A 57,671-nucleotide genomic window follows, 5' to 3' on the forward strand; every position below is an offset into this window, starting at 1 on the left:
TCATAAGCTTCATTTCACTAGTTGCTTTCAATTAATGAAATGAAGCTTTTTTAGTGTGCTTAGTAAATGAGCCGTCTCATCTGAGAGTCGGAAAAAGGGCCAGCAGGAATGCCGGCCCTTTTTTGATGTGTTGATAAAGAGTGTGCGATTAGCTGATCAGCTAATCGTAGGTAATTCTGGAATTCCAAAGTAAGGTCCTTGGGCTTGAGTGATGCCCAATTGATCTTGGAGGTTCGTGAGTTGTTCCTTCGTTGAAACGTTGCTGACGATGCCAATAAGTTCATGTTCTTGACAATAACGTATCCAAGGCTTCAATTGTTGAATCTGCAACTGGAGATTTGGATGGGCTTGGAGGTGGTATTTAATCCCATCTACTTGCTGTAAGATCGTGAAGTCGATTTGCGAGTTGACATCATCCCATAGGATCTTCACGTTGTGCTGATGAAGAAAATCAATCCATTTGGCGAAGCGTTCGTGATTGGTAGGCTTGAGATGATTTAAATTAGTAATCTCTAATACAAATTGAATCTGTGGATACTTTTTCACAGTTGCAAGAAAATCCTTACAATTATCACGATCAAACATTTGTTCCAAAGTCATATTTAGATGTAATTTGGCGGCAGTGGTGGGCTCAAATAATTCATTAATTAAATCAACCTGAATACTAAAGTTTGAGCGAAGATCCGTATCAGAGTGCCAACGGTAAGTACCGAAATCATACTTTTGTAAGACAAGTTCGTTGGCAATGTTTGTAAAGTGACTGTTGTCTAATTTCATAATTGGCTGTTTTAAATAGGCAAACATAGCCATCACTTGTTGACGTCGATTACCAGAATAAACGGTCTTATCATCTAAGCTCACTTGATTTCGACCGTTGCGTTTACTGTGATATAAAGCCTGGTCAGCGCGATTATAAATCGTATTAAAAGCTTCATCTTCAGGGTGGAGTTCGGTTCCTCCCATCGAAATAGTGACATCAATTAATTTACTATTGTAGTAGAAGTCGGTGGTGCGAATGTCATTCCAGATCTTCTTCATTACAGGTAAAGCCTGATCCAATGAACAGTCTGGAATAATAATAGTGAATTCTTCCCCACCGGTCCGATAAAGATCGGCATTGAGCTCAGTATTCTTTAAGGCTTCGCGGACAATATTGGTGGTATCCATGAGGATTTGGTTACCAGCCGAATGACCGTAACTATCATTGATTTGTTTAAAGCGATCGATGTCCCATTCAATGACAGTTAATGGCATCCGCACGGTTGTACTGTAATGGAAAGTTGCATTGCTGTCATGTTTGAAGAGCGCAAATGACTTGGCCTTGGTTAAGGCGTCATAATCAGCTTGTTTTTCAAAATGATTATCTGATTCATTACTTACTCCACGCGTCCAGACAATCAGGACAATAACGTTCATAGCTACAAATATGATAACCCCCAAAGCCGAGTTAAGAGGATTAATTTCAATGTTCATTGAAACTCGAGGGAGTGTTTCCCAGAAGAGAAAAGCTAGAAGAAAGAAATAGATGATTCCGTGGACCCAGTGATAAATAATTCGTTCATGAACCACAGGAATCATACTAGCAAATAATAAGGCAATGGTCACCGCAAAGGCAATAATAACCAATGGATCTGACATATTAGCGCCTTGGACCATTAGTCCGGTATGGTGAGCAATCCACACATAACCAATTGCACCAAACTGTAATATACGTTCAAATAGATTAAAGCCACCAATATATAAGAAAGGAATGACTAATAAGAAGAGGGCGATATCATGAAAGACTAGGGCGATGCTACCGCTGAAATAAAACATCGTGGCTATGTGCAGATAGAGTCCCACTCCACAGCTTAATATAATCAGTTGAATTCGTTTTAAGACTAAATGATTAGAATCTTTTTGAATGAAAACTGTGCTCCATAATCGTTGAAAATAGTGAATATATCCAGTGCTAAAAAAGCAAGCGATAACCAGCGCCATTGTTAGGAAACCGAGGTTATCAAAAAAAATAGGTATAAAATTATGCATTGGTGTTCCTCTGAATAGTTAATTTATATTTGATTAAAAAACGTATCTTTACTATTATACCGGTTTTATATGCATTATGGTTAAAAAGTGACACTTTTTAAGGAGATATAAATGAAAATATTGGAATGAATTGTTTAATTAATTCGGCGGTGTTTGATTCGCAATGCGACAGCAAACATTATATGTTAAGATAAATAAGATTTTGAATATTTTTTCAAACTTGAATTTAAAGGTCAGTAATGACAGTGGCGGAAAGTCATTTTGGTAAAATTAAATGGAGAAATACATGAAAGTTTTATTTGTATGTTTAGGAAATATTGCTCGTTCAACAATGGCGGAAGCATTGTTCACGCAAATGGTAGCTGATGACGGTTTGTCAGCTCAGATTAAAATTGATTCAGCGGGGACTTCAGATGTAGAGCAGGGAAATCCGCCACATCCGGGGACGCAAAAGATCTTACGAAAATTAAATGTGCCGTTTGATTGGATTTATGCCCGACAGATTCAAGCCGATGATTTTAAAACGGCTGATTATATTATCACGATGGATCGGCAAAATTTGGCAACGTTGAAGCGACGCTGCCCCAAACAATGGCAAGATAAAGTTCATTTAGCATATGAGATTTTGCCCGAAAAATATGATCAGGAAATTCCTGATCCATGGTATACACAACGGTTTGATATCACTTATCAACAATTAATTGAAGTTTTACCGATGTGGTTACAGTTATTTAAAAATGAACTAGCATATTATCCGGAGAAATCAGATGAAGAATAAAGGTAGGCTGTTATTGATTGTTTTCTTGACCATTATTTTAGTTTGGAGTGGTCAACGCGGTGTTAATCAATGGCTGGCACATCAAGATATTAAAACGGCCCGCCAAGCTGTGCAACAAGATGATTGGATAACGGCTCAACAGGACTATCAAAAAGCACAAGCGCGGGTGCCGTCGGTTGAAAGTCGTACGTCTTTAGAACAGTTGGATTTATTAATTGTTGGTGATAAAGCAGCTGAGGCAGGTCATCAGGATGTGATGAGGCAAAATTATCAGCGCGCTTTGCACGTTAATGGGGGCATGCACCGAATTAATCAACGCATTCAATCTAAGTTACAACAATATGAACCAGATGTAAAACGAGATAAAGCGTCTTCAGCAACGCATGACAAACGGACGCCGCACACATCGTCGTCCAAAAACCAAGCTACTGCATCTAGCAAAAATAAGAATGTTGATTGGGCGCAGGCAAATTCAAATAATTTAGTGACACCTAGTGCAAATTTAGCCGATGCTTATCAATTTTCAAACGTAGAGATTGAGGCGGCTCGGGACGAATTAGTCCGGATTTATCCTAATGCACAAAATTATGATGATACGAATATCAAAAAGGTTATGGCGATGAGTTTATTAAATAATACGTCGTTAACTGAAGCCTACCAAGCGGGTGGCTGGAATCAAATGCGCTAATATTAGTAGGGGCGTTTTTGGTATAATGGTAATTATAAAATAAGAATTTAATTTATATAGAAAAGATTGGAAATTATGACAGATTTAAAACAAGCAATTGATACGCGGCGAACATTTGCGATTATTTCGCACCCGGACGCTGGTAAAACGACGATTACAGAGCAAATGTTATTGTTGGGTGGGGTAGTCCGATCAGCTGGTACGGTTAAAGGACGGCAAGGAAATTTTGCTAAATCCGATTGGATGGAAATAGAGCAAAAACGCGGAATTTCTGTGACGTCATCTGTTTTGCAATTCGATTATGATGGTAAAAGAATTAATATTTTAGATACGCCAGGGCACGAAGATTTTTCTGAAGATACGTATCGAACTTTAATGGCGGTTGACTCGGTTATTATGGTAGTTGATTCAGCAAAAGGAATTGAGCCTCAGACGCGTAAGCTTTTTGAAATTGTTAAAGAACGGCACATTCCGATTTTTACCTTTTTCAATAAGTTGGATCGCGATGGACGTCCAGCAATGGACCTAGTCGATGAGTTGGAAGAAACTTTGGGAATTAATGCCTATCCGATGAATTGGCCAATTGGTTCCGGTCAGGTGTTATCTGGTTTGTTTGACATTTATCATCAACAAGTTGAGGTTTATCGACCCGCCTCAGAGGATGAACGTTTCTTACCGTTGAATGCAGCCGGGGATGACTTAACGCAACCAAACGCTATTCAGCAGACCCCGGTTTGGAAAGAAGCGCGTGAAGAAGTGGAACTCTTACAGGATGCCGGGAATGCTTTTAATGAAGATGCCGTCTTAAAGGGTGAATTAACACCTGTCTTTTTCGGGTCAGCTTTGGCTGGTTTTGGGTTGGAAACTTTTTTGCAGACCTATTTGCAATTTGCTCCAGCGCCAGCGCCGAAGAAAACGACTGATCAACAAGTGATTGAACCGGATCAGGCTGAATTCAGTGGATTTGTCTTTAAAATACAGGCGAACATGAATCCGAACCATCGTGATCGAATTGCCTTTGTGCGGATTGTCTCGGGGGAATTTGAACGGGGGATGGACGTGACCTTACAACGCACGGCTAAAAAAATGCGTTTATCTAATGTGACTCAATTCATGGCTGATTCGCGGGAAAATGTTGAAAATGCGGTGCCGGGCGATATTATCGGAGTATATGATACGGGTAGCTTCCAAATTGGTGATACGATTTATGCGGGTAAAAAGTCAATTGAGTTTGAAGAATTGCCTACTTTTACCCCTGAATTGTTTATGCATGTGCGCGCGAAAAATGTTTTGAAACAAAAGTCATTTCATAAAGGAGTGACTCAGTTAGTGCAAGAAGGAACCATTCAAATGTATACGGCCTGGGATTCAGGTGATTACATTTTGGGAGCAGTTGGACAATTGCAATTTGAAGTTTTCCAATTCCGGATGGAGAATGAATATAATAGTGAAGTTATTTTAGAGCCGATGGGGTCAAAGATTGCGCGGTGGGTTTCTGAAGATCAATTGGATTCCAAGATGGCTTCTTCACGGAATTTGTTAGCCCGTGATCGGCATGGTAATCCAGTCTTTTTGTTTGAAAACATGTTTGCCGAACGTTGGTTTGAAGATAAGTATCCTAATGTAAAATTAGAAACTAAATTGTGATTAAAAAACGACGGATACGAACAAAGCTGGGGATTTCCGGCTTTTTTGCTATTAATTGAATGCTGGTTATAATGAAGGGGGCAAAAGATGGAACAACCGTTAGCTTATCGAATGCGGCCACGTAACATTGAAGAAGTGGTAGGTCAGCAAGCGTTAGTTGGACCAGGGAAAATTATTTCGCGGATGGTTCAGGCGAAAATGTTATCATCAATGATTCTATTTGGCCCGCCCGGAACGGGAAAAACTAGTATTGCAAGTGCGATTGCTGGTTCAACTCAGTATGCCTTTCGAAAATTAAATGCTGCAACGGATACTAAAAAAGATTTGCAGATGGTGGCAGAAGAGGCCAAAATGTCTGGCACCGTCATTTTGTTATTGGATGAAATTCATCGGCTAGATAAAACTAAGCAAGATTTTCTATTACCACATTTGGAAAATGGCCGGATTGTGTTAATTGGGGCTACTACGGAAAATCCATATTTATCTATTAATCCTGCGATTCGTTCGCGGGCCCAAATTTTTGAAGTCCAACCTTTGACGTTAGATGAAATGGGAGTTGCCGTTGATCGAGCGTTAAATGATTCGGAACGTGGACTAGGTCAATATTTTGTCGATCTGGATGCTGATGCAAAAAAACAATTATTGTATGCAACTAATGGTGATTTGCGGGCTGCTTTAAATGGGCTTGAATTGGCCGTGAAGTCAACGTCTAAAGATGTTGATGGACGTATTAAAATTACGTTACCAATTATTGAAGAAAGTGTGCAAAAGCGCGCTTTAGTGGCGGATAAAGATGGCGATGCGCATTATAATGTTATCTCCGCCTTGCAAAAATCAATTCGGGGAAGTGACGCTGATGCGGCTTTGCATTACGCTGCTAGGCTTATTGCGGCCGGTGATTTAGTGATTTTGGCGCGCCGTTTGCGAGTAATTGCTTATGAAGATATTGGCATGGCTGCGCCTGTAGTTGTGAATCAAGCGATTACGGCGATTAATACGGCTGAGCAGTTGGGATTTCCGGAAGCACGGATTCCTTTAGCGAATGCGATTTTGCTGTTAGCTTTAGCTCCTAAGTCGAATTCGGCAATGGTAGCGATTGATGCGGCCCAAGCTGATTTACAAAAAAGGGGGGGTGGACCGATCCCTGATTACTTAAAGGATGCACATTACCAAGGTGCAGCGGACTTAGGTTATGGTGTTGATTATTTATATCCGCATGCTTATCCAGGCGATTGGGTTGCTCAACAATATTTGCCCGATAGCCTTCAAGGACATCAGTATTGGGAACCTAAAGGTAATTCTAAGGCGGAATTAAGCTATCAACAGCAGTATGAAAAATTGCGAATTGCTCAAAAACAAGGTTTACAAAGGAAAAAGAAATGAATCGAATTGAATGGGTAGACGTGGCCAAGGGATGGACGATCTTGATGGTTTTACTAGTTCACGTTTTAGAGGGGTTTTATAAAACGGGTGCTTATCCCGAACAGATCATTTTGCTTAAAAGTTTGATGGCCGGATTGTTTTTGTTTATTATGCCCATCTTTTTCGCTTTATCAGGATATTTATACCGGGTACCTCGAACTTGGGTGGCCTGGCGCTTACAGATGCAAAAAAAGATGATTGCGTTGATGGGGCCATCAATTATTTTTACCGTCATTTATGTTGGCCTACAACAAATGGGGGGGAAAAACGTCCACAATGAATATCAATGGTCTGATGTATTGTTGATGTTTGTACATCCGGTGGGCTATTTGTGGTTTTTGGAGACGCTTTTCATAATTTTTGCATTAGTAGGTGTTTTGTCTTTATTAAAGTTCCCAACATCGTGGCAAATGTTACTATATTTGGCACTAGCTGTAGTTGGTAATTTTATTTTGACCCCGTTAATTTTACAAGAGGTTTGCTGGTGGACAAGTGCATTTTATTTAGGTTATTTAATGCGGCAACAAAAGCATTGGTGGCAGCAAACATGGGTCGTTGGCGGAGCAATTCTGGTAATTGTGGTGGGGATGTTATGGCGGTATGTTCAAGGAGGGAATTGGTTTGAGACCAATATACCGGTCTTGGATTTGCTTTTGCCCAAACTAGCGACGATTATTATTGGCTTTAATGTCTTTCAAAAAATTAAAGAATCAAATTATTGGGTACGCGTGGGGCAAGCGTCCCTCACAATTTATTTAGTCCATGCCCCTGTCGCTTCGATGGTGCGGATTGGATTAATGCAATTAGGCTTGCATAATTTTTGGCTATTATTGGCTGTGGTGAGTTGGGTAACCTGGCAAATTTCAATTTGGATTGTCCAAGCGACTGACCAATCTGCGAGTCTGGAATTGATATTTTATCCATATCAATGGTGGCAAAAGCGGCACGCCCGCACGTGAAAAATGAATTGATAATTCGGTGAAAAGTGTTGGAACTAACATTATTTTGCGTTATAATTTGATTATAGTAAATTACCTGGTCGTACGCGTGATTCATAATATCATAATGTTGCTTTACAACTTTCTAAACGGGAATGGCGGAAAGCCGGCGGAGCATGCCATGACATGTGGTAGCGACAAACGCTGTCTTAGTGCCCACTTTCTTATACTAGGAGCCAACTTTGACGAATCATCTAACGGCGACATACAAGTTTTTTACAGGCTCGTTTACCTTGTTAAACGGGCTTTTTATTTTAATAAATAGGCTTGATTGAAAAATAAATAAGTGAAGGAAGTGTGAGTAGAACGATGTTGATGATGATTGAAATTTTATTTGCAATTTTAGTTGGTGGGATTGGAATCTATTTGTTACGACATCAAAGTAACTTTTTAGGTCTCAGTGCTAATCAAATTCAAAAGACCGCCCATTTTTATGGCTGGGCACTACTAATGGTGGCAGTGGGGCTACTCATTAGTGCAATTTTTTTTGCAAATGTGGTCTGGTTAATGACAATCTTTTTGATTTTATCAATGGCCTTGACGATGATTTTGGCAGTAATTATTAGTAGTAAATTATTTTAGTTAAGATTATTTTAAAGCCTATGAAAACGCTTACGACATATGTTATAATGTGTATATAGCAAATTGATTTTAAGGAGGGTGAGATTATGATGGCGGAAATGAATTATAAAAATATTTTAGTACCAGTCGATGGTTCCAAGGAGGCTGAATCAGCCTTAAAGCAGGCGATTGATATCACCAAGCGTAACCATGCCAAATTGCATATTTTGCATGTTATTGATACCCGTGCCTTTCAAAACGTAGCCGATTTTAAAACAGCCATGGTCGAAGAAGTAGCTGATACTGCAAAGAAGACGATGGAAACTTATTTACAACAAGCTAAAGATGCTGGCGTTGAAGATGTAGAATATTCGATTGAGTATGGTTCACCCAAGAATATTATTGGGCATCAAGCGGTCGAAAAGTACGATATCGATTTAATTATTATGGGGGCTACTGGGCTTAATACAATTGAACGGTTCTTGATTGGGTCTGTGACTGAGTATGTGACTCGCTCTGCCAATGTTGATACTTTAATCGTTCGGGCTAATTGATAAAGCCGCTTAAACAGGCGCAACGACCACTGGTAAACAGGCGGTACGTTGAACCTGTTTTTTACTTAATAAAATTAAAAGTTTTAATAAATTTTGTGCAAAAATATTCGAATTAGCATATTATATAGTTATATAGACTAAGACAGGCGAGAAGCGCTAGTTAAGTTACGGGGAAATAATATGGAATTACCATTAACAGCAACAGTATTAAATAAACGCAGTGGAATTACAATTGTTGGGTCGGTGGGGGATGCCAAAGCAAACGTCACCGTCCAATTGGCTGATCAGACACTCTTGACACCAGAAATTGATGAGAGCGGTTCTTTTATCGTTCAAGTCGATTGGCAACAAGCGCATGGAGATATTAAAATTGGGGCTAGTTTGCCCAATGATGCAACAACGCGCAACGAAACCACTTTACATATTGAAGCACCACAACCCATTGTGACGGCGGTATTATCAACGCAAGGTATTATGCGTAAATTGACGGGATCTGTGAATCAGCCGGGTCTTTTTATTGAGGTGCATACGCCAGAAAACGCTCATCCAATTGAGGTTTTGGTTGATGATAATTTGGAATTTGAATTACAAATCCCAATCGCATTACGACCAGAGGATTTGCGGGTGACCGCTTTGAATCCGGTGACGGGTGAACAATTAGAAGTGCCAGTTGAAATTGGTGTGACTACCAAAACGATGACAATTCCGATCTTGACTGATGAGATGATTAGTAGTTATGCTGAAGCAGCTGAAGAACGCCGAGCGGCTTCAGAAGCCCACGATCAAGCGTTGGTTGAAAAGGCCGCCGCTTCTGAATCTTTTGTTAATTCGATTGTGGAAGGCATTACACCGTCTTCGGCGGCTGTGTCATCATCGATTGTCGCGGAAAATAAACAAGCCGGTGAACAGCCAGCTGTCCCCGTTGATGAGGTGCCAGTAGCGCCAACAACCCCTGCAGCTAGTGATGAGGCCGCGGAGGTTGTGACATCGGATCAAGTACCGACTGAGCCAGCAAAGGTGATTGTAGAAGTGCTTCAACCACGGCAAACTAAAGAACAAGCATTAAGCGCTAAGGATTCAGAAATAGCTATTTCTGAATCTGAAGCAGTTTCATCTGCAGCAACACTTGAAAAGGATGACGATAGGGCAAAGGTCGAAGCAGTATCTGAGGCAGTGACAACAGAAATTAATCTACTTGATTTTGATGATGGGGATGAAAAAAGCGCAACCGAAACGGGGGTGGCTGAAGTCCTACATGATGGTGAGGTTAAGGTTAGTCGCAAGATTGAAGATCCACGCGCACAAAATAAACCTCAGACGAATTATTCGCGGACGTCGCGTAATCAAGAAGCCAAACCAAAACAAAAAGGTGGCTTCTGGAATTTCTTGAAGCGTTTATTTGGTCGCGCATAATAAAGTAAATGAAAAAGCTCCTCAGCCTGGCTTAACACCAGGCTGAGGAGCTTTTTAATATTTTATATTGGTGAAACTTAGCTTACTTTTTAGCCGTTGAATTATTAATCCAAGTATTAAAGTCATCATTATCGGCGTTTTGCCCACCAGTAATATGGCTTTGGTAAGCATTCTTTTGTGGCTGTGAAAGTGAATCCCAAATTGAACCATTCAGCGCATAACGTGAGGCTTGGGCTAGCAAGTGGTCCGCGGTGACGTCTTTAATGTTTTCTTGTTGGTGGTTAGCTAATTGATCACCAGTCCATAAGGTGGCCACTCCAAATTGAGAACCGTTTTTCAAGCTTAATTGCCGTGCCACGCGCACCGTTGAAATCTTATCAGTTTGGTTGGTAGTAGCGGCTAGGGCGACAGCCGTCGCTTTAGCGTACGAATTGAGATACGTCTGGGTATCGTCTTGTTTTTGATTATCTTGGAAAATCACGGTTGCGGTTTCATCTTTTATCAAAATGGTCTGTAATCTAATATCAATTTTATTAGTAGTTAACATTTGCTGTAGCTTATCACTGTAGTTAGTATTTTGAATCAACGTTTGGCTGGTTGAAGAAGCGACCGCGGTGGCGTTTGGGTCATTAATCGCTGAAGCAATGGCGGCCTTTTTTGATGAACTTGAGGCTGCTTTTTGCGAATTTGACCGTTGACTGGCTGCTTTGGATGTCTGTTGAGCTTGATGTTGACGTTGTGCGGCGATGTGCTGACCAAAGAGCGCGATTGCGCCAATGACTACTAAAATGGCAATCAAGGTGATGCCTGTGCGTTTTGTATTTTTCAAAAGATAAAACCTCCATAGTAATAACTAGTTATCTTTATTATAGCAAATTCATGGTGACATGAGATTGAGAACTGATTAAAAATCGATAACGGACGTAACAATGAACGACTTCAATAAAAATATATTAATATAAATAGTGTTAAAGATAGCCGTTAAATATGGTTGTTGAAGGCATTGGTTTTTGGTTTTAAATAATTAATTAACTAATTAAACTTGTAAAAAAGGTTAGATAAACGTAAAATAATGAAAGGGCAAGGCCTTATTGAGTAAATTTAAAGTCAAGTTTAGAGAGTTTTCGGTTGGTGCAAGAAAATCATGACTTAAATTGAAAGTAAGTAAGGGGCCGAGTTGGTGAACTGTTTAGTAGCTAATTCCGTATTCTCTGCGTTAAGGAGATGAAGATAAGACTTGAGAAAGTCTTGAATTCAGGTGGTACCGCGAAAAATTCGCCCTGATAAATCATTAATTTGGTTTGTCAGGGCTTTTTAGTTTCAAAATAAGGAGAATGAATAGATGCGTGAAATTGACATGCCAGGTAAATATGACCCGCAGGCCGTAGAAGTAGGTCGTTACGATAAATGGTTGGAAGATAAGCGGTTTACGCCGACTGGGAATCGGAAGGCACGGCCGTATTCAATTGTGATTCCCCCGCCTAATGTTACTGGTAAATTACATTTAGGACATGCGTGGGACACGACCTTGCAAGATGTGTTGATTCGTCAAAAGCGGATGCAAGGTTATGATACCGTTTGGGTGCCGGGCATGGACCATGCTGGCATTGCGACCCAAGCAAAAGTGGAGCAGCGCTTGGCGGAACAAGGAGTTTCCCGTTATGATTTAGGACGAGATAACTTTGTGGAACAAGTCTGGGATTGGAAAAATGAGTATGCCGCTACGATTAAGGCTCAATGGGGTAAGCTTGGCCTATCTTTGGATTATAGTCGGGAGCGTTTTACTTTAGATGCTGGATTATCGGATGCGGTTAAAAAGGTATTTGTGACACTCTATCAAAAAGATTTGATTTATCGTGGTGAATACATTATTAATTGGGATCTTAAAGCACGGACAGCCTTATCAGATATTGAAGTTATTTATAAAGACATTGAAGGTGCATTTTATCATGTTAAATATCCCTTTACGGATGATACAACATTAAATGGTAAAAACTATATTGAAATTGCGACCACCCGTCCAGAAACTATGTTTGGGGATGTGGCCGTCGCCGTTAACCCTAATGATGAACGGTATCAAGCAATTATTGGTAAGACGATAAAAGTACCATTGGTTGAACGTGAAATTCCCGTGATTGCTGATGAATATGTGGAGATGGAATTTGGAACGGGGATGGTGAAGATTACGCCTGCCCATGATCCAAACGATTTTGAAGTAGGAAATCGGCATAATCTTGAGCGCATTAACACGATGAATGAAGATGGTTCAATGAATGAACGGGCTGGGAAATATGTCGGGATGGATCGCGATGATGCCCGTAAAGCAATCGTAGCTGATTTAGAAGCTGCTGGTTGGATGTTAGAAGTTGAACCATATACCCATTCAGTTGGTCATTCCGAACGGACCGGAGTGCCGGTTGAAGCACGGTTATCAACCCAGTGGTTTGTGCGCATGAAGCCTTTGGCTGAGCAAGCTTTGGCCATGCAAAAATCAGATGATCGGGTTAACTTTTACCCCCCTCGTTTTGAAAACACCTTTACTAATTGGATGGAAAACATCCATGATTGGGTGATTTCACGTCAATTATGGTGGGGACACCAAATTCCCGCTTGGTACCATAAGGAAACGGGTGAAGTATACGTTGGTGAAGCAGCGCCAGCTGATATTGAAAACTGGACCCAAGAAACGGATGTCTTGGATACTTGGTTCTCATCAGCATTGTGGCCATTTTCAACGATGGGTTGGCCGGATACTGACGCTGAAGACTTCAAGCGTTATTTCCCCACTAATACTTTGGTCACGGGATACGATATTATCTTTTTCTGGGTTGCACGGATGATGTTCCAATCAAAGGAGTTTACTGGACGGCGGCCGTTTAATAATGTGTTGATTCACGGTTTAATTCGAGATGAGCAAGGTCGTAAAATGTCTAAGTCTTTGGGGAATGGAATTGACCCAATGGACGTGATTGATCAGTATGGAGCTGACGCATTACGATGGTTCTTAGCCAATGGTTCAACACCGGGTCTTGATGTACGTTTCTCATATACTAAGATGGATGCTGCTTGGAACTTTATTAATAAAATCTGGAATGCAGCGCGTTATGTTATTATGAATCTGGATGATAACACACCGGCAGAATTGCCAGCTCGTGATCAAATGACTTTGGCTGATCGTTGGATTCTGTCACGCTTAAATCAAACGGTTGAAAATGTGGTGAATAATTTCGATAAGTTTGAATTTGGTGAAGCTGGTCGGGCTTTGTATAACTTTATTTGGAATGATTTTGCTGATTGGTATATTGAAATGACCAAGGAAACCTTGAACGGCGATGACGCAGCTGCGAAAAAGGCAGTGCAAGGGGTTTTGGCGTATACCTTAGATCAAACACTTCGTTTGTTGCACCCGATCATGCCGTTTGTTACGGAAGAAATTTGGTTGGATATGCCAATGAATGAAGGTTCAATTACGAGCGCTGCTTATCCGGAGATACATGCTGAGTTACAAGATACGGTGGCGGAAAATGATTTCCAACGGTTAGTTGATTTGATTACAGCGGTTCGTAATATTCGAACGGAAGCCAACGCCCCAATGTCAACTGCGATTGAAGTTTTGATTAAGACTGATGATGCAGCCTTACAAACAATCGTGGAACAAAATCAAGATTATATTAATCGGTTTGTTAAGCCGAAAACGTTGCAAATTGGTTCAAATTTGCAAGCGCCAAAGTTGGCGATGACCAAGGTGATTACCGGAGCTGAAGTGATTGTCCCATTGGAGGAGTTAATTAACTTAGATGATGAGATTGCACGTTTAACGAAAGAATTGAAGAAATATCAAGGTGAAGTTAAGCGGGGTGAAGGTAAGTTAGGTAATGAAAAGTTTGTTAATTCAGCCCCTGAGGCGGTGGTAGAAGCAGAACGTGAAAAGTTAGCTGATTGGCAAGCGAAAGCCGCAGTGACGCAACAGCGCTTGGCTGAATTGAAGACGGCCCAAGCTTAATAGCAAACAATCAAAATTTGATGTTTTCATAGTAGGTGTTGATTAATGATTGAGCACATTATTCTGGAATCATCATAGATGGGGTTGGCGCAGAAAATGCACCAACCTTTTCTTGTAGTAACGGTAATCCTTAGAAGGGAGAGGTTAAATGATTCAAGATTATCAAGCGGCATTGGCTTTAATTCATGGGCGGCCACGTTTTGGGAAGGCGGAAACGATGACACGGATGCAAGCATTACTGACCTTACTTGGTAATCCACAAGATCAGTTGCAATACGTGCATATTACTGGAACCAATGGCAAGGGTTCTGTGTCTCGCATGACAGAACAAATTTTAAGTGCGCATGGGCTTCAGGTAGGGTTATATACTTCGCCTTTTATCATGCGCTTTAATGAGCGGATTCAAATTAATCATACCAATATTTCTGATGATGATTTGGTCCGGTGGGTTCAGAAATTAGAACCACTGTTAGCACAACTTGATGCGCAAGTGACCGGTGGGCCAACGGAATTTGAAACAATCACGGCTTTAATGTTTGCATATTTTGCGGAACAAAAGGTGGACGTTGTCGTCTTAGAAGTCGGGATTGGGGGGGTGTTAGATTCTACTAACATTATCCAGTCTAAGCTCGTTTCAGTGGTTACCACCGTAGCTTTTGATCACCAAAAATTATTGGGGAATACCTTAACTGCGATTGCAACTCAAAAGGCCGGTATTATTAAAGGGCCGACACATCCAACAGTGGTGGGGCGTTTGCCGGATGAAGCTTTACAGGTCATTGACCGTAAAACAAAGCGTTTAAAGATTTTAGACCGTGATTTTTGGTTAGAGCAGGTACAACAGGAAGCAAATGGTAATTTTATATTTGATTTTGTAAATCAGCACGGCGTAAAATTAACTAATTTAAATTTGAACTTAAGGGGTAATTATCAGTTGGAAAATAGTGCTGTGGCTATTATGACAGCTCAATTAGCGTTGCAAGCTTTAAATATAGATTTAAAACCGGCTGCTGTTCAAGTTGCTTTGCAAAATGTGACCTGGCCGGGACGCTTTGAATATTTGCAACAACAGCCTTCCGTGGTGATTGATGGGGCGCATAATTTAGCAGGCGTGAAGGGGCTGTTGGACAGCTTACAGCAATTGCCAGCTCGGCATATTGAAATTATTATGGGCGTTTTGACCGATAAAGATTACCCCGCGATGTTAATGCAATTAAAAACGGATCCACGGGTGCATTTGACCGTGGTGGATTTTGATGCACCAAATCAAAGGCAGGTGGTGCAGCCAAATAATTTGGAGACGTTAGTCGATGCGACGGCTGCGGATTTTGAACAAGCCTATGCAGCCCTTCAGCCGTTACCATCTGATACAGCGGTAGTTTTTACTGGTTCTTTGTATTTTATTTCAGCGGTACGGCAAGCGTTTGTCGCAAAGAAATTCAGCAAAATTAGGTAAATGATGTTATGATGAAGTGATGTAACAAATGAGTTGTCGCAAATACCATTTGAGGAGAAAAAATTAATATGGCAAAAATTAACGCGCCGGTTTATAAAAACCAAGAGATTGAAGGGGAAGTTGTTGACATTACCTACCAAGGAATGGGTGTGGTAAAAGTTGATGAATATCCCATTTTCGTAGTGGACGCAATTCCCGGCGAAGAAGTTTTAGTGGGTGTCACCAAGGTCCAAAAGAATTATGCTTTTGGCCGGGTTATTAAGCGATTAAAGGAATCGGATTTACGGAATCATGAAGTGAATCAAGCTGCTTTGACAACTGGGATTGCCCCTTTGGCTAATTTAGTTTACCCCGCGCAATTAGAGTTTAAGCAAAAACAAGTCCAAGAGTTGTTTAAAAAGATGCACTTGGATGCTGAAATTTTACCAACCATTGGGATGGAACAACACACGGGATATCGTAACAAGGCGCAAGTCCCTGTACGTGAGATTCATGGTGAGATTAATACTGGTTTTTATCGGCGAAATTCACATAATTTAGTACCAATTGAAGACTACTATATTCAAGATCCAGCCATTGACCACGCGATTGTGGTCGTGCGTGACTTATTGCGTAAATATCAATTGGATGCTTATGATGAGCAAACGCATCGTGGTGATATTAAGACGATTATGGTCCGGCGGGGTTATTACAGTCATGAAATGATGATCGTGATTGTCACGCGTCGGAAAAAGTTGCCGGTGGCAGAAGCATTAGTGGCTGGAATTCGGGCTGTTTTGCCAGAAGTAACTTCAATCATTCAAAATGTTAACTCTGAAGCAACAAATGTTATGATGGGTGATACGAATAAGACGCTTTGGGGGGCCGATTATATTACCGACACTTTGTTAGGCAAGACATTTGAAATTGGGCCTTTGTCGTTCTATCAAGTGAATCCTCAATCAACAGAGCTTTTGTATCAGTTAGCAATTGATAAGGCTGACTTGCGCGGGGATGAGACGGTCATTGATGCTTATTCTGGAATTGGAACCATTTCACTAACTGTGGCCAATCAAGTTAAGCAAGTGATGGGGGTGGAAATTGTCCCTGGAGCGGTGGCAGATGCTAAGCGGAATGCCAAAATTAATGGGGTCGAAAATGTGACCTTTGAATTAGGTAAAGCTGAAGAGAAGATGCAAGAATGGCAAATGGCTGAACTTCAACCGGATGTGATTTTTGTGGATCCGCCACGTAAGGGCTTGGCACCTGAGTTAATTGATGCAGCGGTGGCAATGAAGCCAGATAAAATTGTCTACATTTCATGTAATCCAGCGACCTTAGCGCGTGATGCAGAATTGTTGGCCACGCAAGGTTACGCTATAAAAGGACCAGTCCAACCAATTGATCAGTTCCCACAAACGACACATGTTGAGTGTGTGGTTGTCTTTGAGCCAAAAGAAGCTTAATTAAATTTGGACGGGAAAGTCGACTACTTATATCTAATAAGTAGTCGGTTTTTTTATTGTTTTCATAAGCAATGGCGATGGGAAATCCAACGGGTTAGTTAAAGATATTAGCGGATACCAGTTATTCTTTAGCATCAAGGTCTGAAGTCTGATCCGTTTTTTGGTTTTTAACATGCCGTCGTCGTACTGATGAAGGGGCGTTAATGTTCAAAATGAGCCTAACTAAATCGGGGAGGAAAATGTTATAATAATGGAATAAGCACTTAAAATTAGGAGGATGATGACATGACTTTAAAATTGGGAACGATTGGGACAAATTGGATTACAAAAATGTTTGTAGAAGCTGCCCAGATGACGCAAGAATATGAATTAAGCGCAGTTTATTCGCGAACGGTTGAAAAAGGACAAGCCTTTGCGGACGAACTAGCTAGTTCAGCTACAGTTTTCACTGATTTAGATGAATTTTTAAATAGCGGGATTCAAGTTGTTTACATTGCTTCACCAAATAAATTGCACTTTAAACAAGCGCAGGCTGCGATTAAAGCGGATGTCAATGTGATTGTTGAGAAGTCAGCCTTTGATAATCCTCAGCAATATGAAGTAATTTATTCATTACTGCAAATGCATCCAAGTGTCCGTCTTTTTGAAGGAGCACGGCATCTTTATCAACCTAACTTTATGGTGATTGAGGACCAAATTAAGCAGATGGAGCACATTTCAGGAGCTACTTTGGTATTTGAAAAATATTCATCACGTTTTGATGATTATTTAGCGGGTAAGCAGCCCAATGTTTTGACCCGGGAGTTTTCAGCAGGCGCTTTAGCTGATTTGGGAGTTTATCCGCTGTATGCAGCCATTAAGCTCTTTGGATTACCTAATAATCAGTATTATTTTGCCACAAAGTTGACGAATGGCGCTGATGGTCGTGGGACGGCTATTTTACGTTATGATAATTTTGATGTCACTTTGCTCTTTGGAAAGGGTGCTAATTCTTACGAACATTCAGAAATCTTAGGACGGCGTGATACCATTGTGATTGATAATATTGCTGAACTTGGAAAAGTGACTTATTTAGATGGTCAAGGCCAAGAACGCGTTATTAGCACACCGGCACCAACTAATCCAATGGTACAAGAGGCCCAAAAGTTTGCGGATATTATAAATCATCCAGCTGAATCACGCCCTGAATACGAAGCAATGTTGTTGCTAAGTCAACAAGTAAACTTAGTATTAACGAAATTACGGCAATCAGCGGGAATTACCTTCCCGTCTGATCCGCACACAAATTAAGAGGAACTTGAAAAAATAATGACAGACACGATGGATGAACGATTAGCCCAAAAGTTTGCGGCTACTGGCTTTATAGAACAAACCCCCATTCAAAAAGCAGTTTTTGAACCACTGGTTACGGGACAATCAATTGACGCCTTAGCACCGACTGGAACCGGGAAAACTCTAGCCTTTACTTGGCCACTTTTGCCATTACTACAGCCAAATGATGGAGAACAATTATTAATATTAGCACCATCACAAGAGTTAGCTATGCAAACGACCCGGGTTGTGCGCGAATGGGCGCAAGGTTTTGACTTAAAGGTCTTGGCCTTAACTGGGGGGGCTAATGTTAAAAATCAATTGGATCGGTTGAAAAAGCATCCAGAAATTTTGGTGGGTACGCCTGGCCGGGTTGGCGAACTTGCTGCTAGCAAAAAGTTAAAGTTGCAGCGTTTGCGTACTCTAATCTTAGATGAAGCCGATATCTTACTGCAGGATGAGACGGCTGACCAAATTCAAAATGTTTGGGAATTATTCGGTGATGAAGATATTCAAGTCGCGATGTTTGGCGCAACCGCGGTGATTAATCAACGAGCCCAAACGATTTTTCGACGTGAATTTACACGCATTGATTTACGGGATGTCCAAATGCCTACTAGTTTGCAGCATCAGTTTGTTTTGACAGCCAATGATCAAAAAAATAAACGGTTGCGGCAGTTAGCAACGCGCAAGGGATGGCAGGCGATGGTCTTTTTCAATACGACGAAAGCTTTGAAACAGACGGCTAGCTTTTTGGCGCATGAACACGTGGCGATGGCAACTTTGGTTCGGGGTGATTCCAGCCGGACCCGCGCAAGTGCATTGGAAGCTTTTAGGAATGGACAAGCAAAATTTTTGCTGACGACAGACGTCGCTGCCCGTGGATTAGATGTGATAGATTTACCCGCAGTCATTAATTATGATTTGCCACGAGATGGTGAAACTTATACGCATCGGGCCGGAAGAACTGGCCGGATGGGACGCACGGGTAAAGTAGTGACCTTTGGAAATGACCATGATTTGCGTGATTTAAAACGGATGGTGCAAGTTGAAATAGATGTCTTACCCTGGCAACAAATTGTTGAACAAAGCGAGCGTGCAAAAAGTAAAACCCCCGCGTATGGTAAAAATGGGTGGGAAAGGACGAAGCCACAAGCTGTTCCTAAAAAAAGCAACGTAAAAGCGCAGACGGCAAAGTTAACGCAAGAACAAGATTTGGATAAACCGCGAGCCAAGCAACGGTCAACTTGGACGATAGGAGCCCCGGTCACGGAGCCGGTTAAAAAATCAGAACGTTTGGCCAAAGAGAAAAAAGCAAAGCGCCGGAATCAAAAAGATAAAGGAAAGCCTAAACATAAACTGGGACGTGAGTTAGGGAAGAGGAATTTGAATGGCAGAGATAATTGATGGACGAGCGATTGCTCAGCGGGTCCGAGCACAAGTGGCCACACAAACTCAACGTTTACTGGCCGAAAATATTATTCCAGGTCTAGCAGTTATTTTAGTTGGAAATGATCCAGCTAGTGAAATTTATGTACGCAATAAAGAGCGGGCAGCGGCCAAGACCGGGATTCATAGTGAGACGTTCAAGTTGTCAGCCACAACTACTGAAGCTGAAGTTTTAGCTTTAATTCAGCGGCTTAACCATGACGCGTCAATTGATGCGATTTTGTTGCAAAGCCCCGTGCCAGGCCAAATTAATGAGCAGGCGATGCAAGATGCGATTGCGCCGGAAAAAGACGTGGACGGGTTTAATCCGACCAACATTGGGAAATTATTTGCGAATCGAGCGGGTTATTATCCAGTGGCGAATACACCCAAAGGAATTATGACTTTATTAGAACAAGCCCACGTGGAATTGGCGCAACGTTTAGTAGTTATTTTAGGGCGTTCGAATTTAGTGGGACGTCCGCTATTTGCCTTGATGGAAGCGCAAAATGCCAGTGTTGTCTTGTTACATCGTTTTACACCAGATGATTTGCGTCATCAATTATTGCAACAAGCTGATGTGATTATTTCAGCGACGGGGGTACCTAAGTTAGTCCGAGCCGATGATGTTAAGGCGGGGGCGACCGTCATTGATGTTGGTATTACACGCCTAGCTGATGGTAGTTTACAAGGCGATGTTGACTTTGAAGCAGTTGCTCCAAAGGCACAAGCAATTACCCCAGTACCAGGTGGGGTTGGACCAATGACAATTGCGACGTTATTACAAACGACGGTAGAATTGGCTGCTGAACATCATCAAGTGGAGTTAGAGGCAGGATGGCAGAATATTTAACAGTAAGTGCATTAACACAATATTTAAAACGTAAATTTGTGGCAGATCCATATTTAAAAGAGGTTTACCTGACGGGAGAAGTGTCTAATTTTCGACCACGGTCGAAGCATCAGTATTTTTCAATTAAAGATGAGCATGCGGTGATTAATGCGACCCTTTTTCAAGGTGTCTATCGGAAGCTACCTTTCCAATTGGAAGCTGGTATGCGAGTGAATGTGGTTGGACATATTGATTTATATGCGCCGAATGGAGGTTATTCCATTATTATTGAGCGCATTGAGCCAGACGGGGTCGGTGCCTTGGCAGTGCAATATGAGCAGCTAAAGCGCAAGTTGGAAACAGAAGGGTTGTTTCAACAAAATCAACGAGCTATTCCAGCATTTCCAAAGAAAATTGCGGTGATTACTTCGCCGAGTGGAGCGGTTATTCAAGACATTCGGACGACTGTGCAGCGACGTTATCCGATTGCACAAATTTATCTTTATCCCGCAGTAGTTCAGGGGCAAGGTTCCGTTCCCAATCTATTACAGCAATTAAAACGGGTGGCACAAGTAAATTACGATGTTTTGATTATTGGACGGGGTGGTGGTTCAATTGAAGATCTTTGGGCTTTTAATGATGAACAATTAGCACGCCAATTGGTGCAGATGCCTATGCCAATGATTAGCTCGGTGGGGCATGAAACGGACACGACGATTGCCGATTTTATTGCCGATCAGCGGGCTGCGACACCGACTGCTGCGGCTGAAATTGCGACGCCGGTCCTATTGACAGACCTTTTTAATGAATTAAACCAGACGCAGATGCGTATGATTAATAGTTTAAGTAATCGGTTAAATTATTTGGATGAACGTTTAACCCGTGTACAACAGAGTGCGGTCTTACAACAACCAACGCGTTTATATGAAGGCTTAAGCCGTCGAGTGGATTTAGCTCAAGATCGTTTAGCGCAAATGTTTAAGACACAATTGACGCAAAATCAGCATCGCTTGGCCTTAATCATGCCACGGTTAAATAATGCGATGCAACGGCAAATCGAACAAAAGCAAACACGTTATGCGCGGGCCGTCCATGGTTTAGATTTAATGAGCCCCTTAGCTGTTTTAGCCCGGGGGTATAGTGTTACGACCAATCAAAATCAGCAAGTAGTACGACAGGTTGGTGATGTTGCGACTGGCGATCAGGTATATATTCAAGTGAATGACGGACAAATCTTGGCCCAGGTTACGGAGATAAAAAAAGAAAATGACTAATGAAAAAGAACAAACATTTGAAGAAAAATTAACAACATTGGAATCAATTGTGACCCAATTAGAAAAAGGTGAAATCCCGCTTGAACAAGCGATTGAAGTTTTTCAAAAAGGGATGGTTTTGTCAAAGGAGCTTCAACAAAGCTTACAGACGGCTGAACAAAGTCTGACAAAGATTGTACAAGATGACGGTCAAATTCAAGATTTTCAATCTGAGGATAAATGAATATGAACTTTAATCAATTTACGCAAAAGATGCACCCGCAAATTGAGGAAACTTTAACCCACGGATTAGCATCAGTGTCATCAAATAATGAATTGCAGGCGGCTTTGGAGTATGCCACTTTGGCTGGTGGAAAACGGCTCCGCCCGTTATTAACGCTGGCTGTCTTACAAAGTTATCATGTGAATACGCAGGCATATTTAAAAGCGGCCAGTGCGGTGGAATTAATTCATAGCTATAGCTTGATTCACGATGATTTACCTATTATGGATGATGATGATTTACGGCGAGGTCAGCCCACGACACATCGTAAATTTGGTGCTGCAATCGCTTTATTAGCGGGGGATGCTTTACAACCCTTAGCTTTTGAATGGTTGTTGAGTGCAGAACACTTAAGCTCGCAACAAAAGCTTGCATTAGCCCAGACTTTGGCGCAAGCGGCTGGGGTAGGTGGCATGGTAGGCGGCCAAGTTGAAGATTGGCAGATGACCGGTCGCACGCCCCAAGTTGCAGAATTAGATCAAATTCATCAAAAAAAGACGGGTGCTTTGATTACCTATGCTTGTCAGGCTGGTGGCATTATGGCCAATGCTAGCCTAGTTGAGATGCAGGCTTTAATCCGTTTTGGTCAAGCTTTTGGCTTTGCTTTTCAATTAAAAGATGATTTGAATGACTGGCAACAAGACAAAGGTGCAGATAAAAATGCTTACCCTGCTTTAATTGGTTTCAAAGCCACGCAGGAGCGCTTAAAAGCCACGGTGGAGCAGGCGCAACAGGCGGTAGCTGAGTTAGTGCAAGTCAGTCAATTAGATTGGGAATTGTTGAAAACGAGTTTAGCATATTTTGAAGATGTGATGGAGAATTAGGGATTCATGGCGAAATTGGAAAAAGAGCGGGTTGATATTTTAGCCGTGCAACAAGGCTTATTTACTTCGCGGGAGCAAGCGAAGCGAGCCATTATGGCCGGTGAAATTTTAGGCGAAAATGAGCAACGCATGGATAAACCGGGTGAAAAAATTGCGGTCACAATTGAGTTGCATCTAAAAGGGGCGCCGATGCCTTACGTTTCACGTGGTGGTTTTAAGTTAGAAAAAATGCGCGACGTTTTTAAGCTAGACTTTAGCGGTAAAACGGTGCTCGATATTGGATCATCGACGGGTGGTTTTACGGATGTTGCCTTACAAAGTGGGGCTCAATTAGTCTATGCGTTGGATGTTGGAACAAATCAGCTCGTTTGGAAATTGCGTTCAGACGAGCGTGTCGTAGTGATGGAGAACACAAACTTTCGGTATAGTAAGCTAGATGATTTTAAAATGGGACAGCCAGAAATGGCAACAATTGATGTCTCATTTATTTCATTGAATTTAATTCTAGCGCCCTTGGCTCAAATTTTGGTGCCAGGAGGGTCAGTGGCTACCTTGATTAAACCTCAATTTGAAGCGGGGCGTACGGCAGTAGGTAAGCATGGGATTGTGAAGTCCGCTGAAACGCACCTTCAAGTGATTAATCAAGTCACTGAATATGCACAACAAGCTGGTTTTAGTATGGTGGCACTGGACTATTCCCCAATTAAAGGTGGCTCTGGTAATATTGAATTTATTGCACACTTGAAGTTAGATGGTGGGCAAGATACGATTAATTTAGCAGCGCGACAAGCCATGGTGCAAGCCGCACATGAGCAATTAAATGCACATCGGGAGCAGACGGATGGTCAGAAATAAAATGGCACGGCAAGCCGAAATTAGACAGATTATTAAACAACAGCGGGTTCAAACGCAAGAAGAACTAGCGAGGATTTTAAATGATCGTGGTTGGAATGTGACCCAAGCGACCGTCTCACGCGATATTAGTAGTATGCAGTTGGTGAAAGTCCCTCTAAGTGAAGGGGGCTTTGCGTATGACTTAATGCGGGATGCCGATTATGAAACGCAGGTTAAGGCGATTTTACAAGAATCACAAACGCGGATGCAGGCGCAGGGTAATTTGATTATGGTCAAAGTTTTGCCGGGAACTGGTCCAGCCTTAAAGACTGCCTTAGAAGCTTTAGATTTAAATGAAATCTTTGGGGTTGTCGGGGATGATAACGGCGCATTGATTATTGTCAAAGCCGGGTATCATGCTTCAGGTTTAATGGATAAGTTGGCCCAATTACCATGAAATAAGGAGTGAACAATGTTACAGGAATTATCAATTAAAGATTTTGCGATTATTTCAGAGCTGAATCTCAGCTTTGACGATGGGATGACCGTTTTAACAGGGGAGACTGGCGCGGGAAAGTCGATTATTATTGATGCTGTAGGATTGTTGGCTGGTGGGCGGAGTTCCACAGATTATCTGCGTGAAGGGACGAAAAAAGCTGTTTTACAAGGGCTTTTTACCTTGGAAAACACCGAGCGGATTACGCCAGTTTTGGATAAATATGATATTGAATTAGATGAGCAACAATTATTGATTCATCGTGAAATTCAACAAAGCGGGCGCAATGTCATCCGGGTGAATGGACAATTAGTTAATACGACTGGTCTGCGCGAGATTGGGCAATACCTAGTTGATATTCATGGACAAAATGAACATCAGGAATTAATGAAAGTTGAACGGCATGAGGCACTCTTGGACCAGTATGCTGGGGCTGAGTTAGAACCAGCGCGGCAAACTTATACGGAAGCTTTTAAGCAGTATCAAAGCCTCGCTAAGCGCTATCGGCAGCGCCAAGCTGATAAACAGGCTTTTGCGCAGCGCTTAGATATGTTGACCTTTCAAGTGAATGAATTGCAAGAAGCGCAGTTGATGACCGGCGAAGAAGAGGAGTTAGATCATGAGTATCAGGAGTTGTCTAATTTCCAAGATGTTTTAGAAGCGTTGTCGGCTGCTTATACTTCCCTTGATGGCGATTGGGAAGGAAACGGTTTAACGATTGTAGGTGAAGCTTTGAGTTCGATGGAGAGCATTGAAGAGGTTGGGAGCCGTTATCAAAAGTTGACGGAAACCATTCGTGATTCTTATTATGAGTTGCAAGAAGCAGCGTCAGAATTAGCCGCGGTTCGGGACGGACTAGAATTTGATGGCGACCGGTTACAAACAGTAACTGATCGCTTGAATTTAATTCATACATTAGAAAATAAATATGGGGCGACTGTTGAAGAAATTCTAAGTTATCAAAATCAAATTGAACAAGAATTGAGCTTGATGAAGGGCGAAGGTACGGAATTATCGGATTTGAAAGAACAAGTGGTTCAAGCCCAACATACTACCCATGTGGCAGCTCAAAAGTTAACGGATTTGCGCAAACAAGCAGCGGGCCAATTAACCCAAGCGATTCATGAACAATTAGCTGATTTGTATATGGATAAAGCGGTTTTTTCAGTACATATGGAAAAAACAAAAACGTTGCATGCTACGGGACAAGATCAAATTGAATTTTATATTCAAACTAATCCGGGTGAAGCAGCCAAGCCTTTGGCAAAAATTGCATCCGGAGGAGAACTGAGCCGTATGATGTTAGCGATGAAAACTATTTTTGCGCAAGATCAAGGGGTGACCGCCATTGTTTTCGATGAAGTGGATACCGGTGTTTCAGGCCGGGTAGCGCAAGCCATCGCGAATAAGATTTCCAAAATAGCCGAACACTCGCAAGTTTTAACGATTACGCATCTCCCACAAGTTGCGGCAATTGCGCAACATCAATTATATATTAAGAAAAAAATTGTTGACGATCGGACTTTGACAACTGTGACTCCACTGGATGTGAAGGCACGAATTGATGAAATTGCGCGGATGTTATCTGGGAATCAATTAACTGATGCCGCCCGGCAGAATGCGCGTGATTTGTTGGCTCAAAATCAGGATTAAGCGTATGGTATTGATGTTAACTGTCTTACAAAATTTCAGGGTGGTTGCTGGTGGCTTTTTAAGTGCGGTATGCTTGGATTAGTAGTTGAATAAAATTTGAAAAACAGGTAAGATAAGAGTTATTATTACAAAGATGTAAAAGGGGTACATAGGACATGAAGCGTGGGGTTTTAATTGTTTTGTCTGGTCCATCTGGCGTTGGTAAAGGAACGGTACGGAAGGCCTTGTTTGAGGAGCCAGATATTGACTTCACGTATTCGATTTCAATGACGACGCGTAAGCCACGGGATGGTGAAGTCCATGGAGAAGACTATTTCTTCGTGAGTCGTGATGAATTTGAAGCTAATATTAAAGCAAATAACATGCTAGAATATGCTGAATATGTTGGTAATTACTATGGAACTCCCAAAAGTTTTATCGATGAAACTTTGGCATCCGGACATGATGTTTTTTTGGAAATTGATGTCCAAGGGGCTTTGCAGGTCAAAGAAAAGATGCCTGAAGGAGCTTATATCTTTTTGACACCACCTGATTTAAAAGCTTTAAAAGAACGGCTTCAAGGTCGTGGCACTGACGCACCAGAGGTGATTGAGCGCCGGGTAGCGGCCGCTTCATCTGAGATTCGCATGATGGCTAATTATGATTATGCCGTGGTTAATGATGAAGTTGAGACTGCCGTGGATCGGATTAAGAATATTGTGCAGGTTGAACGGCTACGTGTGAACCATATTTTACCAGAATATATTGCTATGATTGAGGAGTTTGAGAAATGATTTTATATCCATCTGTTGATAAGTTGCTAGAACAAGTAAATTCACGTTATAAGTTAATTGCGCTAGGGTCAAAACGAGCACATGAATTGGAACAAGGAAGTTTACCAACCATCGCGAAATTTGATTCAGTGAAGCCAATTGGGCAAGCGTTTGAAGAAATTGAAGCCGGTAACGTGATTGTTGATCCAGATGAAACAGAAATGGATTAATTGAATGAGCACTTGGAGTGGGTGACGGCAGCGTTTTCCCACTTTTTTTAGAGCCAAAAAGTGTTTAAATCATGGTTGGAATATGATTATTGAGGAGAGAACTGATGGAACAAGCAGCGACAAAGGTGACGATTTTAGTAGCAGCCCATAAGCCCTATTCGATGCCTGATGATTCAATCTATCGGCCAATTCTGGTGGGGGCAGCCCAGCATGCGAATGTACCAAATGAACATTGGCTCAAAGATGAAACTGGTCGCAATATCTCTCAGAAAAATGCTCATTATAATGAATTAACGGCTTTATATTGGGCTAAATATAATTTAAAAGATCAAGAGGTAATTGGATTAGCACACTATCGACGTTTTTTAGGACGCAAGATGAGTCATCAATACACGGCTTTATTGACGCAAAGTGATATTGAGCAGGGGTTGGCGCAAACGGATGTTTTGTTGCCTAAGGCACGCAATTATTGGATTGAAACGCAAGCCAAACATTATTTAAATGCGCATGCCAAACGCCCTTTGGAAGTGTTATCAGCTGTGATTACAAAGCATTATCCTAGATACCAAGCGGCTTTTGAGCAGGTTCAAGCATCAAAAAAGGCTCATTTATTTAATATGAGTATTATGCGACAGGCAGATTTTCAAGCTTATACTGATTTTATGTTTGGCGTGTTAGAATTAGTGGATGACCAGTTGGATTATGCGCAATTAACAGGGGAAGATCAGCGGGCACTCGGCTTTTTAGGTGAGCGTTTGATGGATGTTTGGTTGATTGCAAATGAGAAACGATATTTGGAATATCCATTGGTAACATTGGAAAAAACAAATTGGTTGAATAAAGGGTGGCATTTTTTGCGCCGTCATTTTAGTAATTCTCAAAATAAAAAAACGCATTTCTAAGGAGAGCAATTTATGACGACGAGTGCGGTAGTCGTGACTTTTAATCGGTTAACAATGTTAAAAGAAGTCATTGCGGCTTTACAAAATTCACAAACAAAAGTGGATCATATTATTATTGTTGATAATCATTCAGACCAGGATACATATGAATATTTAACTGGTTTAGGATCGCAAATTGAATATATGCGGTTAGATGAAAACTTAGGTGGTGCGGGTGGCTTTAATCGTGGGGTGCGTTACTTTATGGAACACACCCAAGATGAATTTGTTTGGTTGATGGACGATGATACTGTACCACATCCAGAGACCTTAACTAATTTATTGCGGTTTGCGCATGAAACACCTCAGTTTGGCTTTTTAGCTTCGGACGTACGGTGGACGGATGGTCATCGCGCGAAGATGAATAATCCGGCGCCAAAAAACCGGCTCCATAAAATTCCTGAAAATACGACTAAAAATGAAGAATTGATGAACGCGACTTTTGTGAGCCTATTAATGGCTCGTCCTGTGGTCGCACAAATTGGGCTGCCCATCACTGAATTCTTTATTTGGGGGGATGATATTGAATATACCGAACGGGCTGGTCGTGTGGCTCCTGGGTACTTTGTGGCCGATGCTCGCGTAACCCACAAGATGAAGAGCAATGTCGGGTCTGATATCTTGACTGATTCTTTGGATCGGTTACCCCGTTATTTTTATTCATATCGGAATAAAGTTTATTACGGAGCGAAACGAAATTTCTTGGGGCGGTTGAAATCCGACGCACGTATCTTGTATGAGTTTTTAAAATTATGTTTGAAACCAGGTATTCAAAATCGGCGGCAACGGATCCATGTTTTAGTGAGCGGCGTGCAAGCGGGACGGCATTTCAAGCCGGTCATTGAATCTGTCGAAGTGATGAAATAGAAAATTACCCAGACTTATAGTAAGATCTAGGCGGGTAATGTAGATGATAAAAAATTTTAAATTTGGTATACAGGCGATTTATTATATTTTATAATGTGAAACAGAACTCGCTTTGGTTGGGGCTAAAGTGAGATAGATGAAATGAGGGATAAGTAATGGCATTAAATGATAAAAATTATGATTATTTGATCGTGGGAGCTGGGCCATACGGTTCGATTTTTGCGTATGAAGCAGCGAAGCGGGGAAAGCGTTCTCTAATCGTTGAAAAGCGGCCACATATTGGTGGGAACATGTATACGCATACTGAACACGGAATCACCGTGCATGATTTTGGAGCGCATATTTTCCATACGGACAACAAAGAAGTTTGGGATTATATCCGTCAATTTGCTGATTTTAATGGTTACCAAAATCAAGTTGTTGCCAATTACAAAGGCTCACTTTATAATTTGCCATTCAATATGAATACCTTCTATGAAATGTGGGGGACGAAGACGCCGGATGAAGCGAAGGCTAAAATTGATGAGCAAAAGGCTGAAGCAGTGGCTGCAATGGATGGAAAAGCTCCGCGCAATTTGGAAGAACAAGCCATCTCTTTGATTGGAACTGAAATTTATGAAAAGCTCATCAAGGGATATACTGAAAAGCAATGGGGCCGGAAAGCAACTGATTTGCCTGCCTTTATTATTAAGCGTTTGCCGGTTCGTTTCATTTATGATAATAATTATTTCAATCACCGTTACCAAGGGATCCCTGTTGGTGGATATACCCAAATTTTTGAACGCTTGATTCTGGATAATGATTTAATCGATGTTCAAGTCAATACTGATTTCTTTGCCCACCGGGATGAGTATTTAGCCGAGTTCCCACGGATTATTTATACGGGAATGATTGACCAATTCTTTGATTATAAGTTTGGTGAATTAGAGTATCGTTCGCTACGCTTTGAAACGGAAACGGTTGATTCTGATAATTACCAAGGGAATGCGGTGATTAATTATACAGATGCTGAGACCCCATATACACGAGTAATGGAATGGCGGCATTTTGATGGCTTAGCTGATGAAGGTAAGTCTGTGATTACCCGCGAGTACCCACAAGCCTGGGATCGCACGAAGGAAGCTTATTATCCAGTTAATGATGATAAGAATATGGCGATGTACAAGCAATATGCTAAAGCTGCGCGTGAAGAGCATTCTGAAGTGCTCTTTGGGGGGCGACTAGGTCAATATCGTTACTTCGATATGGATCAAGTGATTAATGCGGTCTTTAATGATTTGCGGCATGAATTTGATTTGCCAGCCGAATTTAATTTTGCTCATGATGAAGTAAAATAATTAATAATTTTAGTAAAAAGGGCTTACACCTCATTGGCGTAAGCCCTTTTGTGATAAGCTTTCATTTCCAATTGATGTTTTCTAGTGTGAATATGCGACGACCAATTTATGGATAGATAGATTGGCTTAGCTTTAGATTTTTTAGTATAATAAAAATTGGCTGTATTCGGACAAATAAACCGGTTACAACATCTCAAAGAGCATAGTCTTTGGAGTAGGAGAGAATGAAATGATTGAAAATTGGCAGAATTTTTTACGCCCGTACGAACAAGCGGTGGCTGAATTAAAAGTTAAGTTTCGCGCTTTACGAGAAGAATATATACAAACTGGGGTTGAAACGCCAATTGAATTTGTGACGGGACGTGTTAAAAGTGTTGATGCAATTAAAGAGAAATTAGTACGACGGCATGTTGATGAGGATCGAATTGAGCAAGACATGCAAGATTTAGCTGGGATTCGGATTATGACGCAGTTTACCAATGATATTTATACTGTGGTTGATTTAATTCGTGCGCGGAATGATATGGTGGTTTTGGAAGAGCGCGATTATGTGACTAATTCTAAGCCATCAGGTTATCGTTCATATCATATTGTGATTGAATACCCAATTGAAACAGCGCAGGGTGAACGTAAAATTTTAGCTGAAATTCAAATTCGGACCATGCAAATGAACGTTTGGGCAACGATTGAACATGCTATGAATTACAAATATGACGGGACCTATCCCGAAGATATGGAAGATAAATTGCGTGAAGTAGCTGAATTGACCTTTAAGGTGGACGATTTATTCCAAGAAATGCATCAAGAAATTAGTGAATCACAACATGCTTTACGGAATCACACGAAACGAGATCATGTACAGGATGAGAATAACAATTTATAAGAATCAAGGTTCGCGGTCCAAAGCGGTCGCCAACATTTTGCAGATGTTATTAAACAAGCATCCCCAGGAATTTATTTTTGATGATCAGCATCCGGAAGTGGTGATTAGTGTTGGTGGGGATGGAACATTGTTAGCTGCCTTTCAAAAATATAAGAATGAAGTGGAACAGGTTCGGTTTATTGGGGTGCATACAGGTCATCTCGGTTTTTATGCCGATTGGCAGGAATTTGAACTAGATCAATTAGTAACCTCTTTGCTAAACTCACAAGGTCAAATGGTCCAATATCCATTATTGGCTACGCAAACGCATTATCATGATGGACAAGAAGTTACGAATTTAGCTTTAAATGAAGCCTCAATTAAACAAGTGACAGGGACTTTAGCGGTCGATGTTTACCTAGATGGTGAAATATTTGAACGCTTTCGGGGCGACGGTCTGACAGCCGCTACGCCAACCGGGTCGACGGCTTATAATAAAGCGATTGGGGGGGCTGTATTGCATCCTAGCTTGGCTAGTATTCAACTAGCTGAAATTGCTTCGATTAATAATCGGGTCTTTCGGACATTAGGATCGCCCTTAGTTGTGGGACCAGACGAGACCATTCGTATTGTTCCACTCAAAGAACAACAGTCAGTCATTATTACACATGATCTTTTAAATGAAACAAGTAATCAGGTGGATTGGATTGAATTTAAAGTGGCAAAAGAACGCATATCGTTTGTGAGCTATCGACATACCCCATTCTGGCATCGGGTGCGCAATAGTTTTATTGGAGATGAGGTTGTAGATTAATGGCAAGTTTTAGTTGGATTAAGCAAGAAGCAGGGCAAACTAAGCTCAAGACCTTTTTAGCTGAACGTGGAGTATCGCATCGCATGTTTAGCATTATTAGGCGTGGTGGCGGGCGCCTCTTATTAGATGGTCGGCCCGTGAAGACGGTTGATTTAATTGATGAGGGCCAACGTGTGACGGTGATTATGCCCCCCGAGGCTAGTAATGAAACGTTAGCGGATTCTAACTTGCCATTGCCCATTCTTTTTGAAGATGATAACTTTTTGGTGGTGAATAAACCCGCTGGTGTGACTTCCGTGCCAGGGAAAGCCGATCGAGAAACTACGATGGTTAACCGTGTGAAGGGTTATTTGGTGCAGGAAGGGGCGAAAGATTTGGTCCCCCACGTCGTTACACGATTGGACCGCTTTACATCAGGGGTTGCGTTGTTAGCCAAGCATCGGTTTGCTCATGGTTTGTTAGATAAAGCTTTGAAGGAACATACCGTTGATAAGCGTTATTTGGCCCTCGTTGATGGTAATTTAACGGATGATCATGGCGTGATTGATTTACCGATTGGTCGAATGGATGATGACTTTATTCGGCGGGAAGTGCGTGAGGATGGGAAACCATCTATGACGGAATACTGGGTTGTACGCAGGTATGGAAATCAAACTTTGGTTAAAGTGCAGCTGCATACGGGACGAACACACCAAATTCGGGTGCATTTCAAAGCCTTAGGACACCCCTTAGTGGGAGATGAAATTTATGGTGGACCCATGAATCGGGGAGCCAATCGCCAGATGTTGCACGCTTATTGGATTCAATGGTTTGATCCGTTTGCGCAGTACCAACGGCATTGTCAAGCTGATATTCCAGAAGATATGCAAGTAATCTTAGGGGATTTTAACTTGCAAGATATCATAGATTAAATTCTAGCGAGCGTTAAATCATTGTAAGAATGGCTTAACGTTGGTATACATAAGTTGATAATATAGAAAATAGGGGTGAATGGCATGGAAACAACTGAATTACGTGATGAGATTATTCCAGTTTATCAACAATTGTTTCGTGCTTTAGAACGTGGTCAAGAGCGGACCTTTCACACGGTTTTTGATGATTTGCATAACTATGACCAAGCACAAATTTTTCAAGCATTAAGTGCCCAGCAACGGCGCCAATTAATTGAATGGGTCGACCCCGTGAATTTAGCGGACGTTTTTGACTTGATTGATCCCGAGACGATTGATGAACAGGAATATTTGTCAGAAATGACTCCGCAGTATGCGGCGAAACTTTTAAATGCGATGTATGTTGATAATGCGGTCGACTTATTAGGAATTATGCCTGATGTGCAACGCCAACGTTATTTGCAACAATTAGCTCCGGAAGACGCCAAAGAGATGCGCGAATTGTTGGGCTACGCTGATCAAACGGCGGGATCGTTGATGTCAACGGAATATGTTGCCGTTGATCTGAATTTAACAATTGGCGAAGCATTGGTGGAAGTTAAACGACAGGCATCTGAGTCAGAGCAAATTATCTATATTTACGTGCTCGACCATCAAAAATTAGCGGGAGTTATTTCTTTAAAAAGTTTAATTATTCATGCCGATGATGAGCAAGTCGTCGATGTTATGACGCAAAATTTGGTGACGGCTTTACCCAATGAAGATCAAGAAAATGTTGCCCGTTTAATGGCCGATTATGACTTGGTGGCGTTACCTGTTGTGAGTCAAGATGATCAGATGCTGGGAATTATTATGATTGATGACATCTTGGACGTGATTGAAGCGGAAAGTGCGGAAGATTATGAACGTTTTGCCGGAGTGCATAACGTTGACTTTGAGGAAAGCCCCTTTCAATCGGTGGTTAAACGGCTCCCTTGGCTGTTGATTTTAGTCTTTTTGGGCTTGGGAACGGCTTCGGTTATTAAGCATTACGATCTCGTCGTACAACAATTACCCCTTTTAGCTGTTTTTATTACGTTGATTACTGGAACAGCTGGAAATGCAGGAACGCAATCCTTAGCGGTGGCGATTCGGCGAATTACCTTGCATGAGCATCCTGGTGTTTGGCGGATGATTGGGGTCGAAGTATTAATTGGATTATTAATGGGATTATTAGCTGGCAGCACGATTTTTCTAGTGGTTTGGTTGTGGACTAAAATCTGGCTCTTCGGCTTAGCGGTCGGCTTAGCAATGGCATGTGCGATTACGGTCGCGAATTTAGCGGGGACGGTGGTGCCATGGTTGATGAGTAAGGTCAAAATAGATCCAGCGGTGGCTTCAGGACCTTTTATTTCGACATTAAGTGATTTGACATCGGTTGTTATTTATTTTAATATCGCCGAATGGTTATTAGGTTTGCATTTTTAATGCTGGATTGGAACAAATTAAAACAAGTAAAAGTTAGGTTGAGTGGCAGAACTTGATGAAAGGGAGTATAACAAATTGTGGTAAATCAAAATAAATTTAATTATTTACAAGTTATTTTATTAGGGGTGCTAAGTGCCTTTGCTGTTTTTTCAATGGATTTTTATTTGCCGGGGCTCCCTGGGCTGCAACATGATTTTCACACCACGGCTTCTTTGGCTCAGCTTACAATTACGGCATCGTTAATTGGGCTGGGGGTTGGGCAATTATTTGTGGGCCCTTGGTCAGATAAAATTGGGCGGCGTCAACCGCTTTTAATTGGAACTTTTATCTTTGCTGTGACCTCATTTTTAATCAGTATTTCGACGAATATTAGTTGGATGATTGCTTTACGATTTTTACAAGGTTTGTCAGGTTCAGTTGGCATTGTTTTATCATTAGCGATTATTACGGATTCGTTTAATGGTCCTAGTCTAACACGCCAGATTGCCATTAATCAGGCTATTAATGGGATCTTTCCAATTATTGCGCCCGTTTTGGGTGGTATGGTTGTGGCATTGAGCAATTGGCAGATGACTTTTGTGATTTTGATGACGATTGGGTTATTATTATTCGTGGCGGTATTTTTCGGCTTGCCTGAAACAAAGCAAAAATCACCGCAAGTTCAGTCGGTAGACTTCGAGCAGCCTAGTTCACTAGGGGCATCTTTGAAACTTCAGGGGCGTGAGTATTTAAAATTAGCGCACAAAAAGAACTTCATGACTTACTTGTGGGTGCAAACCTTTATGATGGCTGCCTTATTTGCGTATATTTCGGGCTCATCCTTTGTTTTGGAAAATATTTTTCATTTAAATGTGACACTGTTTGGATTGGTATATGCGCTTAATGGGGTCGGGATGACGGTGATGACAGCCTTAGCTGGAAGTTTGGCACCAAAATACGGTGAACGGCGAGTCTTAGGCTGGTTTATTATTTACGGTCTGCTAGGTGGTACCATTTTGTTGACGACGACCTTAATGGGCCCCCGCTTAGGTGGAGTGTTGCTCGCCTTTTTCATGATTACATCAGCGGTCGGTGGTGTGCAGGGGATGGCTACTTCCTTAGCGATGCAAGGTCAACAGGCGCATTCTGGGAGTGCGTCAGCCTTGTTGGGGACTTCGCGTTATGCGATTGGCGGTTTGATGTCCCCTTTGGTCGGTATGTTTGGAACGCAGACTATTTTGCCATTAGCGAGCTTAATTTTGGGGGTCCAATTGTTGGCTGGTGGATGCTTTTGGCGTTCACAAGAAAATCAATAAGTTTGAAATAAAATTAAGAAGAAATATGTTATACTTTTACTAGGACATACGGTTTAAGTCAATGGTTTTAGAGACGTCATGGGTGGTGCAAATGACGCTAAACTTAAAACGGGCTACCAACGTAATGATATTCAAGTTTTTGAATCGCGAGCCAGCGTTATCGGTCTTATGAGAGGTAATGGAGGTAGATCTGCATTGCAATCAGGGTGGTACCGCGAGGATTTCGTCCCTGACTGTAAGAGGTCTATTTTTTTATTAGTATAAGTAATTTAAAATAAGAGGTGCAGAACATGAAAGAACTATCATCGGCTGAGATTCGTTCAATGTTTTTACGTTTTTTTGAAAGTAAAGGACATAGTATTGAACCATCACAGTCATTAATTCCAAAAGACGATCCAACTTTATTATGGATTAATTCTGGAGTTGCCACTTTAAAAAAGTACTTTGATGGAAGGGTCATTCCTGAAAATCATCGGATTACGAATGCGCAAAAATCAATTCGGACCAATGATATTGAAAACGTCGGTTATACGGCGCGTCACCACACTTTATTTGAAATGTTGGGTAATTTTTCAATTGGTGATTACTTTAAAAAAGAAGTGATTCCTTGGGCCTGGGAGCTTTTGACTAGTCCTGAATGGTATGCCTTGGATCCTGATAATTTGTATATTACCGTTTATCCAGATGACCAAGAAGCTAAGGATCTTTGGCTATCAGTAGGGGTAGCGCCTGACCATTTGTATGAAGAACCTGATAATTTTTGGGATATTGGTGAAGGACCTTCTGGACCGGATACGGAGATTTTCTACGATCGGGGAGCTAAATTTGATGCTGATGATTCAGCTGAAAATTACCCTGGGGGTGAAAATGAGCGATATCTAGAAATTTGGAATATTGTCTTTTCACAATTTAACCATTTGCCTGGCTTAACAAATCATGCAGACTATCCAGAATTGCCACATAAGAATATTGATACTGGGATGGGATTGGAACGTTTGGTTTCAATTTTCCAACACGCGGATACCAATTTTGAAACAGACTTGTTTATGCCGTTGATTCGGGCCACTGAGCAATTGTCGGGGCAGTATCATTACGGTGAAAGTGGCGATAAAGATATTTCCTTTAAAGTGATTGCTGACCATGCTCGTGCAGTTACCTTTGCAATCGGGGATGGGGCTTTGCCTTCTAATGAAGGTCGGGGTTATATTATCCGTCGTTTGCTCCGACGCGCAGTCTTGCACGGCCGGAAGTTAGGCATTCAAAAAGCCTTCTTGGAAGAATTGGTACCAGTGGTCGGCGATATTATGGTTGATTACTATCCTGAAGTCAAAGCCAATGCCGAGTACATTAGTTCAATTGTTGTCGCTGAAGAAGAGCGCTTTAGTAAAACATTGTCGGATGGCCTTGACTTATTGAATTCAGTCATCGCTGAACAAAAGCAAGGGCAAGAAATTGATGGGGCAGTGGCCTTTAAGTTGTATGATACCTATGGTTTCCCATATGAATTAACCGTGGAAGCCGCTGAGGATGCCGGCATGACGGTTGATCGAGATGGCTTTGATCAAGCGATGGCCGCGCAAAAAGAACGTGCGCGGGCTGCTCGTTCGGATTCAGCTTCCATGGGGATTCAAAATGAACTTTTGACTGATTTAAAGGTGCCATCAGAATACGTTGGTTGGTCTGAATTGACTGTTGAAGCAACTGAATTGACGGCGTTAATTAAAAATAATACGCTGGTAGATGCCACTGATGACGGTCAGGTGCAAGCTTTGTTTGCCAAAACCCCATTCTATGCTGAAATGGGTGGTCAGGTTGCTGATCATGGAACTATCAAAAATGAAGCTGGTGAAGTGGTAGCACAAGTCGTGGACGTGCAAAATGCGCCCAACGGACAACACTTGCACACCTTGCAGCTCTTAGCCCCAATTCAACAGGGCGGAACTTATCGCTTAGATGTGGATCGGGCTTATCATGCAGCTGTTTCAAAGAATCACACGGCTACGCACATGTTGGACCAAGCTTTACGTAACATTTTGGGTGAGCACACTACGCAGGCTGGTTCTTTGGTGAATGCAGATGAATTGCGATATGACTTTACTTACAATGGAGCAGTCGATTCAGCTAAGTTACAAGAAATTGAAGATTTAGTGAACGCTAAAATTATTGAAAACTTACCTGTAACCTGGGTCGAAACAGACCTGGAGTCAGCCAAAAAGTTAGGCGCAGTTGCTGTCTTTACTGAAAAGTATGGTGAAAAAGTGCGGGTCGTTTCCATTGGTGACTTTAATGCTGAATTTGACGGTGGAACGCATGTGAATTCGACCGCTGAAATTGGAATGTTTAAAATTATCAGTGAATCCGGAACTGGGGCTGGTGTACGACGGATTGAAGCCGTGACTGGGGAAGGACTAATGAAATATGTCCAAAATCAAAACCAGTTATTAACACAAGTTGCACAAACGGTTAAGGCGCCTGAATTAGCGGATGTACCAAATAAGGTTGTGGCTTTGCAAGACAGTTTGAAAGATGCGCAACGTCAAATTAGTGGCTTGGAGAAGAAGCTAGCTAATCAAGCGGCAGCAAGTGCTTTTGATCAAGTGCAAACTGCAGGGAATTGGAGTTATATTGCAACTGAATTGGCGGTTGAATCCATGGACGCTTTGCGTGAAACGGCAGATAGCTGGAAGCAAAATACGCCATCAGATGTTTTGATTTTGGCAGCTAACTTAGGTGAGAAAGTTAACCTTTTGGTAGCAATGAGTCCTGCGGCGAATGCGCAAGGCCTAAAGGCTGGTGATTTGATTAAAGCTATCGCCCCAGCCATTGGTGGTGGCGGTGGTGGCCGTGCTGACATGGCTCAAGCCGGTGGTAAGAACCCAGCTGGGATTTCTGATGCGTTTGCCGCAGCACAAAAATGGCTGACAACTGAGTAATATAGTGTACAATATAGTTAAAGTATGGACAGGACTGTAGCTTCTATATTTAGAAGGGAGAACACTTATGGCAGTTAATGAAAATACAACCGTTTTTAAGATCAATGATAGTAATCAATTAGATGTACGCCAAACGCTAGAGATTGTTTACGAAGCGCTGGAGGAAAAAGGTTATAATCCGATTAACCAAATTGTTGGTTATATTATTTCTGGTGACCCCGCCTACATCCCACGCAATAATGATGCTCGGAATTTAATTCGCCGTTATGAACGGGATGATATTATTGAAGCGTTAGTAAAGGATTATTTGAAGAAATGAGTATTTTTGGACTAGATGTTGGATCAAAGACCGTGGGCGTAGCAGTTTCTGATCCCTTGGGATGGACAGCCCAAGGGTTGGAAATTATTGCGATTGATGAGGACGCCAAAGAATTCGGGATGAATCGCATGCAAGAATTGGTGAAAGAACATCAACCAACCGGTTTTTTGCTAGGCCTTCCTAAAAATATGAATAATACCTTGGGTCCACGCGCAGAAGCAGCGCAAGCTTATGGCGAACTTTTACAAGCAAAGTTTAATTTGCCTATCGATTTTCAAGATGAGCGGCTGACGACCGTTGAAGCAGAACGGATGTTGGTGGAAGAGGCGGATACATCGCGAGTAAAGCGCAAGCAGGTTATTGATAAATTAGCGGCAGCGTTGATTTTGCAAAATTATCTGGATCGTAAAGGCCCCTTGGTTGATTCAAGTGGGTCACGGATGACGTTTGATTAATACGGAGGAATTAATAATGGATGAAGAACAAGATTACATCACTTTGATTGATGAAGATGGAAATGAAGAGTTATTTGATATCTTATTCGCATTTGATGAAACTGAGAAGTATAACAAACGTTATATTTATGTCGTTGCCGCTGGTTCTGAGGATGAAGATGAAGTTGATATTCAAGCCTTTAGTTCTGATATTGCCGATACTGAAGTTACTGATGAAGGTTCTTTGGATATGATTGAAGATGAAGATGAGTGGAAGATGGTCGAAGAACGTTTGAATCAATGGTTGGAAGAAAATGAGGAAGACGAATAATGGCTCAAAACCACGATGACCTAAGCTTTACATTTACCGATGAAGGCGGCGAATATCAATTTAAGGAACTTTTCCGGTTTGAAGAAAATGAAAAATTCAAGCGTACCTACATTATTTTATATAATGCGGCGATGGATGATGAAGCTAGTGATGACGAGGACTATGAAATTCAAGCCTTTGTTTATGCGCCCCAAGCTGACGTTTCACACCCCGAAGATGCGCTTTTGCCCATTGAAACTGATGAAGAATGGGATATGGTGACCGAAATGATTAACACTTATTTTGAAGATCCACAGTTAAATGGTAATTTGTAAGTTATTTTAATCATTAAAACGTTTGGCATTGCTTTTATTTTGAGGTAATGCCAGACGTTTTTTATTAAATATTAAAAAAGAGTTGACTATATGTTATATGTAATATATTATAACTTTATAAGTTATGTTATATCACATATAATTAAAACACGGAAAGGACTATAATTATGAATATACAGGTACCAACTGTTCTATTAGACGGGACGGTTTTGTCCTTGGTGAATGAGCAAGATTTATATGGCTATGCAATTACGAAACAGGTACAAAACCATTTAAATATTAGTGAATCAACCATGTATCCAGTCATGCGGCGGTTACAAAAAAATGGATATCTTGAAACGTATGATGAAGCTTTTGAAGGGCGACATCGGCGGTATTATCGAATCACCGAGAGTGGTCGCATCCATTTGGCAGAAATTAGAGCTGCGTGGGGTGAATTTAGAGTGGCTGTGGATAATTTATTAATCGAAGAAAAATCAGTAAATGGAGGTGACGAAGATGAATCCAGAAATTAAGGAGTATTTGGCAACGTTTGATCGTTATCTGGCCCCCTTGCCAGATGGGGAACGGGAAATGACGTATCGGTATTATGAAGAATTATTCTTAGATTCAGGGATGAGTATTGATCAAATTTATCAAGAATTTGGACAACCGAAGAATTTAGCACGGCAAGTTAATGCTAATTATGCAATGGGGTGGACAGAAATGGATGCTGACGACACGGTCGCAACTGATGGGACGCTACCACATCGCCAGGCTACGAAGCAAGGGAATCCTTGGAATGCTGCATGGTTAATTTTGTTGGGCGTATTTGCTTCACCTATCTTAATTCCGGTCGCGTTGATCTTAGTATTTATTTTCGCATTAGTGATTTTAGGCTTAATTTTTGGAATCTTTAGTGCGGCTGGTTTGATGATTGGGGCAATCTTTTTGAGTGTTGCAGCGATTGTAGCTGGTGTAGGTGTGATGACACAAAGCCTGATGATGAGTTTGATGTTAATTGGTGGCGGAGTAGCACTTTTAGGTGGCATTGTGTTAATCGTGCCAATTGTCGTTTGGATTGTGTACGGCATTGGATGGCTTGGTTACCGTATCGCACGGTGGGTTGGAAATCTAACTTTGAAGCGCCGGCCAGAATTAGCTAAGGAGGACCGTCAAAATGAACAATAAAAAATTAAGAATTACGGCCTTAATTGGATTAGCTGCCATTTTAGTTGGTTCAATTATGGGGATCATTGGTTGGTATGGAAATGATAGTAAATTAGATACATTAAGTTTTGATCGCGGTTTTCATATTGAAAAATATGTTACACGACAAGGCTATGATGTGAAGGATGTTAAAAATTTGGAACTTGACACGCATGATGCTGATATCACGATTAAGCGGGGCAATGAATTTGGCTTGAAGACACGGTTACTAAGTCAAGATCGGGTAACGGTTAAGCGGGATGGTAACCATGTGACGGTTAAAAACCAAGGCTTTGAGGTGAAAAATATCGTGACTGGATATGATCAACCTACGATTACTGTAACCCTGCCAGTCGATTATCCATTAGATGAATTAAATATTAAGGTTCAAGGCGGAACTTTAGATATTAGTAAATTAAAGGTGGAACAAAAAACTGAAATTCAAAATATCGATGGTGGCATTATTTTGAACCATGTTGATTTTAAAAATGGAAGCATTCGAAATGATGGTAGTGGGACTCGTTTAGAAGGTGGTAATTTCCAGCAAATGGAATTTATTAATAATGCGCCATTTAGAGCCATTAAAACCAACTTTATGGGTGACAATACTGTGAAGGTGCAAGATAATCGAGTTGTTTTGACACAACCACAGAGCAATTTAGCGGTGGATTTGACGGCACATGACGGAAATGTGGATGTGCAAAACCAAAAAGATGTGCAGACCAAACGACATGATGACGGTGATTTTAGCACAGATAAGACTACTTTTGGGCAAGATGATGAAAATAAGTTACATGTCATTGCCACAAATGGAGACATCCATGTTAGTGATACCGAAGATTATTAAAATAAAATCACCAATTTATTGTTGGTGTTTAATTCAAAAAGCTCACAGGTTAATATCTGTGAGCTTTTTAGTGTTTTTAGGTTGTTAGCATGTTGTCTATGATACAATGATGTGATATATTCAGCACATATCAAGAATAAAGGGATGCAACTAATGAATTTATATATTACATTTATTCCATGTGCCACCGTAAATGATTTAGGACGTTTTTCATAAAATTTCTACTATTTCTATTATAATATAGAGGAGAAAAGATGAATAACGTCCTAAAAAAACAACCGTCAATTTTAATTATTATTGCCTTAATTGGTTTTCCACAAATAAGTGAATCAATATTTACACCAATTCTTCCGGCTTTGAGTTCGGGTATGCATGTTTCAGCACAAAAAACGCAGTTGACCATGAGCACATATTTTTTAATGTTTGCTTTTGGGGTTTTATTTTTTGGCTGGCTATCTGACAAACATGGCCGTAAACCAGCTATGTTGTTTGGGTTGGCCATTTATTTACTAGGGAACATTGGATTACTTTATACTGAGAATTTTAGTTATATTTTAGTATTTCGAATGGTTCAAGCGTTTGGGGCATCGGCGGGATCAGTTATAACACAGACAATTATGCGAGAATCGTTTTATGGGATTGAAGGAGAGAAAGTATTTGCCAAAGTTGGCGCGGCATTAGCTTTGTCTCCGGCATTAGGTCCGCTGATTGGTGGATACTTACAATCAAGCTATGGATATCGGAGTGTTTTTGCTACACTAGTGAGCATGGCCGTTGCGCTCTTATTATATACAGGGGTACGGTTACCTGAAACACGAAACGTAGATACAATAGAAAAACATGTTAGTTGGATTGTTGCCATTAAAGAATTGGCTAAAAGTTCTAAAGTATGGGGATATGCTGTTTTAATAAGTGGGGTTAATGGGATTTTATTCAGCTACTATGCTGAAGCCCCATTTGTATTTATAAAAGGCTTTCAATTATCGACAGTGCAATATGGATGGACGGGGCTCATCATTGCGGGGGCAATTTTGTCTGGTTCAATAATCACAAATTTCTTAGCAAACATTTTGACAGGTTTTCAGCTAATCGAAATTAGTTTAGTTGTGTCATTGCTAGGTGTTTTAGTTATGTTTTGCGGTGCAAATAGGCACTTAAATCTGATGTTTGTATCCATTCTGTTTGTGTTCATTGGGCTAAACATGATGTTACCAATCGTTCTTAGCCAAGCTTTAATTGGGTTCGAACATATTATCGGCCTGGCAAGTGGAATCTTTAGTTTCGCCTATTACATGTTAATTAGTGCATTAACGTACCTTATGACTATAATGCACAACGGTAGTTTGTTTGCTTTACCGACTTATGTGCTAATTTTATTAATGGCTATGACGCTTAGTTTGATACTGATTAAAGATCGAAAATAAAAATTATTTTTACACTTTTGAAAAAGGGGTGTTTTGATTATTTGGGAATTGAATATACACCAGAAGCATAATTACTTAATTTAGTTGAACATGATTGTCTCGTTATTAATTTAAAGAAACGTCTGCTCATTGTTAGTGGGATTTAGTTGATTTCATTACGGCATATGAAGATGCTTCTTAAAGCTCACAGTTTAATTGCTGTGAGCTTTTTTAGTGTTTTTGGGTTGTTATTATAAGAGACTGAAAAAGGAGGTGCCGCAATGCAATGGATTAAACAAAAGCGGATCTTAATTGGAATTTTGACAATTTTAATACTGGGTGGTGGTATCTTTTGGTCAATACAAGGGTCACGTCAGCAAGCCACCGCGCCTGTTTTGAATCAGGCGGATATGTCTATTAGGAAGCCGGATACTTTGGAACAATCGGATTCGGGGATGGCGGCTGCTAAAGCGGATGCAACAATCTGGCGGATTGATGTTAAAGGCGGTGTTTTACGTCCGGATGTTTATCTTTTTAAAACCCAGCCCGTGGTTAAAGATGTTTTACGGCGCGCTGGTGGGCCCTTAGATGAAGTGGATTTAAAACGACTGAATTTAGCGGCACCAGTAGCCAATGGACAAGTGGTATATGTTCCTTTAGGCGATGAAATAGTCCCCACTGAATATCCGTTACCAGGCTTTAGCAGTGAAGGATTCTTGCCAAAATCAGAAACCTTAAATGAAGAGCATAATAAAATAAATATTAATCAAGCAACGCAAGCAGAGCTAGAAAAATTGCCGGGGATTGGTGCCAAACGAGCTCAAGATATTACGACCTTCAGGCAAAGTCATGGTTTGTTTCGACAAGTGGATGATTTGAAAAATATTGCAGGAATTGGTGAAAAAACGTTAGAAAAATTGAAAGGCAGCATTACGCTTTAATGAAAACAGGATATTGGTTTACGTGTGGCGTAGGATACGTATGTCTTTATAATTATGTATGGTGGCAAATTTGGTGGCTAATTTTCCCTATTTTATGGAGCGCCTGGATTTTATACCAACAATATCGAACGCAAATGGTAATTAGCTTTGTCTTTGGATTAGTGCTTTTAAGCAGCGGTTGCTTATATCAGCAAGTCGTCCCGATAACAACTGAGGAAGCACAATCGGTTAGCGTTGAATTATATTTAGATAATTTGCGTCCTACGAGCTACGGTTGGCGGGGATCGGGTTGGATTGAACGACAGGAAGTCATCGTTTATTTGTCACAGGAACAGGTTGCAGTAGCCGATTGGCGGAAACAAGGGATTAATGGTTTGCAGATTAACGGAGTGGGAGAGATTAGACAACCTCGTGAAGCGCGCAACCGATTTAGCTTTGATGAACGAAAAAGTTTACGGCAACAAGGGATTACAAAACAGGTTTGGCTCCGAAAAATTACGGATATTCAACAAATACAGCGGTTCGTCACACGTCCTTGGTATGAAAATCGCTTACGGTTTTGGCACATGAAATTAGTGAACTGGTTTGAGTGCTTACCACCAGCTTTAAGAGATTATGGCGAAACGTTATTTTTAGGTTACGTGCGGTCTAATTTTTATCATGAAAATATAGGATTACAAAAGTTAGGATTAGTTCATCTATTTAGTATTTCAGGGTTTCAAGTGATGTTATTTTATCAAGCATGGCGGTGTGTGGGACGCTATCTATGGATACCACGGGGTTTGAATCTTTTTGGTCTTCAATTTGGCCTTTTAGGGGTGTGGAGTTTTGCGGGTAATGTTTTATCTTTAGTCCGGCCAATTAGTTTAGCCAGTTTAATGTTGTGGCGTGAAGCAGGTTTGATTCGCTTGAATGGTTATGATGCGTGGGGGATCACCGCAATTTTGGGAGTTACGTTCCAACCCGGAATTTTTCAGACACTGGGCGGACAGTTATCTTATCTTCTAGCTTTAGGATTACTAACTGTTCAACGACGGCCTTGGTGGCAGCAAAGTCTTTGGCTAGGCGTCTTAATTATGCCTCTTTTAGCCAATCATACAGGTTGGTGGCACCCTTTAGCACTAATTGTAAATATTATCGCGGTGCCCATTTTCACCTGGGTGATTATCCCAGTCCTTATTATGGGTGTGATGGCAGCACTTTTACATAATACTAAGATGTTAGTTGCGATGAATCAAATTGTTGAGGGGTTTCGAATGGTACTCAAAATCTTAGATCAAGTGCCGATGAATCTTAATTTTATGACGTTACCTAATATTTTGATTGGGATTTTGATATACCTACTCTTAATTTTATTAGTGACCCAGCATAAAATATTGGTTTGGGGCTTAGGTATCTTAATTATCGGTTGGTGGGTGTTTTCGGCATATCCGGTTTCTGGGAAAGTCGTCTTCTTTGATGTTGGTCAAGGGGACGCGACTTTGATTCGTCCACCCTTTGGTCAAGCGGTGATCTTAGTTGATGTTGGCGGTAAAATTCAGTGGGATCAAGGGAATCAGCCGAAAAGACAACTGCAGGTAAATTATCAAGCTCAAGAATTGGCTAGCAACCTGAGTGCGTTGGGAGTGGTTAAAATCGACTATTTGGTGTTAACGCATCAAGATTTTGATCATATTGGGAATTTACCGGCTTTGAGTCACATGATCAAAATTGAACATATCATTATTCCAGCAGGGATGGAGCAGACATCGACCTTTAAAAAGATGATTGCCCCATTACAGATTCCGGTGCAACTTGCTTTAGCACCAAAATCTATGGGTGACGTAGGAACATTACTGCACCCACATCAGCCAGGCCGAGGACGTAATGAGGATTCATTAGCTTTGTTAATACCGTGTGGACCGGAAAATTTGATTTTAACAGGTGATTTAGATCGAGCAGGCGAGCATACTATTTTACAACATTTTAATTTACCCGCTCACAGCTTACTTAAGCTGGGACACCATGGATCTAAAACTAGTACTGCAAAGGAATGGTTACAAATTTTAAAACCTAAAGTGGGTATTATTTCGGCGGGTGTGAATAATCGGTACCATCATCCGAGTTTAGAAACGTTAGTGAACCTACAACAAACACAGATTCCCGTTTGGAATACACAGGTTCATGGTATGATTGAGTATACTTGGTTTTTGAATTGGACGTGGTGGAGGAGCTTTTTAAATGACAGTTAAATTTCAGCAATTACAAGAGAAAATTGTGGAGCAAAAGATTGCTCCTGTGTATTTAATACAAGGGACAGACGTGTACTTGTTACAACAAGCTGAGCAATTATTTATCCAGTTAGTTCCAGAAAATCAGCAGGCAATGAATTTTGCTCGTTATGACATGCATGAACAAGCTTTGGCGGTCGCTTTAGATGATGCGCGTTCAATTCCATTTTTTGGTGAGCGCCGCGTGGTCATCATTGAAAATGCGTATTTTTTAACGGGCGAGCGGGTTAAGAGTAAAATAGAACATCACCCTGAGGAATTGATTGATTATTTGAAACATCCTGAACCACAAACGGTGTTGGTGATTATGGCACCGTATGAGAAGCTTGATCGCAGAAAAAAAGTGACAAAAATTCTACAAGAGCAAAGTGAGCATGTATCTTTTGGTAATTTAACGGAACGTGATTTGCAAAGCTTTGTGCAAACTAAATTAGCGGAGCAGCATATGGAGATTGATTTAGGGGGGATGGAGACTTTGATTCGTTTAACTGGGGCAAATTTAAGTACCATGATGAGCGAAATTGATAAATTGGTATTGTACGTTTTGCCAGCCCAGCAGATAACCGCTCTAGATGTAGAACAAGTGGTCACTAAGAATTTAACGGATAATGTGTTTGATTTAATCGATGATGTTTTGAAATTAAATTTTAAGGAGGCATTGGAACTTTATCACCAGTTATTATTGAATGGAGAAGAACCATTACGCGTGCAGGGAGCCTTAACCAGTCAATTTCGGTTGTTGTTGCAAGTAAAGGCAGCTAAGACAAGTGAAAAGGGGACGGCAACTGCGCTCAAAGTTCACCCATATCGAGTAAAATTAGCACGTCAGACAGTGCGCCGTTTTAATTATAGGCAGTTAGCGAAAGCTTTTTTGGGTTTGGTTAAGATGGAACAACAAATAAAAACGACCAGTCGGGACCCCGAATTATTATTTGAATTATTTATTTTAGATTATCAGTACGCTGTAAAACCACGACATTAGAGACCTGATTTTACTGGTGGGGTAGGTTGGTAATTTGAAGTAAGAAGTCATTTGGCTTGATGGTTTAAAAGAAAAGCTTGAAAGTTAGTGCTAAATCAGGTAGTATAAGTAAGTGCAATTGATGCATTGACCTAATGCTGTGTCTTCACGGGTCACCGTCGGATTACTCGGCATTAGGCGACATTTTATTTATGAAAGGTGGATATTCCAATGGCAATTTCTGCAGAAAAGAAAACAGAAATCATGAAGGAGTTCGCACGTCACGAAGGTGATACTGGTTCAGTTGAAGTACAAGTCGCAGTTTTAACTGCTGACATTAACACATTGAACGAGCACATGTCTGAACACAAGCATGATTTCCACTCACAACGTGGATTGATGAAGAAGATCGGTCGTCGTCGTAATTTGTTACGTTACTTGCGTAATACTGACGTCTCACGTTACCGTGATTTGATTGCTAAGCTTGGTTTGCGTCGTTAATTTTTAGTTTTCGATGTAAATGATTGTAAGACATAATTCATCAAAGGAGAATTGACATGCCAATTATCGAAGGATCAATTAAGCGTGCTCGTTTGAACAAAGTACAACGCGAGCACAATATTGCCCAAAATTCAGCATACCGGACTGAAGTTAAGAAGTTCCGTAAAGCTGTAGAAGCTGGAGCAGACAATTTGGAAGAATTGTATGTGAACGCATCATCAGCTTTGGATCGGGCCGCTTCAAAGGGCTTGATTGCAAAGAACAAGGCTTCACGTGATAAGTCACGTTTGGCTGCTTTGCTTAACAAATAATAATTAAAAAAGACATCAATTTTTAATTGATGTCTTTTTTTTTGTGGAATGATAACTTATGATTTCGTCTCTATATTGAATCTGAGTTAGTTTGTTGACGTTATATACATGTAAGAAGCTATAAAGACGCGGATCACTATGGTGTTTTAAAATGATGATTCATAAGGGCTTATCTTTTTTACAATGTGGAGTAAAAGATGGTTTTGTTATTGTATTTAAAATGATTAAAAAGATATCTTTATTATTTAGAAAGAGAAATTATTAATCGCTGAATAATTACATGGATGATCTCTTAAATAATAATGACAGAATAGCATCTGACTGTATCACGATAGGTCAAGCTGTGACTAAGTTGATGATAAATTATGACAGCCTAGCAAAATAAGAAACATGTGCTCTCGTGAATCCGTTGTGGTTAGATTGCTTCGATGATGTCAAATTGAATTTTTTCTTTTAATAAAAATTAAAAAACGTGGTGTTGAAGATTTCTCTTGAACGCCATATTTTTGTGTAGAGCTTAAATGAAGCACTAATTAACACAACTACGAAGGGAACTTTGCGGCTTTTTTATTCTGTGAAATCGCATGATGTGCGGATTCAAGCAAAAACTGCGGATCAATTAAGCAAAAATCTGCTATAAAATACTTGACATAATATTGTATAGAATATAATATACTATATGAAAGTTGTTATACGGTGTATATGTTATTTTTGAATCAATATTAAAGGGAGCATAGTAATGAATAATATATTAGATGTAAAAAACCTGACTAAAGTATATGGTAAAGGGTCAGAACAAAAATTTGTCGCATTAGAGAACTTGAACCTATCTGTTGCTAAGGGGGAATTTGTGGCAATCATGGGCGCATCTGGTTCCGGTAAATCGACTTTATTGAATAATATATCGACTTTGGACGTACCCTCTTCGGGTGAAATTTTAATTGATGGTGAAACTTTAATTGGCTTAAAAGGAAAAGCATTAGCAGATTTTCGGGCCCGCAAGATTGGATTTATTTTTCAAGAGTTTAATTTATTAGATAGTTTGACGGTTTACGAAAATATAGCTTTGCCGCTTTCACTCCAAAGAGTACGATCAAAGGAAATTCGACTGGCGGTAAAGCGTGTGGCTAAGCTATTAAACATCGAAGACCTATTGCAGAAATATCCGGAACAATTATCAGGGGGGCAAAAACAGCGGACAGCTTCGGCGCGTGCTTTGGTCCATGAACCAGCCTTGATTTTGGGAGATGAGCCAACGGGAGCCTTGGATTCTAAGAATGCCGTAGATTTGTTGGAGACGATGCAGACTATGAACCAACAACAAGGAGTTTCGATTTTAATGGTGACGCATGACGCCATGAGTGCTAGTTATGCTGATCGGATTTTATTTATTAAAGATGGTCAAGTGCATCAAGAATTGATTAAAGCCCAAAATGAGACAAACCAGGCCTTTTATCAAGAAGTCTTACGCACGGTCGCTCAAGAAAATTAAGCAAGGAGCAAAGAGATGTTATTCAAATTATCATTAGCGGGCTTTAAAGAGCGCCGTCAAGATTATCTAGTATTATTTTCAGGACTAGCGTTCGTGGTTGCCATTTTCTATATGTTTGAATCAATTGCGACAAATCAAGCATTGATTCATAGTACATCTGCGGCGGCGGTCTTACCAATGATCTTTCGGATTGGTTCAGTTTTATTAAGTTTAATTACAATTATCTATATTACGTATGCTAATTCATTTTTGTTATCTTTGCGACAGCGTGAATATGGAATGTATATGATGTTAGGGGCACGTAAAAGTAAAATTGCCCAAATTATGGCAGGAGAGACCTTGTGGTTAGGTTTGATTGCATGGATCTTTGGAATTGGATTAGGCCTTGGCTTAACCGCTGGTGTTAGTCAGCTATTAATGAAAGTATTGGCTATCCATCAGACTAAGTTTATGGTTTGGAATGGAAAAGCTTTATTAGTGACATTAGTTTTGTTTTTTATCTTGTTTGTGCTTGCAGCAATTTTTAATGCTGGTATTTTAAGTAAAAAACGCATAATTAATTTGTTGCGTGCAGATCAAAAAGCACAAACAGTACGTTTGTCAGGCTTGAAGCGTATCGTTTTGTTAGTAGTCGCTTTGATTCTATTAGCTCTCGGTTATTGGGGGATATATCGTGTTGGTGGCGGAGACAAATCAGTTATTTTTGACTTGATCCTGGCCTTGATTACAATTCCAGTTGGGACATATTTAGTTTATTTAGCGGCTGTCCCCCAGTTAATTCGCTGGTTTAGGTTGCGTCCAGGGACGATTAGTCATGGTTTGCATACTTTTACCTTTGGACAAATTGAATTTCGGATGGGCCAATATGCCAAAATGTTGAGCGTAGTGACTATTTTATTGGCTTTGGCATTAGGAAGTATTACCTTTGGCTTTGGCTTTGCGCAGCAGGTGCAAAAGGTTAATGATAAATATAATTATTATGATACAATTTTGAATCAACCTAATCGTCAAGAAATCAAAATGTTAGATCAAGTTAAGGGATCTAAGCAATTAGTTGATTATCGTTATAAAGTTCAAGACAATCAGGTTTATTTTTTAAAGGATGATTTAAAACAACATAAGCCAGTTGATAAGACTTTAGAAAAAGGACATAAATTATCAAATCAAGACTTAAACCGGCCGATTTTATCAGCTGATTGGCAACAGGCTTTGTATAGTATTTACCCAATCTATCAATTAAAAATCACCCCGGAAATTAAGGTGGCTGATCAAAAGCAATTTAACCAGTTAGCAGGTGGAACACAGCGTTTAATGCTGGTTAAAACTGATCGTTTCCATGCTTATCATCATTTATGGGGTGAATTGGATCGAATTGAAATGCAACGTCATCATGTTGGACGTCAGGAATATCTAAGTCGTTATGCGACTCAGCAACAACTTCAATCAGCTGCGAACGGCTTTGAATTTATGGGCTTCTTTTTAGGAGTAGCATTTTTGGCAATGATGGCCAGCACGTTAATGTTTAAAGTTCTAAGCGGGGCGCAAGCGGATCGAAAACGTTATACGATGTTAATGAAGGTTGGTGCGACTCGTGGAGATATGCAGCGCGCGATTTGGCGCGAAATCGGATGGTTGTTCGTTATACCATCGATGGTTGGTGCGGTACATGTAATCTTTGGATTGCAGATGTTTAGGCCACTCTTAAATAATCCATATGGTGATTTATGGATTCCGTTTGGCATTTTTGCAATTTTATATGTGATGTATTATTTCATCACGGTAGGCTTATACCAAAAGATTGTGTTACCCAAACGGGCTTAATTGATTAAAAATGAATGGTGAAAAAATGTGACTTAGAGTTTATGGACTAAGTTGCGTTTTTTATATAGGCATGTTTTCTACTTATTAATAGTAGAAATGGTAAAATGAAAGGATAAAAACCGCTATTGTAATAATTTTGTGGTATATTTAAAATTAATGATTGGTATACGTTTAGATAGAATAAATGAGAACGTAAAGGGGATTCGCATGATTTTAAAAAAACGTGATCGACAAAATTTAATTTTGAATATTTTGACGCAAGAAGTAGTAGATTCACAAGAAGAATTGGTGCGTAAAATTCAAGAAGCGGGTTATGAAGTAACCCAAGCGACGATTTCTCGCGATATTAAAGAATTACGGATTGTGCGGAGAGCTGATAAGGATGGTCGTAATCGTTACCAAGTCATGCGTGAAGGCACAGATACGGCCGCGGATGGGTTAATAAATGGTATCCAAGGTATGGTGAGTGAAATCACGCGGGTTGCATTTATGATTTCAATTCGGACGACACCGGGTAGTGGTAATCGTTTAGCAGCTTTGATTGATGCAGGTCAACTTCCAGAAGTGGTATCGACGATTGCGGGACATGATACAATTCATATTTTGTGTCATTCCGAGACTGATGCACAAGAATTAGAGGAACGTTTAACAAGTTGGTTATAATTTATGGATATATTAAAAAAAGTTTTAGAAATAATGCGTGGTGTATATGCAAAATGTAAAGAATGGCACCATAAACTACAAGCTTGGTGGCAACGGACATTAGGTCCAGTTTGGCATCGTTTTCAAATTACTCGTTGGATTATTGTAGTTATTTTAGCGCTGACCTTGATTATTAGTGTACTGGGAACATTTGAAGCCAAAACGACTGATGTTTCCAATTTAAAGGCGCGTTTAAAAAGTACGACGGAGATTTACGATGTTAGTGGTAATAAAGCTGGGTCAATCGCTGGTGAAAAAGGAACCTATGTTTCATATAAACAAATTTCACCAACGGTTGTTGACGCAGTGATTTCGACGGAGGATCGTAATTTCTATCATGAATATGGTTTTTCTATTACCGGAATTGCGCGCGCAGGCTTGATGATTATTTGGCATAAATTAACGTTTACGAGTACAAATGCGCTCTCGGGTGGTTCAACCTTAACACAACAGTTAGTTAAAAATGCTTTTTTAACTCAGAATCAAACATTAACACGTAAGATTCGGGAACTATTTTTGTCTGTTCAAGTTGAAAATGAATATAGTAAACATGATATCTTATCAATGTATTTGAATAATGCCTATTTTGGTGAAGGAATTTGGGGTGTTCAAGATGCGGCCCAAAAGTATTTTGGAGTTGATGCGATTGATTTGAATCAACAGCAAGGAGCGATGTTAGCTGGAATGTTGCAATCGCCCAATGGATTTGATCCTTTGCAGAACCCGCAAGCAGCTAAAAATCGTCGTGATCAGGTTCTTTTGAATATGGTGGCCAATAAAAAGTTAACGCAAAATATTGCTGATCAGTGGGCGGCCACACCAATTGGGGCAACAAATCATAATATGACGAGTTCAAGTTATGAATATCCATATTATTTTGACGCGGTGATTGATGAAGCTATTAGTAAGTATCATTTAAAAGAACAAGATGTGATGCAAAATGGTTATAAGATTTACACTTCAATGAATCAGACGGATCAAACTAACTTGCAAAATGATTATCAAAATAGTTATTTGAACCCCATTGGTCCCGATTCACAAGCGGCTTCAATTGTTTTGGACGCCAAAACGGGTGGGGTTCGCGCAGTGGTTGGTGGTCGCGGTGAGCATCAATTCCGTGGATTTAATCGTGCTACGCAAATGAAGCGTCAACCGGGATCAACAATCAAGCCGATTGTCGACTATGCGCCGGCGTTGGGGCGTGGTTATGCGTACGATTCGATGCTACCTAATCATTCAATGACCTTTGGAACGAATAATTATGCCCCTAATAATGCCGGGGATGTGACGACTGAGGACATACCAATGTATGTTGCTTTGGAACGTTCATATAATATTCCCGCGGTTTGGCTCAGTGAAAAGCTGGGTATTAATACTTCTTATCAAGCTGGGTTGAAAGCTGGCTTGCCATTAACGAAGGATGATAAAAATTATGCGATGACAATAGGAGGTTTGAGCAAAGGTGTTTCCCCTATGCAGATGGCTCAAGCGTATACAAGCTTTGCCAATGAAGGTAAAATGTCTGATGCCCACTTTATTACCAAAATTGTGGACGCGAGTGGGCGGACCGTTGTTGATACGGTTAAAATTAAACAAACACGGTTATGGTCAGCAAAAGTGGCTAATGAAATGACGAGTATGATGCTTGGAGTTTACACTAATGGAACGGGAATCCCAGCGGATCCAAGCGGTTATACTGTTGCTGGTAAGACGGGAACTACTGAATTTGCCACCAGTGAAGACAATCCAAACGCGGCTACTGATTCTTGGGCGATTGCGTATACGCCAGATATCGTGAACGTAACGTGGACTGGAAATGATAATGGTGAAATTATTCCGGCAAGTTTGGCATCAACGGCAGCGCCATTGATGAAAACTTCGCTGGAGCAGATTATTCCTAATACTGATCAAAACGCTTTTACAGTGAAGAGTATTCGCGAACGAAATAGTGCCGAAAGTTGGAATTCAAGTAGTACAAATAGCTCAATTTCTGATAATATTAATGGGGTAGCTGGTGGATTACGATCAGCTGGTCAAACTATTGTTAAGGGCGCCCAGGCCGTTTGGAGTGGGGTCCGTGGAGCTATTGGATTTTAGAGGAGCCATGAAATGATTAATGTTTATGATAATGTGAACGCAACTGCTAAGGATTTAGCACAAACAGAGCAATATTTAGCTTTAAAGGATGCTTTGGCAGCCGTTCATGCTGACACTGAAGCTGAAGCAGTCTTCAAGCGCTTCCAATCAGAACAACAAGCGATACAAGCAGCGGTTCAAGCTGGTCAAGAACCTACGCAAGATCAAATTAAGACTTGGCAAGAAGTTGCAGCTGATATGGATAAATCAGAAGTCTTGCAGACCTTAATGCAGGCTGAAGGGGCTATGAATAATCTTTTGCAAGATATTAATAGCATTATTACTAAGCCAATCGCAGATTTATATGAATAATTTCAGTTAAACTGCGAGGCATAAGCGTTTTAAAGAAAAGGGGGAATCGATCATGATGATCAACGCCCTCTTTTTAAATACATATTAAAGATAATCTAAGCTTCTGGTAGCAAAAGGAAAGCTTGGTTAAGTCTGCCGAGTATCACGAATAGATATGGTTCAAACCGAATGGAGGTTGAAAATGAAATTCATTCATGCAGGTGATTTACATTTAGGAAATGCTTTTTTGGATTTGTCCCAGCTCCCTGAATGGGTCTTAGAAAATGTGCAGTCTGCAACGATGCGGGCTTTGGAAAGCTTAATTGACACGGCTATCCATGCACAGGTTGATATGATTTTGTTCCCGGGAGATATTTACGATACACATGTGCTAAATCCGCATATCCAGTGGCTGTTCCAGCATCAAATGGAGCGTTTGTTGGCAGCGCATATTCCAGTCGTTTTAGGTTTCGGAAATCATGATTACACAGATACGGTGAATGAACAGCTGCATTTACCAAAGAATGTGACAGTATTGGCCAACCAAGTGCAAACAGTACGTTTGGTAACGCAAAATGGGGAAAACGTCGCTATTTCGGGCTTTAGTTATCCGCAGCGGCATCTGCAAACAAGTCTGGTTGCGGACTTTCCAGATCGTCAAGCTGGCGAAGACTTTCATATCGGAATGTATCATGGCGCGCAAGACCATGGAGATTATGCGCAATTCACTTTATCTGATTTGAATCATAAACATTATCAATATTGGGCCTTGGGGCATATTCATGTGCGGCAAACCCTGCAAGCTGAACCTTTTATTGGATATTCTGGAAATTTGCAAGGTCTCAATCGGACAGAAATAGGTCCAAAAGGTTTTTATTTGGTGCAAAGTAATCAACAAGGGCAACTGATTCCTGAATTTCAAGCATGTGCGCCGGTAATTTGGACGCAGGTGCATGTACAATTGACTGATCAAATGAACTGGGCGGAAGTGATTGATCAAATTCGAAACCAAATACAACGACATAATAAATTTCAATTGGTGGAAATTGACGTGGAGCAGACACCGCAGAAGTTGGTGGCGGGTTTGCAATCGGCGGCATTTATGAATCAATTGGCTGAACGATCACAGGTAACGGATAATTTTTGGATTCATCGGGTCGAAGTAAAAATGACGGTTCAAGGTAGTCAACTGATGGAATTAGGCGCAGAAAATTGGCAAGCACAAAAGCAGGGGTTAGTGACAAGCGCGCATTTGGAAGACTTGGGTTTAAAATTGGTTGACGATTTAGAATTGTATGATTATTTTCAAAAATCGAAAACCCATCAAGACATTGAGCAGGCAATGGACGAGGTGATTCAAGCAATCCAACGGGGGCAGTGGCATGCAGATTAAGCGAATTGAAATTCAAAATTTTGGACGTTTTCAAAATCAAACTTTTAATTTACAAGCGGGCCTACAAGTTATTTATGGTTTGAATGAGACGGGTAAGACTACCTTGCACCGATTTATCAGTGGAGTTTTGTTTGGTTTCCCCAAAGCGCGGGATACACAACGGGCTGACCAAAACGATGGTGGGGTTTTGATACTAGAATTTGAAGGACAAACTTATCGAGTAGCACGGTATGTTAATAAGGCGATTCAATTATCGGTTGAAAATTTGACGAGTGGCGAACAAGCTTTAGATCCAGAAAAGCAACTGCAAACTTTGCTAAATCCGTTGAATAAGCAATTATATCAAGCCATTTATAGTTTTAATCAAGATGATTTATTAAAAATTTATACATTAGACCCGACGGAATTAAATGAAGTATTACGTAGCGTTGGTTATCCCGGAACGGACGAGTGGTTAACGAATGCTAAAAAATTGCAACGGCAAGCAAGCCAACAATTTGGAAAAACAAAAACGTCTAAACGTCCTTTGAATCAAGCTTTACGTCAACTGCGAGAATTGCAGCAACACTGGAATCAGCTAATGCAAAAGGCGCCCGATGTGCAGCAATTACAGCAACGGCAGATTCAACTTCGTGCAGATTTAGCTGCGCTACAACAAAGTCAAGCGCAAGAACAGGTGGATTTGCAGGTACAAAATAAGTTGCAATTACAAGTACCGATGTGGGAAAAGATCCAACGTCTGAAAAAAGAAATTCAAGCGAACCCGAATCTGCTGGATGCTAGTCGGCAAGCAGACGTTGAAACGACACTGCAAAAATTACAGTTATTAGCTGATTCATCAGATGAGCGACAAGAACAATTTAAGCAATTCCAACAAGCAATGCACGCGTTACGACAAATTCAGCAACGAGGACAAACGGTGCATGAAAATATTCGACAATTAGAAGCAATGCTGCGCCAATTACGCGAAAAATGGCAACCTGATTCTATACCGGCACCGTTAACCGTTGCACAGTCAAAAAATTTGCATGCTCATCGGTTAGGGGCCCAACGTTTCACAACATCAGGTAACACTAATGCACAAAAAGGCGCTGGTCTGATAGGTGTTTTGGGGCTGCTTTTGGTTTTATTAGGTCAGTGGTCACTTTTAGGTGGGGTGTTAATGGTGAGTGCCGGTTTGTATTGGGGATGGCGTTATTGGCAGCATAGGACAACAGATGATCAACAGATTAGCTTGCCAGGATATGAAAATTGGGATGTAGCAACCATCGAGCTGATGCAGCCTGATGCCCAACAACAAGCTTTATGGCAACAACAGAGGCGTCAGTTAAAGGAAGAAGAAGAACAGCTTATCGTCCGTCAGCAAAAGGTATTGACGGAATTACGTAACTTAAGTCGACAACCGCAAGCGGATGTCCAACAGTTACAAAAGATTCATGCTAAATGGCAAATGCAGGTGCAAGTTCAGCAGACGACGCAAGTGCAACGTCAAGAATATCAAGCGCTTTTGCAAAGTCAGTTGAACCAATTAGGCTTAGCCGATGTGAAAGATTATCGACAACGTAAATTGGTTGATCAACGTACGCGAGCCTTACAAACGCAGTTGCAAACATTGGAACAACAATTAGGGGATGTCGATCAGGCGACATTAGCAAAGTTTTCAGCCCTGCATCCAGCTCATGCTGATACAGCTGAGGAACAAAAAGCTAGCGGGGATGAAG

General features: G+C 40.8%; 53 protein-coding genes and 1 other annotated feature (1 of these 54 running past the window's edge). Of the genes, 51 read left to right on the forward strand and 2 right to left on the reverse strand.

Annotated elements, in window-relative coordinates:
• Positions 1–156: 156 nt before the first annotated feature.
• Positions 157–1,815 (reverse strand): bifunctional diguanylate cyclase/phosphodiesterase, encoded by a 1,659-nt coding sequence (locus tag IV73_RS00135; protein WP_057753195.1) that lies wholly within the window; start codon positions 1,813–1,815, stop codon positions 157–159.
• Between the two features lie 499 nt (positions 1,816–2,314).
• Here IV73_RS00135 and IV73_RS00140 point away from each other — a divergent pair, with 499 nt between their 5' ends.
• From IV73_RS00140 to IV73_RS00175, 8 genes are all read left to right on the forward strand, one after another.
• Positions 2,315–2,806 carry a low molecular weight protein-tyrosine-phosphatase gene (locus IV73_RS00140; protein WP_057753197.1) on the forward strand — a complete coding sequence of 164 codons (492 nt, stop codon included), beginning with the start codon at positions 2,315–2,317 and terminating at the stop codon, positions 2,804–2,806.
• On the forward strand, positions 2,796–3,494 hold the full coding sequence (locus IV73_RS00145) for a hypothetical protein (RefSeq protein WP_057753199.1): 699 nt from the start codon (positions 2,796–2,798) through the stop codon (positions 3,492–3,494). The genes IV73_RS00140 and IV73_RS00145 overlap by 11 nt, the downstream gene beginning before the upstream one ends.
• A gap of 75 nt (positions 3,495–3,569) precedes the next feature.
• Complete coding sequence (locus IV73_RS00150) at positions 3,570–5,141, forward strand: peptide chain release factor 3 (protein WP_057753201.1); 1,572 nt, start codon at positions 3,570–3,572, stop codon at positions 5,139–5,141.
• Positions 5,142–5,228: 87 nt separating this feature from the next.
• Positions 5,229–6,524 carry a replication-associated recombination protein A gene (locus IV73_RS00155; protein ID WP_057753203.1) on the forward strand — a complete coding sequence of 432 codons (1,296 nt, stop codon included), beginning with the start codon at positions 5,229–5,231 and terminating at the stop codon, positions 6,522–6,524.
• Positions 6,521–7,522, forward strand: coding sequence for an acyltransferase family protein (locus IV73_RS00160; protein ID WP_057753205.1), 1,002 nt, complete (start codon positions 6,521–6,523; stop codon positions 7,520–7,522). The genes IV73_RS00155 and IV73_RS00160 overlap by 4 nt, the downstream gene beginning before the upstream one ends.
• A gap of 354 nt (positions 7,523–7,876) precedes the next feature.
• Entirely contained in the window at positions 7,877–8,143 is a 267-nt protein-coding gene (locus tag IV73_RS00165) for a hypothetical protein (RefSeq protein WP_157049514.1), read from the forward strand.
• A gap of 86 nt (positions 8,144–8,229) precedes the next feature.
• A complete protein-coding gene (locus tag IV73_RS00170) occupies positions 8,230–8,676 on the forward strand; it encodes a universal stress protein (RefSeq protein WP_057753208.1) in 447 nt (148 codons plus the stop codon).
• 180 nt (positions 8,677–8,856) lie between these two features.
• Positions 8,857–10,089, forward strand: a complete 1,233-nt coding sequence (locus tag IV73_RS00175; RefSeq protein ID WP_057753210.1) for a hypothetical protein — start codon at positions 8,857–8,859, stop codon at positions 10,087–10,089.
• Positions 10,090–10,171: 82 nt separating this feature from the next.
• Here IV73_RS00175 and IV73_RS00180 read toward each other — a convergent pair whose 3' ends face one another.
• Positions 10,172–10,918, reverse strand: a complete 747-nt coding sequence (locus tag IV73_RS00180; RefSeq protein WP_057753212.1) for a hypothetical protein — start codon at positions 10,916–10,918, stop codon at positions 10,172–10,174.
• A gap of 245 nt (positions 10,919–11,163) precedes the next feature.
• Positions 11,164–11,375, forward strand: a binding site (T-box leader).
• A 56-nt stretch (positions 11,376–11,431) separates the two neighbouring features.
• Here IV73_RS00180 and IV73_RS00185 point away from each other — a divergent pair.
• From IV73_RS00185 to IV73_RS00400, 43 genes are all read left to right on the forward strand, one after another.
• Positions 11,432–14,092, forward strand: coding sequence for a valine--tRNA ligase (locus IV73_RS00185; protein ID WP_057753214.1), 2,661 nt, complete (start codon positions 11,432–11,434; stop codon positions 14,090–14,092).
• Positions 14,093–14,240: 148 nt separating this feature from the next.
• Complete coding sequence (locus IV73_RS00190) at positions 14,241–15,548, forward strand: bifunctional folylpolyglutamate synthase/dihydrofolate synthase (protein ID WP_057753216.1); 1,308 nt, start codon at positions 14,241–14,243, stop codon at positions 15,546–15,548.
• 68 nt (positions 15,549–15,616) lie between these two features.
• A complete protein-coding gene (gene rlmD, locus IV73_RS00195) occupies positions 15,617–16,993 on the forward strand; it encodes a 23S rRNA (uracil(1939)-C(5))-methyltransferase RlmD (protein WP_057753218.1) in 1,377 nt (458 codons plus the stop codon).
• A 285-nt stretch (positions 16,994–17,278) separates the two neighbouring features.
• Complete coding sequence (locus tag IV73_RS00200; protein ID WP_057753220.1) at positions 17,279–18,283, forward strand: Gfo/Idh/MocA family protein; 1,005 nt, start codon at positions 17,279–17,281, stop codon at positions 18,281–18,283.
• An 18-nt stretch (positions 18,284–18,301) separates the two neighbouring features.
• Entirely contained in the window at positions 18,302–19,711 is a 1,410-nt protein-coding gene (locus tag IV73_RS00205) for a DEAD/DEAH box helicase (protein WP_236697710.1), read from the forward strand.
• The gene (locus IV73_RS00210) at positions 19,695–20,585 is read left to right on the forward strand and encodes a bifunctional 5,10-methylenetetrahydrofolate dehydrogenase/5,10-methenyltetrahydrofolate cyclohydrolase (protein ID WP_057753222.1); all 891 of its coding nucleotides are present in this window, start codon (positions 19,695–19,697) and stop codon (positions 20,583–20,585) included. The genes IV73_RS00205 and IV73_RS00210 overlap by 17 nt, the downstream gene beginning before the upstream one ends.
• Positions 20,570–21,838, forward strand: a complete 1,269-nt coding sequence (xseA, locus tag IV73_RS00215) for an exodeoxyribonuclease VII large subunit (RefSeq protein WP_057753224.1) — start codon at positions 20,570–20,572, stop codon at positions 21,836–21,838. Before IV73_RS00210 ends, xseA begins: the two co-directional genes overlap by 16 nt.
• Positions 21,831–22,061: an exodeoxyribonuclease VII small subunit gene (locus IV73_RS00220; RefSeq protein ID WP_057753226.1), complete on the forward strand. Its 231-nt coding sequence runs from the start codon at positions 21,831–21,833 to the stop codon at positions 22,059–22,061. The genes xseA and IV73_RS00220 overlap by 8 nt, the downstream gene beginning before the upstream one ends.
• A 2-nt stretch (positions 22,062–22,063) precedes the next feature.
• A complete protein-coding gene (locus IV73_RS00225; protein ID WP_057753228.1) occupies positions 22,064–22,924 on the forward strand; it encodes a polyprenyl synthetase family protein in 861 nt (286 codons plus the stop codon).
• Between the two features lie 6 nt (positions 22,925–22,930).
• Positions 22,931–23,779 (forward strand): TlyA family RNA methyltransferase, encoded by an 849-nt coding sequence (locus IV73_RS00230; RefSeq protein ID WP_057753230.1) that lies wholly within the window; start codon positions 22,931–22,933, stop codon positions 23,777–23,779.
• Positions 23,766–24,215 carry an arginine repressor gene (locus tag IV73_RS00235; protein ID WP_057753231.1) on the forward strand — a complete coding sequence of 150 codons (450 nt, stop codon included), beginning with the start codon at positions 23,766–23,768 and terminating at the stop codon, positions 24,213–24,215. Before IV73_RS00230 ends, IV73_RS00235 begins: the two co-directional genes overlap by 14 nt.
• Positions 24,216–24,230: 15 nt before the next feature.
• Complete coding sequence (gene recN, locus IV73_RS00240) at positions 24,231–25,907, forward strand: DNA repair protein RecN (protein WP_057753233.1); 1,677 nt, start codon at positions 24,231–24,233, stop codon at positions 25,905–25,907.
• 155 nt (positions 25,908–26,062) lie between these two features.
• On the forward strand, positions 26,063–26,680 hold the full coding sequence (gene gmk / locus IV73_RS00245) for a guanylate kinase (protein WP_057753235.1): 618 nt from the start codon (positions 26,063–26,065) through the stop codon (positions 26,678–26,680).
• Positions 26,677–26,889 (forward strand): DNA-directed RNA polymerase subunit omega, encoded by a 213-nt coding sequence (rpoZ, locus tag IV73_RS00250; protein ID WP_057753237.1) that lies wholly within the window; start codon positions 26,677–26,679, stop codon positions 26,887–26,889. Before gmk ends, rpoZ begins: the two co-directional genes overlap by 4 nt.
• A 104-nt stretch (positions 26,890–26,993) precedes the next feature.
• Positions 26,994–27,791 carry a DUF4422 domain-containing protein gene (locus IV73_RS00255; RefSeq protein ID WP_236697711.1) on the forward strand — a complete coding sequence of 266 codons (798 nt, stop codon included), beginning with the start codon at positions 26,994–26,996 and terminating at the stop codon, positions 27,789–27,791.
• A 12-nt stretch (positions 27,792–27,803) separates the two neighbouring features.
• Positions 27,804–28,697 carry a glycosyltransferase family 2 protein gene (locus IV73_RS00260; RefSeq protein WP_057753238.1) on the forward strand — a complete coding sequence of 298 codons (894 nt, stop codon included), beginning with the start codon at positions 27,804–27,806 and terminating at the stop codon, positions 28,695–28,697.
• A 155-nt stretch (positions 28,698–28,852) separates the two neighbouring features.
• Positions 28,853–30,034 (forward strand): UDP-galactopyranose mutase, encoded by a 1,182-nt coding sequence (gene glf / locus IV73_RS00265; protein ID WP_057753240.1) that lies wholly within the window; start codon positions 28,853–28,855, stop codon positions 30,032–30,034.
• 229 nt (positions 30,035–30,263) lie between these two features.
• A complete protein-coding gene (locus tag IV73_RS00270) occupies positions 30,264–30,917 on the forward strand; it encodes a GTP pyrophosphokinase (RefSeq protein ID WP_057753242.1) in 654 nt (217 codons plus the stop codon).
• On the forward strand, positions 30,898–31,710 hold the full coding sequence (locus IV73_RS00275) for an NAD kinase (RefSeq protein ID WP_057753244.1): 813 nt from the start codon (positions 30,898–30,900) through the stop codon (positions 31,708–31,710). Before IV73_RS00270 ends, IV73_RS00275 begins: the two co-directional genes overlap by 20 nt.
• Positions 31,710–32,621 (forward strand): RluA family pseudouridine synthase, encoded by a 912-nt coding sequence (locus IV73_RS00280; RefSeq protein WP_057753246.1) that lies wholly within the window; start codon positions 31,710–31,712, stop codon positions 32,619–32,621. The genes IV73_RS00275 and IV73_RS00280 overlap by 1 nt, the downstream gene beginning before the upstream one ends.
• An 84-nt stretch (positions 32,622–32,705) precedes the next feature.
• Positions 32,706–34,067, forward strand: a complete 1,362-nt coding sequence (gene mgtE, locus IV73_RS00285; RefSeq protein ID WP_057753249.1) for a magnesium transporter — start codon at positions 32,706–32,708, stop codon at positions 34,065–34,067.
• Positions 34,068–34,144: 77 nt separating this feature from the next.
• Positions 34,145–35,362, forward strand: a complete 1,218-nt coding sequence (locus IV73_RS00290; protein WP_057753252.1) for a multidrug effflux MFS transporter — start codon at positions 34,145–34,147, stop codon at positions 35,360–35,362.
• Between the two features lie 290 nt (positions 35,363–35,652).
• A complete protein-coding gene (gene alaS / locus IV73_RS00300) occupies positions 35,653–38,295 on the forward strand; it encodes an alanine--tRNA ligase (protein ID WP_057753256.1) in 2,643 nt (880 codons plus the stop codon).
• Between the two features lie 67 nt (positions 38,296–38,362).
• The gene (locus IV73_RS00305) at positions 38,363–38,614 is read left to right on the forward strand and encodes an IreB family regulatory phosphoprotein (RefSeq protein WP_057753258.1); all 252 of its coding nucleotides are present in this window, start codon (positions 38,363–38,365) and stop codon (positions 38,612–38,614) included.
• Positions 38,611–39,069 (forward strand): Holliday junction resolvase RuvX, encoded by a 459-nt coding sequence (ruvX, locus tag IV73_RS00310; protein ID WP_057753260.1) that lies wholly within the window; start codon positions 38,611–38,613, stop codon positions 39,067–39,069. The genes IV73_RS00305 and ruvX overlap by 4 nt, the downstream gene beginning before the upstream one ends.
• A gap of 16 nt (positions 39,070–39,085) precedes the next feature.
• Positions 39,086–39,379 (forward strand): DUF1292 domain-containing protein, encoded by a 294-nt coding sequence (locus tag IV73_RS00315; RefSeq protein ID WP_057753262.1) that lies wholly within the window; start codon positions 39,086–39,088, stop codon positions 39,377–39,379.
• Entirely contained in the window at positions 39,379–39,693 is a 315-nt protein-coding gene (locus IV73_RS00320; RefSeq protein ID WP_057753264.1) for a DUF1292 domain-containing protein, read from the forward strand. The genes IV73_RS00315 and IV73_RS00320 overlap by 1 nt, the downstream gene beginning before the upstream one ends.
• A gap of 167 nt (positions 39,694–39,860) precedes the next feature.
• Entirely contained in the window at positions 39,861–40,208 is a 348-nt protein-coding gene (locus IV73_RS00325) for a PadR family transcriptional regulator (protein ID WP_057753266.1), read from the forward strand.
• Positions 40,192–40,863: a DUF1700 domain-containing protein gene (locus tag IV73_RS00330; RefSeq protein WP_057753268.1), complete on the forward strand. Its 672-nt coding sequence runs from the start codon at positions 40,192–40,194 to the stop codon at positions 40,861–40,863. Before IV73_RS00325 ends, IV73_RS00330 begins: the two co-directional genes overlap by 17 nt.
• Positions 40,853–41,728 (forward strand): DUF4097 family beta strand repeat-containing protein, encoded by an 876-nt coding sequence (locus IV73_RS00335; RefSeq protein WP_057753269.1) that lies wholly within the window; start codon positions 40,853–40,855, stop codon positions 41,726–41,728. Before IV73_RS00330 ends, IV73_RS00335 begins: the two co-directional genes overlap by 11 nt.
• A gap of 254 nt (positions 41,729–41,982) precedes the next feature.
• Positions 41,983–43,152 carry a multidrug effflux MFS transporter gene (locus IV73_RS00340; RefSeq protein WP_057753271.1) on the forward strand — a complete coding sequence of 390 codons (1,170 nt, stop codon included), beginning with the start codon at positions 41,983–41,985 and terminating at the stop codon, positions 43,150–43,152.
• A gap of 260 nt (positions 43,153–43,412) precedes the next feature.
• A complete protein-coding gene (locus tag IV73_RS00345) occupies positions 43,413–44,072 on the forward strand; it encodes a helix-hairpin-helix domain-containing protein (RefSeq protein WP_057753273.1) in 660 nt (219 codons plus the stop codon).
• Positions 44,072–46,303: a ComEC/Rec2 family competence protein gene (locus tag IV73_RS00350; protein ID WP_083485510.1), complete on the forward strand. Its 2,232-nt coding sequence runs from the start codon at positions 44,072–44,074 to the stop codon at positions 46,301–46,303. The genes IV73_RS00345 and IV73_RS00350 overlap by 1 nt, the downstream gene beginning before the upstream one ends.
• The gene (gene holA, locus IV73_RS00355; RefSeq protein WP_057753276.1) at positions 46,293–47,324 is read left to right on the forward strand and encodes a DNA polymerase III subunit delta; all 1,032 of its coding nucleotides are present in this window, start codon (positions 46,293–46,295) and stop codon (positions 47,322–47,324) included. The genes IV73_RS00350 and holA overlap by 11 nt, the downstream gene beginning before the upstream one ends.
• A 210-nt stretch (positions 47,325–47,534) precedes the next feature.
• Entirely contained in the window at positions 47,535–47,804 is a 270-nt protein-coding gene (gene rpsO / locus IV73_RS00360) for a 30S ribosomal protein S15 (RefSeq protein ID WP_057753278.1), read from the forward strand.
• Between the two features lie 56 nt (positions 47,805–47,860).
• Complete coding sequence (gene rpsT, locus IV73_RS00365) at positions 47,861–48,115, forward strand: 30S ribosomal protein S20 (RefSeq protein ID WP_057753280.1); 255 nt, start codon at positions 47,861–47,863, stop codon at positions 48,113–48,115.
• A 739-nt stretch (positions 48,116–48,854) separates the two neighbouring features.
• Complete coding sequence (locus tag IV73_RS00370; protein ID WP_057753281.1) at positions 48,855–49,607, forward strand: ABC transporter ATP-binding protein; 753 nt, start codon at positions 48,855–48,857, stop codon at positions 49,605–49,607.
• Between the two features lie 15 nt (positions 49,608–49,622).
• Positions 49,623–51,428: an FtsX-like permease family protein gene (locus IV73_RS00375; RefSeq protein ID WP_057753283.1), complete on the forward strand. Its 1,806-nt coding sequence runs from the start codon at positions 49,623–49,625 to the stop codon at positions 51,426–51,428.
• A gap of 207 nt (positions 51,429–51,635) precedes the next feature.
• Complete coding sequence (argR, locus tag IV73_RS00380; RefSeq protein WP_057753285.1) at positions 51,636–52,091, forward strand: arginine repressor; 456 nt, start codon at positions 51,636–51,638, stop codon at positions 52,089–52,091.
• 33 nt (positions 52,092–52,124) lie between these two features.
• A complete protein-coding gene (locus IV73_RS00385) occupies positions 52,125–54,227 on the forward strand; it encodes a transglycosylase domain-containing protein (RefSeq protein WP_157049525.1) in 2,103 nt (700 codons plus the stop codon).
• A 12-nt stretch (positions 54,228–54,239) separates the two neighbouring features.
• The gene (locus IV73_RS00390) at positions 54,240–54,578 is read left to right on the forward strand and encodes a YlbF family regulator (protein ID WP_057753289.1); all 339 of its coding nucleotides are present in this window, start codon (positions 54,240–54,242) and stop codon (positions 54,576–54,578) included.
• A 181-nt stretch (positions 54,579–54,759) separates the two neighbouring features.
• Positions 54,760–55,950: a metallophosphoesterase family protein gene (locus tag IV73_RS00395; protein WP_057753291.1), complete on the forward strand. Its 1,191-nt coding sequence runs from the start codon at positions 54,760–54,762 to the stop codon at positions 55,948–55,950.
• A protein-coding gene (locus IV73_RS00400; protein ID WP_057753293.1) for an ATP-binding protein crosses the window boundary here: on the forward strand, positions 55,940–57,671 show its 5' portion. It continues 581 nt past the right edge of the window; only the first 1,732 of its 2,313 coding nucleotides appear in the window; the start codon lies at positions 55,940–55,942; its stop codon lies off the right edge, out of view. The genes IV73_RS00395 and IV73_RS00400 overlap by 11 nt, the downstream gene beginning before the upstream one ends.

It is taken from the genome of Weissella kandleri, assembly GCF_001438705.1.
GTDB lineage: Bacteria > Bacillota > Bacilli > Lactobacillales > Lactobacillaceae > Weissella > Weissella kandleri.

Coding starts and splice junctions, on each gene's coding strand:
- IV73_RS00135 (WP_057753195.1), bottom strand. CDS start 1,815: ATGTTTTATTTCAGCGGTAGCATCGCCCTAGTCTTTCATGATATCGCC.
- IV73_RS00140 (WP_057753197.1), top strand. CDS start 2,315: ATGAAAGTTTTATTTGTATGTTTAGGAAATATTGCTCGTTCAACAATG.
- IV73_RS00145 (WP_057753199.1), top strand. CDS start 2,796: ATGAAGAATAAAGGTAGGCTGTTATTGATTGTTTTCTTGACCATTATT.
- IV73_RS00150 (WP_057753201.1), top strand. CDS start 3,570: ATGACAGATTTAAAACAAGCAATTGATACGCGGCGAACATTTGCGATT.
- IV73_RS00155 (WP_057753203.1), top strand. CDS start 5,229: ATGGAACAACCGTTAGCTTATCGAATGCGGCCACGTAACATTGAAGAA.
- IV73_RS00160 (WP_057753205.1), top strand. CDS start 6,521: ATGAATCGAATTGAATGGGTAGACGTGGCCAAGGGATGGACGATCTTG.
- IV73_RS00165 (WP_157049514.1), top strand. CDS start 7,877: ATGATGATTGAAATTTTATTTGCAATTTTAGTTGGTGGGATTGGAATC.
- IV73_RS00170 (WP_057753208.1), top strand. CDS start 8,230: ATGATGGCGGAAATGAATTATAAAAATATTTTAGTACCAGTCGATGGT.
- IV73_RS00175 (WP_057753210.1), top strand. CDS start 8,857: ATGGAATTACCATTAACAGCAACAGTATTAAATAAACGCAGTGGAATT.
- IV73_RS00185 (WP_057753214.1), top strand. CDS start 11,432: ATGCGTGAAATTGACATGCCAGGTAAATATGACCCGCAGGCCGTAGAA.
- IV73_RS00190 (WP_057753216.1), top strand. CDS start 14,241: ATGATTCAAGATTATCAAGCGGCATTGGCTTTAATTCATGGGCGGCCA.
- rlmD (WP_057753218.1), top strand. CDS start 15,617: ATGGCAAAAATTAACGCGCCGGTTTATAAAAACCAAGAGATTGAAGGG.
- IV73_RS00200 (WP_057753220.1), top strand. CDS start 17,279: ATGACTTTAAAATTGGGAACGATTGGGACAAATTGGATTACAAAAATG.
- IV73_RS00205 (WP_236697710.1), top strand. CDS start 18,302: ATGACAGACACGATGGATGAACGATTAGCCCAAAAGTTTGCGGCTACT.
- IV73_RS00210 (WP_057753222.1), top strand. CDS start 19,695: ATGGCAGAGATAATTGATGGACGAGCGATTGCTCAGCGGGTCCGAGCA.
- xseA (WP_057753224.1), top strand. CDS start 20,570: ATGGCAGAATATTTAACAGTAAGTGCATTAACACAATATTTAAAACGT.
- IV73_RS00220 (WP_057753226.1), top strand. CDS start 21,831: ATGACTAATGAAAAAGAACAAACATTTGAAGAAAAATTAACAACATTG.
- IV73_RS00225 (WP_057753228.1), top strand. CDS start 22,064: ATGAACTTTAATCAATTTACGCAAAAGATGCACCCGCAAATTGAGGAA.
- IV73_RS00230 (WP_057753230.1), top strand. CDS start 22,931: ATGGCGAAATTGGAAAAAGAGCGGGTTGATATTTTAGCCGTGCAACAA.
- IV73_RS00235 (WP_057753231.1), top strand. CDS start 23,766: ATGGTCAGAAATAAAATGGCACGGCAAGCCGAAATTAGACAGATTATT.
- recN (WP_057753233.1), top strand. CDS start 24,231: ATGTTACAGGAATTATCAATTAAAGATTTTGCGATTATTTCAGAGCTG.
- gmk (WP_057753235.1), top strand. CDS start 26,063: ATGAAGCGTGGGGTTTTAATTGTTTTGTCTGGTCCATCTGGCGTTGGT.
- rpoZ (WP_057753237.1), top strand. CDS start 26,677: ATGATTTTATATCCATCTGTTGATAAGTTGCTAGAACAAGTAAATTCA.
- IV73_RS00255 (WP_236697711.1), top strand. CDS start 26,994: ATGGAACAAGCAGCGACAAAGGTGACGATTTTAGTAGCAGCCCATAAG.
- IV73_RS00260 (WP_057753238.1), top strand. CDS start 27,804: ATGACGACGAGTGCGGTAGTCGTGACTTTTAATCGGTTAACAATGTTA.
- glf (WP_057753240.1), top strand. CDS start 28,853: ATGGCATTAAATGATAAAAATTATGATTATTTGATCGTGGGAGCTGGG.
- IV73_RS00270 (WP_057753242.1), top strand. CDS start 30,264: ATGATTGAAAATTGGCAGAATTTTTTACGCCCGTACGAACAAGCGGTG.
- IV73_RS00275 (WP_057753244.1), top strand. CDS start 30,898: ATGAGAATAACAATTTATAAGAATCAAGGTTCGCGGTCCAAAGCGGTC.
- IV73_RS00280 (WP_057753246.1), top strand. CDS start 31,710: ATGGCAAGTTTTAGTTGGATTAAGCAAGAAGCAGGGCAAACTAAGCTC.
- mgtE (WP_057753249.1), top strand. CDS start 32,706: ATGGAAACAACTGAATTACGTGATGAGATTATTCCAGTTTATCAACAA.
- alaS (WP_057753256.1), top strand. CDS start 35,653: ATGAAAGAACTATCATCGGCTGAGATTCGTTCAATGTTTTTACGTTTT.
- IV73_RS00305 (WP_057753258.1), top strand. CDS start 38,363: ATGGCAGTTAATGAAAATACAACCGTTTTTAAGATCAATGATAGTAAT.
- ruvX (WP_057753260.1), top strand. CDS start 38,611: ATGAGTATTTTTGGACTAGATGTTGGATCAAAGACCGTGGGCGTAGCA.
- IV73_RS00315 (WP_057753262.1), top strand. CDS start 39,086: ATGGATGAAGAACAAGATTACATCACTTTGATTGATGAAGATGGAAAT.
- IV73_RS00320 (WP_057753264.1), top strand. CDS start 39,379: ATGGCTCAAAACCACGATGACCTAAGCTTTACATTTACCGATGAAGGC.
- IV73_RS00325 (WP_057753266.1), top strand. CDS start 39,861: ATGAATATACAGGTACCAACTGTTCTATTAGACGGGACGGTTTTGTCC.
- IV73_RS00330 (WP_057753268.1), top strand. CDS start 40,192: ATGAATCCAGAAATTAAGGAGTATTTGGCAACGTTTGATCGTTATCTG.
- IV73_RS00335 (WP_057753269.1), top strand. CDS start 40,853: ATGAACAATAAAAAATTAAGAATTACGGCCTTAATTGGATTAGCTGCC.
- IV73_RS00340 (WP_057753271.1), top strand. CDS start 41,983: ATGAATAACGTCCTAAAAAAACAACCGTCAATTTTAATTATTATTGCC.
- IV73_RS00345 (WP_057753273.1), top strand. CDS start 43,413: ATGCAATGGATTAAACAAAAGCGGATCTTAATTGGAATTTTGACAATT.
- IV73_RS00350 (WP_083485510.1), top strand. CDS start 44,072: ATGAAAACAGGATATTGGTTTACGTGTGGCGTAGGATACGTATGTCTT.
- holA (WP_057753276.1), top strand. CDS start 46,293: ATGACAGTTAAATTTCAGCAATTACAAGAGAAAATTGTGGAGCAAAAG.
- rpsO (WP_057753278.1), top strand. CDS start 47,535: ATGGCAATTTCTGCAGAAAAGAAAACAGAAATCATGAAGGAGTTCGCA.
- rpsT (WP_057753280.1), top strand. CDS start 47,861: ATGCCAATTATCGAAGGATCAATTAAGCGTGCTCGTTTGAACAAAGTA.
- IV73_RS00370 (WP_057753281.1), top strand. CDS start 48,855: ATGAATAATATATTAGATGTAAAAAACCTGACTAAAGTATATGGTAAA.
- IV73_RS00375 (WP_057753283.1), top strand. CDS start 49,623: ATGTTATTCAAATTATCATTAGCGGGCTTTAAAGAGCGCCGTCAAGAT.
- argR (WP_057753285.1), top strand. CDS start 51,636: ATGATTTTAAAAAAACGTGATCGACAAAATTTAATTTTGAATATTTTG.
- IV73_RS00385 (WP_157049525.1), top strand. CDS start 52,125: ATGCGTGGTGTATATGCAAAATGTAAAGAATGGCACCATAAACTACAA.
- IV73_RS00390 (WP_057753289.1), top strand. CDS start 54,240: ATGATTAATGTTTATGATAATGTGAACGCAACTGCTAAGGATTTAGCA.
- IV73_RS00395 (WP_057753291.1), top strand. CDS start 54,760: ATGAAATTCATTCATGCAGGTGATTTACATTTAGGAAATGCTTTTTTG.